This is a genomic window from Pseudomonas libanensis (genome assembly GCF_001439685.1).
Classification (GTDB): domain Bacteria; phylum Pseudomonadota; class Gammaproteobacteria; order Pseudomonadales; family Pseudomonadaceae; genus Aquipseudomonas; species Aquipseudomonas libanensis.
Window position 1 is genome coordinate 114,633 of the sequence record NZ_JYLH01000013.1, and the last position, 57,671, is coordinate 172,303.

A 57,671-nucleotide genomic window follows, 5' to 3' on the forward strand; every position below is an offset into this window, starting at 1 on the left:
TGCCCTGCACCGTAGGTAGAATGGCGCCTCTGCCCAATCACCCGAGCGAACTTCATGGCGTTGCCGACCCTGCGCATCATCGGTTTCATCATCGGCATCTTCCTGATCACCCTTGCGGTCGCCATGGTCATCCCGATGGCCACCCTGGTGATCTTCGAGCGCACCAGCGACCTGCCCTCGTTCCTGTGGGCCAGCCTGATCACCTTTATCGCCGGGCTGGCCCTGGTCATCCCCGGTCGCCCCGAACATGTGCACCTGCGCCCCCGGGACATGTACCTGCTGACGGTCAGCAGCTGGGTGGTGGTGTGCATTTTTGCCGCCCTGCCGTTTTTGCTGACCCAGCACATCAGCTACACCGATTCGTTCTTTGAAAGCATGTCGGGTATCACCGCCACCGGCTCCACGGTATTGAGCGGGCTGGACAGCATGTCACCGGGCATCCTGATGTGGCGTTCGCTGTTGCACTGGCTTGGCGGCATCGGCTTTATCGGCATGGCGGTGGCGATCCTGCCGCTGCTGCGCATCGGTGGCATGCGCCTGTTCCAGACCGAATCTTCGGACCGCTCGGAAAAGGTCATGCCCCGCTCGCACATGGTGGCGCGGCTGATCGTGGCGGCGTATGTGGGCATTACCATCTTCGGCAGCCTGGCATTCTGGTGGGCCGGCATGGGCTTGTTCGATGCGATCAACCACGCGATGTCGGCAATTTCCACCGGTGGGTTTTCCACGTCGGATGAGTCCCTGGCGCACTGGAAACAACCAGCGGTGCATTGGGTCGCCGTGGTGGTGATGATCCTCGGCAGCTTGCCGTTCGCCTTGTATGTGGCCACATTGCGCGGCAACCGTCGGGCGCTGATCAAGGACCAGCAGGTACAAGGCTTGCTCGGCCTGTTGTTCGTGACCTGGCTGGTACTCGGCACCTGGTACTGGTGGACCACCGACCTGCATTGGCTCGACGCCTTGCGCCACGTGGCTCTGAACGTGACTTCGGTGATGACGACCACCGGATTTGCACTGGGGGACTACAGCCTGTGGGGCAACTTCTCACTGATGCTGTTCTTCTACCTGGGCTTTATCGGCGGCTGCTCGGGCTCCACGGCGGGCGGCATCAAGATCTTTCGTTTCCAGGTCGCCTATATCCTGCTCAAGGCCAACTTGAACCAACTGATTCACCCACGTGCGGTGATCAAGCAAAAGTACAATGGCCATCGCCTCGACGAAGAAATTGTGCGCTCGATCCTGACCTTTTCGTTTTTCTTCGCCATTACCATCTGCACCATCGCCCTGGCCTTGTCACTGCTGGGCGTGGACTGGATGACCGCCCTGACCGGCGCCGCCAGTACCGTATCCGGCGTCGGCCCGGGCCTGGGCGAAACCATCGGCCCGGCCGGCAACTTCTCCACCCTGCCGGATGCGGCCAAGTGGATCCTGTCCCTGGGCATGCTGCTGGGCCGGCTGGAGATTATTACCGTGTTTGTGCTGTGCATTCCGGCGTTCTGGCGCCACTGACCGTCGACATTGCCAGCAGCCGCGCCCGGTATTCGCCAGGCGTAGCATCAAACCAGCGACGAAACGCACGAAAAAAGTTGCTCGGGTCGGCAAAACCCAGCAGGTAGGCAATTTCCAGCAGGGTCATGTTCGGCTGGGCCAGGTATTGCTCGGCCAGTTCGCGACGGGTGTCATCGAGCAAAGCCTGGAAGCTGGTGCCTTCTTCCTGCAGACGCCGCTGTAAGGTGCGCTGGGACAGGTGCAACGTCTGGGCCACCGCTTCGCGCTTGGGTTCGCCCTGGGGCAGCAGACGGCACAACACCTGCCGCGCCTTGTGGGTCACGCGACTTTCGGAAAAACGCGCCAGGTATTCACCGGCAAAGCGGTCGTGCAGCAGCGCCATGGCTTCGTTGGCGGTGGGCAGTGGCGCCTCCATGTCGGCTTGCTCGAAGATCAGCGCGTCATAAGGTGCATCGAACTGCAAAGGCGCATGAAAGGCCTGTTTGTACGGCGCCAGGTCCGCAGGTTGATCGCCCTGCAGCAGCACTTTGCGCGGTTGCAGGGTGCGACCGGTAAGCCAGCCGCACAAGGCCAGGGCGCTCGCCAACGAGGCTTCGGCGCTTTGTCGGGTCGGTGGCAGGTGATCGCCATGAACCGTCAGAATCAACGCATAGCCTTCGGGCAACAGCCGGAAGCTCAAGTCAGCGCTTTCGGCGATGATGCGCTGGTAGCGCACCAGTCGCATAAAGCCTTCGGCCAGGGTGTTGCTGGACATCAAGGCATAACCTGCGACATGAAACGAGGCAGGACGCACCACCTTGCCCATGTTCAGCCCAATCGCCGGGTTGCCCGACAACTCCACCGCCCGCTGCCACAGGCGAGTCATGGCATCCTGGGGGAAACGCGCGTCGGGGTCATTCAGCGCCGCATAATCCAGGCCCAGTTGCCTGAACAAGGCACGGCAATCCAGGCCGTCCATTTCCAGTGCCTTGACTATCCCCATCGCCCAGCTTGCAGAAGTTGTTCGTTCGCTCATGGCGTCTTCTTATTGAAAGCAGGCTTAAACGGCAGCCAGGAAGCCAAGGATACTAAAATGGCATCTATTGTCACTGGCCGTTACCTGCGATAACTCTAGACTCAAATAAGCTCCCCGCCGAACATCTGTTGGGCGGTATAACAACCCGAGGGCCGGCAGTCGTGGAAAACGTCAAGAAGTTCAACAGCTTTGCCGAGTTCTACCCGTACTACCTGAGCGAGCATGGCAACAGCACCTGTCGACGCCTGCACTTTATCGGCACCACCTTGGTGATCGGCATCCTCGCGTATGCCATTGGCAGGGGTTCACTGGTCCTTTTGCTGGCCTTGCCCGTCGCCGGCTACACCTTTGCCTGGATCGGCCACTTTTTCTTCGAAAAGAACCGCCCGGCGACCTTCCAGCATCCGTTCTACAGCTTGTTGGGGGATTTTGTGATGTACCGCGACATGATCCTGGGCAAGGTGCCGTTCTAAGGGTGTGACCTCATGTCACTTGCGTTTGAACCATGAAAAAAAGTGAATTCGCCGAGATAAAAGTCTTTTTGTCATTTACGGTGCTGTATCCTGCCAAGGCTTTTTGAGAGCGCGGAATCACCTGCGATTGAAAAAACAGACCTTGCGAGGAGCGACGACGATGCACGAGATACCTAATCTCCCCTTCCCAAGCCTGCACCCAACTGAGCAGCCAACACCGCAGCAGGCCAGCGACAAGCAGCCTGAGGCCAAAGAAGCAAAACCAGTCGACCGCGAAAGCCAGGACTGACGCCGTACCAGACCGTGTGGAAAGCGCACCTTTGAGCGCTTTCCACACTGCCTGAATCACTCGAGACCTTCATCATGACCACCACCCTTCCCGATGCCCCGGACGCCGCCGTGCTCGACACTGCCTTGCAGATGGTCGAAATCTGGAACCGCCTCAGTGCAGACAAGCAGGCCGCATTGCTCAAGCGCTTCGGCACCCAGGAAAACGCCCTGGCGGCTTTGGTAACAACTCAACTGCTGGCCCCTGCCCAGGCTTGATGGGTTATTGATCTGACGTTTTACATTTTTTCCCGCCCTGCCCGGCCTGCGCGCCGGTATCATTAGCAGCCTATCTTTGCCTGCTGCGACAGTGGACCCTTCCCATGCCAGATTCCCAGCGACCCATGGCGGTCACGCTGCAAGTCGTCTCCATCGTGCTGTTTACCTTTATCGGCTATCTGAATATCGGCATTCCCCTGGCCGTGTTGCCAGGCTACGTCCATAGCCAGTTGGGCTATGGCGCGGTGATCGCCGGGCTGGTGATCAGCGTGCAATACCTGGCCACCCTGTTGAGCCGTCCCTATGCCGGCAAGATTATCGACAACCTGGGCAGCAAGCGCGCCGTGCTGATTGGCCTGGTGGGCTGCGGATTGAGCGGGGTGTTCATGTTGCTGGCAGCGTGGTTTTCCAGCCTGCCGGCGGTCAGCCTGGGCAGCCTGCTGATCGGTCGACTGGTGCTGGGCAGCGCTGAAAGCCTGGTGGGCTCGGGCGCGATTGGCTGGGGCATCGGCCGCGTCGGTGCGGCGAATACGGCCAAGGTCATCTCCTGGAACGGCATCGCCAGCTACGGCGCGCTGGCGGTCGGCGCACCGCTGGGGGTGCTGATGGTCAGCCATTTGGGACTGTGGAGCATGGGCGTCAGTATCATTCTGCTGGCAGTAGTGGGCGTGCTGCTGGCCTGGAAAAAGCAAGCGGCGCCAATTGTGCCTGGCGTCCGCTTGCCGTTCATGAATGTGCTGGGCCGGGTGCTGCCCCATGGTTGCGCGCTGGCGTTGGGCTCAATCGGCTTTGGCACCATCGCCACCTTTATCACCCTGTACTACAGCACCCAGCACTGGGACAACGCGGTGTGGGCCCTGAGCCTGTTCGGCGCCAGCTTTATCGGCGCACGCTTGCTGTTCGGCAACTTGATCAACCGCATTGGCGGCTTTCGGGTCGCGATTGCCTGCCTGTCGGTGGAAGTGCTCGGCCTGCTGCTGCTGTGGCTGGCGCCAGATGCCCAACTGGCGTTGGCAGGTGCGGCGTTGAGTGGCTTCGGCTTTTCCCTGGTGTTCCCGGCGCTGGGAGTGGAGGCAGTCAACCTGGTGCCGGCCTCCAGCCGTGGCTCGGCGGTGGGCGCCTATTCGCTGTTTATCGACTTGTCGCTGGGCATCACCGGACCGCTGGCTGGCGCCGTGGCGGCAGGTTTTGGCTTTGCGTCGATCTTCCTGTTCGCCGCCCTCGCCGCTGCAGCGGGCTTGCTGCTGAGCCTCTACCTGTACCGCCAGGCGCCCAAGGCCCGAGAAACACGCGACGCCTAGAAGTCGACCTTACCGCGTCCGGCCTTGATGCTGCCGCGCTTGGTCTTGGACTCCAGCCGGCGTTTCTTCGAGCCCAGGGTGGGCTTGGTCGGACGACGCTTTTTCTCGACCTTGGTGGCGCTCTGGATCAACTCCACCAAACGTTCCAGTGCATCGGCGCGGTTCTGTTCCTGGGTACGGTATTGCTGGGCCTTGAGCACCAGCACGCCTTCGCTGGTAATACGGCTGTCGCGCAACGCCAGCAGGCGCTCCTTGTAGAACGCCGGCAACGACGACGCGGGAATATCGAAGCGCAGGTGCACCGCACTCGAGACCTTATTGACGTTCTGCCCGCCGGCACCTTGGGCGCGAATGGCGGTCAGCTCGATCTCGGCATCGGGCAAGTGTACGTTGTTGGAAATCACCAGCATGGAAAGCGCGAGCCTTGGTAGGAGAGCTTAGAGATACGCCCCTTCAAGCCGAGCGCGGTCAAAAATGTGGGAGCGGGCTTGCTCGCTCCCACATTTAGCGCAGTATACGACCTTACTCCGCCGTCAAGGCCACCGCCGCCTCCGACTGCTGCGCCCGCTTGTTCTTGATCCAGTAACACCCCCCCATGAACGCCACCCACACCGGGATCGCATACACCGAGCGGTCAATGCCCGGAATCATCAGCATGGTGCCCAAAATAAACACCACGAACGCCACGCAGACGATGTTGCCATACGGGTACCACAGCGCCTTGAACAGCGGCACCTGACCGGTGCGGTTCATGTGCTGGCGGAACTTGAAGTGGGAGAAGCTGATCATCGCCCAGTTGATTACCAACGTGGCCACCACCAAAGACATCAGCAGTTCCAGCGCGTCATGGGGCATCAGGTAGTTCATCAGCACCGCCACCAGGGTGATCGCCGCCGAGGCCAGGATCGAACGCACCGGCACGCCGCGCTTGTCGATCTTCGCCAGGGCCTTGGGCGCATCGCCCTGCTCGGCCATGCCCAAGAGCATGCGGCTGTTGCAGTAGGTGCCGCTGTTGTACACCGACAACGCTGCGGTCAGCACCACGAAGTTGAGGATATGCGCGGCGGTGTTGCTGCCCAGCATCGAGAACACCTGCACGAATGGGCTACCGCTGTAGGCATCGCCGGACGCATTTAGGGTCGCCAGCAGGCTGTCCCATGGCGTGAGCGACAACAGCACCACCAGGGCGCCGATGTAGAAAATCAGGATGCGATAGATCACCTGATTGATCGCCTTGGGGATCACGGTACGAGGCTGGTCGGCTTCGGCCGCGGTAAAGCCGAGCATTTCCAGGCCGCCAAAGGAGAACATGATGATCGCCATGGCCATTACCAATCCGCCGACGCCATGGGGGAAGAAGCCGCCGTGGTCCCACAGGTTGCTGACCGAGGCTTGCGGGCCGCCGCTGCCGCTGACCAGCAGGTAGCTGCCCAGGGCGATCATGCCGACGATGGCCGCCACCTTGATGATCGCGAACCAGAACTCGGCTTCACCGAAGACCTTGACGTTGGCCAGGTTGATCACGTTGATCAGTACGAAGAAGGCCGCCGCAGACACCCAGGTCGGGATCTCCGGCCACCAGTAGTGCACGTACTTGCCGACGGCCGTCAGCTCCGACATGCCCACCAGGATGTACAGGATCCAGCAGTTCCAGCCCGACAAAAAGCCGGCGAAGCCACCCCAGTACTTGTGGGCAAAATGGCTGAAGGAACCGGCGACGGGCTCTTCGACGATCATTTCGCCGAGTTGGCGCATGATCATGAAGGCGATAAAGCCGCAGATGGCATAGCCCAGGATCATCGACGGGCCGGCGGACTTGAGCACCCCGGCCGAGCCCAGGAACAGGCCGGTGCCGATGGCGCCACCGAGGGCGATCAACTGGATATGCCGATTTTTCAGGCCGCGTTTCAGCTCGCCTGAAGAAGAATGGGGTTCACTCATGAAAAGGGTCTCACGCAAGGTTTGAGGATGTTGAATGCAGGTTGCTGCCTTGAATTACCGACTCAAGCAGCGCCGCTCAAACCCCAGCGCAGGCACCAGGAGTACAGCGTCTTTCTAACGGTCATGCGTCACCTGTTTGTTTTTATCTGTGACGAAATCGAACCCGTCCGGCTCGTGGCCAGGCGGAGTGATCAGGGCGAACAAACCCTGGGTCTTGGCCTTTTGCGTGGGTACGCAAGGGGGGTCACAGTAAAACGCGGCGCATTGTACACCGCTCGACGGCTTCGGGCCGAGCCTGCAAAGCGCCCGCGTCAAACTGGCAGATATTCCTTACGCGTTGGGCACAGGCTGAAATAGCAGGGAAATTCGTAAATTTATCGTTACATCATGGAAAACCTCCGTTACAGCCGGCTTTTACCCTCATCCACCAGAAAATTGTCGGTGAGGATTTTCCGGAGAATCGGTTCAGCCAATTCACTGTTTTGCTTGAATAAAAAAATCCGAAAAAAAACAGAAGAAAAAATCCAAATGAAACCGTGTCAATAAATTTTTTGCATTTTGAAACACTCTCTTCTAGGTTCCTTGCACTTGCCCGCGAAGCCCGCGGGCAAGCCGTTCTCAAACAACGTCCTCTAGGAGATCCACCATGCAAGCACTGGAAAAAGACCTGGAAACCGAACTGCAACTCGACGATTGGTTTGAAGCGCCGACCCATGAGGCCGCCGTTGAAATGATGCAAGCCGATGCCGTTGTGCCTTTTGGCACCGCGATGTGGCCTTTCTAATACCCGGCAGGCATCCGGCAGGTGCTGTGCACGGCACCTGCCCCCTTACCCAGGCACAGAAGGACACACGTCATGGACAAGGCCCGCGCCGTCGAACACTTTCTCTACTACCTCGCACACCACCCGGCCCTCAGCGGCCTGCATCGTCCCACCGTGCTGCTGGGTCATACCGAGCGCTACGACGCCATCGCCCAGACAATCACCCACGGTAGCGCCGCGCGCTTCAACTTCCAGCTGCAGCGCCTGGACCTGGCGCCCAGCGACACCCTGGTCAAGGCCATCGAAGCCTGCGACCTGTACCTGTTTCTCTACGACTCCTCGACCCTGCCCAACCCTCGCGCTGAAGGCCCTGACTTTATCCGCGCCCTGCACGGCGTGATGGCCGAGCACTGGAAGAAATCCCTGCTATTCAAGGATTATGGTGATTACTTCTACGACACCTTCAGCGTCGAACCGCAGCGCATCGCCGACCTTAACGCCACGCTGATCCGACGCATGTCCCAGGCCAATGTACTGAGCTTCACCGACAAGCACGGCTCGCGCCTGGAGGCGCCAATGAGCAGCATCAAAAAGTGGACCAATATCAACGGCGTCGGCAACCACGACCTGGCCCCCGGCGAAATCGCCACCCACAGCGAAGCCATCAACGGCCAGGTGCGGTTTGTCGGCACCTTCCTCAGCACCATTCCGTTTGCGCGCAAATACGGCGTGCTGCAATCACCGTTGGAGTTATGGATCGAGAACTCGACCATTTGCAGCGTAGCCAGCGAGGTGCCGGGGCTGGCGGATGATTTCAACAAATACCTGAATGCCAACCCATCGAACCGCCGGGTGGAGGAACTGGGCATTGGCACCAATGAAGGGGTCAAGGACTTGTATGCGCGCAACGCCGGGTTCGAGGAGCGCCATTGCGGGTTGCACCTGGGCCTGGGCGGCGGGCAGAAAGGCAGTCATCACCTGGATTTGATCTTTGCCAGTGGGGTGTTGGCGCTGGATGACAAGCCTGTGTTTGATGGCTCTTTTGCCTTCTGAACACAGGCCTCGAAAACACAGTTGATTGCATTTCAAATTTAGATCGAAAAAAAACGCCAACCCTAGGGTTGGCGTTTTTGTGCAGCGCTTAGCGCATCACTGCGGCTTCTTGCGACCAAAACCCGGACGCTGGCCGGAACCGGCCGGTGCACCGCGGCGCTTGCCCGATGGCTCATCGGCTACCAGTTTCGGCCCAGGGCGCTTGTTCGCCGCTGGCTTTGCTGGACGCTTGGTACTGGCGCTGTCGGCCGGGCGATCCGCTTCACCACGGTTGCTGCGACCACCGCTTGGCGCTTCGCCACGGGCAGGACGTGGTGTGCGGGGAGCACGCTCACCTTCCTGACGGGACGGTGCGGTAGGGCGACGCTCACCTTCGATCTGCGGCTCACGGGAGATACGACCGCCAGTGGCCGGTGCATTCAGCGCCGGGCGCAGGGTACGGGCCACGCGCTCGGTACGCGCTACTGGGCGCGAGGATTTACGCTGCATACGCTCAAGCTTGTCCTTGCTCTTGGCATTCATCTGCGGCATCGCGACCGGCGTCAGGCCGACTTCGGCGCTGAGGATGTCGACTTCGTACTGGCTCATTTCGCGCCAGCGGCCCATCGGCAGGTCGGAATTGAGGAACACCGGGCCGAAACGCACGCGCTTCAAGCGGCTGACCACCAGGCCCTGGGATTCCCACAGGCGACGCACTTCACGGTTGCGGCCTTCCATCACCACGCAGTGGTACCAGTGGTTGAAACCTTCACCGCCTGGGGCCTGCTTGATGTCGGTGAACTTGGCCGGGCCGTCTTCCAGCACCACGCCGGCCTTGAGGCGTTCGATCATCTCGTCATCGACTTCACCGCGTACACGCACAGCGTATTCACGGTCCATCTCGTAGGACGGGTGCATCAGGCGGTTAGCCAGTTCACCGTCGGTGGTGAACATCAGCAAGCCGGTGGTGTTGATGTCCAGGCGACCGATGTTGATCCAGCGGCCTTCTTTAGGCTTTGGCATCTTGTCGAACACGGTCGGACGGCCTTCCGGGTCGTCACGGGTGCAGATCTCGCCATCGGGCTTGTTGTACATGATCACGCGGCGCACCGATTCGGCAGCCTCTTCACGCTTGATCACCTTGCCATCGATGGTAATTGCATCGTGCAGGTCGACGCGCTGGCCGAGGGTGGCCTCGACGCCGTTGACCTTGATGCGCTTCTGGGTGATCCAGGCTTCAACGTCGCGGCGCGAGCCCACGCCGATACGCGCCAGCACCTTTTGCAGCTTTTCGCCTGCTGGGCCAATTTCCTGGCTGTCGTTCTGGTCTTGGTCATTCATCGTAAGCACCTCCCGGTGGGTCGATTCAGGCGTGGCCTGAAGGGTATTGAAAGCGGGGCCTTGGCCGAATAGGTCGGCAAGGGGTCGCGAATCATACGCGCATGGCGCGTGTTGCGCATCACAGACTAGTCGATAAAGCCCAAGTCATTTGCTTTTCCGCCGGCCGGTGGCGCCAAGGGCCAGCAATCGCAGCTCGGCTTCGGCCAATACCGTGCGCTTGTCGGCTTTATCGAGTTTTTTCCAGGCGCGGATTTCGCGCTTGCTGCGCCCGCAGCCGACGCAGATGTCGTCGCTGAACTTGCAAATGCTGATGCACGGGTCTTTGGTCGAACTCATACACTTCCCCAGGTGACGCTGATTAAATGTGGGAGCGGGCTTGCTCGCGAATGCGGTGGTTCAGTCAATGCATCTGCAAGCTGATACACCGCATTCGCGAGCAAGCCCGCTCCCACATGGGGTATTGCGGTGTTTGGAAATATCGGGTCAGTCTTCGAATTGGCGGCGTTCGTTCTCAATGGCTTCAGCCAGCGCCCGGGCTTCGTCCTCTTCGTCGCTCAGCGGCGGCTGTTCGAGGGCGGCGACGGCGGCCAGCAGTTTTTCCCGGGCATCGGCGACGCCGAGGATGTCTTCTTCGACTTCGGGCTCGGGTTCAACGTTCACCTCGGTCTGCGGCTCGTCGGCAGCATCGCGCAATAAATCGTCAAAGTCGGTCTTGATCCCCTGCTCCATATCGTCCAGCTCCAACAACAGCGTATGGAAACTGGTCTCGTCCTTGGGCTCCTCCGGCTCGGCACTAGCGTCGGCCAGTTCCTGCAGGCTGGCCGGCACCGGCGCGTCGTCGAAGTCGAGCACCGGCTCGGCTTCCATTTCGCGCAGTTCGGCAAGGGGCGGCAGGTCGTCGAGATTTTTCAGGTTGAAATGGTCGAGGAATACCTTGGTGGTGGCGAACATAGCCGGTTTACCCGGCACATCGCGGTAGCCGACGATGCGGATCCACTCGCGCTCCAGCAGGGTCTTGACGATATGGCTGTTGACCGCCACGCCACGCACATCCTCGATTTCGCCGCGGGTGATCGGCTGGCGATAGGCGATCAGTGCCATGGTTTCCAGCATTGCCCGGGAATAACGCTGGGGGCGTTCTTCCCACAAACGGCCGACCCACGGTGAAAACTTCTCACGGATCTGCAGGCGGTAACCCGACGCCACTTCGCGCAGTTCAAAGGCACGGCCCTCGCAGGACTTGCGCAGGATCTCCAGCGCCTTCTTGAAGACCGGCGGCTCCGGGCGTTCGGCTTCTTCAAAGAGTTCGAACAGGCGCTCCAAAGATTGCGGTTTGCCCGAGGCCAGGAGAAAGGCCTCCAGCAAGGGTGCCAGTTCGCGGGGTTCAGTCAGATTCATCGATTCAGCTCGTTATTCGGCTCGCGCCCGCACGTGGATAGCCGCAAAAGGCTCATTCTGGACCAGCTCCACCAAGGACTCCTTGACCAGTTCGAGGATCGCCATAAAGGTCACTACCACCCCAAGTCGCCCTTCTTCGGCAGTGAACAGCTCGACAAACGGCACAAACCCACCGCCCTTGAGACGCTCCAGTACATCGCTCATACGCTCGCGAGTGGACAGGGCTTCACGGCTGACCTGATGGCTTTCGAACATATCGCCACGGCGCAACACCTCGGCCATGGACATCAGCAATTCTTCCAGGCTCACATCCGGCAGCAATTTACGCGCACGCGCTTCGGGCGCATCGAGCTTGGGCACCACCACATCGCGGCCCACACGGCTCAGGTTGTCGATGCCTTCGGCAGCGGCCTTGAAGCGCTCGTATTCCTGCAGGCGGCGGATCAGCTCGGCGCGCGGGTCATCCTCTTCGGCTTCCACCGTTTCCGAGCGCGGCAGCAGCATGCGCGACTTGATCTCGGCGAGCATGGCGGCCATCACCAGGTACTCGGCAGCCAGCTCCAGGCGCACCGACTGCATCAGCTCGACATAACCCATGTACTGGCGGGTGATTTCCGCCACCGGGATGTCGAGGATATTGATGTTCTGCTTGCGGATCAGGTACAGCAGCAAGTCCAGCGGGCCTTCGAAGGCTTCAAGGAACACCTCCAGGGCATCCGGCGGGATATACAGGTCCAGGGGCATTTCCATGACCGCCTGGCCATATACCATGGCAAACGGCAGTTCCTGCTGGGCGCCGGCCTGGGGGTCAGCGGTTTCCACGGCCGACATTCAGGCCTCGACCATAAACGGGGTCGGGTCGCCACAACCCACGCGCACCACCTCCGGTTCGCCATCGGCGAGGTTGATCACCGTGGAAGCCTTGTTGCCGCCATAACCGCCGTCGATGATCAGGTCGACATGTTTTTCCAGCAGCCGGCGCATTTCGTAAGGGTCATACAGCGGCTCGGTTTCACCGGGCAGGATCAACGACACGCTCATCAGCGGTTCACCCAGCTCGGCCAACAAAGCCAGGGCTATCGGATGCTCCGGCACACGCAGGCCGATGGTGCGTTTCTTCGGATGCAGCAACAACCGCGGCACTTCGCGGGTGGCGTTGAGAATAAAAGTGTAGGGCCCCGGCGTGTGGGCCTTGAGCAGGCGGAAGGTGCCGGTATCGACCTTGGCGAACAGCCCCAGTTGGGACAAGTCGCTGCAGATCAGCGCAAAGTTGTGCTTGTCATCCAGTTGGCGCAGGCGCCTGACGCGCTCGACCGCGCCCTTGTCGCCGATCTGGCAACCAATGGCATAGGACGAATCAGTCGGGTAGATCACCACGCCGCCGGCACGGATGATCTCTACGGCCTGCTTGATCAGGCGCGCTTGCGGGTTTTCCGGATGAATCTGGAAGAATTGACTCACGTGTTCTACCTGTTCAGACGGTGGCAATAATGGGGTCATGCTTGAATCGCCCCCACAACAGCGGCAAGTCTTCCGGGACCTGGCGATACTCGCCAATCTCGGACCAGCCGCCTGGGCCATGGAAATCACTGCCGGCACTGACCAGCAGACCAAATTCGCGGGCAAGAATCGCCAGGCTGCCGACCTGTTCGGCAGGTTGATGCCCGTTGACCACTTCGATCGCGTGGCCGCCCGCTCCAATATAGTCGCTGATCAGCTTGCGACGCTTACTGCGGGTGAAATCGTAATGCCAGGGATGCGCCAGGCTGACCCACGCCCCGGAGGCCCGCAGGGTCTCGACGGTGTCTTCAAGGGTCGGCCAATGCAGCTTCACATCGCCCAGCTTGCCGGCGCCCAGCCATTTGCGAAAGGCCTCGGCGCGATCCTTGACATAGCCTTCACGTACCATCCAGTCGGCAAAGTGCGGACGGGCCGGTGCATTGCCACTGTCACCCAGCTCCTGCTGGATGGCGCGGGCACCGTCCAGGGCACCGGGCATGCCTTTAAGGCTGAGCTTGCGGCTTATTTCTTCGGACCGCAGCCAGCGGCCATCGTGCAATTGGGCGATGGCGGCTACAAGGGGTGGGGCATGCTGGTCGAAGCCGTAGCCGAGCACATGGATGGTGGCACCGCCCCAGGTGCACGACAATTCCACGCCGTTGACCAACTGCATGCCCAGGGAATGGGCGGCTTCGCGGGCTTCATCGAGGCCCTCGAGGGTGTCATGGTCGGTCAACGACAGGACTCGCACGCCTTTTTCAAACGCTCGCGCAACCAGTACCGCGGGCGCCAGGGCGCCGTCGGAGGCCGTGCTGTGGCAGTGCAAATCAACATTCACGTGGGTATGTAACCTCAAGTCAGCTGGCGCTATCGCAACCAAGGATGTTTGTTATTATGCCGCCACATCCAGCTTCTGGCTCTTACTGTGAAACAATTCATCGACTTCATCCCGCTGTTGCTGTTCTTCATCGTTACCAAACTCGACCCCAGGGTCATCGAAATCGCCGGTCACGAGCTGTCGTTCGGCGGCATCTACAGCGCCACCGCGGTACTGATCATCAGCTCCATCGTGGTCTACGGCGCCATCTTCATCTCCCAGCGCAAGCTGGAAAAAAGCCAATGGCTCACGCTCATCGCCTGCCTGGTCTTCGGCGGCCTGACCCTGGCGTTCCACAGCGAAACCTTCCTTAAATGGAAAGCCCCGGTGGTCAACTGGCTGTTCGCGCTGGTGTTTATCGGCAGTCACTTTATCGGTGACCGCCTGCTGATCAAGCGCATCATGGGCCATGCGCTGACCTTGCCGGAACCGGTATGGGTGCGCCTGAACGTGGCCTGGATCGTGTTTTTCCTGTTCTGCGGTGCCGCCAACCTGTTCGTGGCATTTACCTTCCAGGACTACTGGGTCGACTTCAAAGTGTTCGGCAGCCTGGGCATGACCGTATTGTTCCTGATCGGCCAGGGTATCTACCTGTCGCGTCACCTGCATGACACCGCCCCTACCACGCCGAAAACCGAGGACTGACATGCTCTACGCCATCATTGCCACTGACGTTGCCAACTCGCTGGAAAAACGCCTGAGCGTGCGCCCGGCCCACCTGGAACGCCTTAAAGTGCTGCAGGCCGAAGGCCGTCTGGTGTTGGCCGGCCCGCACCCGGCAGTCGAAAGCATTGACCCTGGCGCGGCCGGTTTCACCGGTAGCCTGGTCGTTGCCGAGTTTGCCTCCCTGGCCGACGCCAAGGCCTGGGCCGATGCTGACCCGTATGTGGCGGCAGGTGTCTACGCCGAAGTCGTGATCAAGCCGTTCAAGCAAGTCCTGCCTTGAGCCCGGCGGCGCCGAACCAAATCGGTTCGGCGCACTGCCAATGGCTCATTATTCCCGGTGACCTGCCGACAACGTTCTGAATATTCGTGTGGAATCAGGAGTTCCGATGCGCTTACGTCCGTTGTGTCTGTTGGCAGTATTAACGATCGGGGCTACGGCCCACGCTGAAGAGCCCTTGTCCTTGAGTGCCGACGCCCAGGTCACCGAGTTGCAGCAACGTTTGAAAGAAAGCGAACGCCAGCGTGAAGCACTGGGCAAGCAACTGCAAAGCGCAGACGCTGCCCGCGAAAGCGCCCAACTGAGTCGCCTGCGCCAGGAGAACCAACGTCTGGCCCAGCAACTCAAAGAGACACAGGGCGGCGCCTTGACCCGCTGGCTGACCGAACAGCAGCAGTGGTTCGTCATCGGCGCGGCCGTTGCGCTGATCGCCCTACTGTGTGGGATCTTCGCCAGCGGTGGGCACCGTCGCCGTCGACAATGGCTAAATTGAGTGAGTCATGAGCGAGCTGTTACTGATAGATGATGACCAGGAGCTCTGTGAGCTGCTGACCAGTTGGTTGAGCCAGGAAGGTTTTCAGGTGCGCGCCTGCCACGACGGCTTGAGCGCTCGCAAAGCCTTGGCCGAAGCCGCCCCGGCGGCGGTGGTGCTTGATGTGATGCTGCCCGACGGCAGCGGCCTGGAACTGCTCAAGCAATTGCGCAACGACCACCCGGAGCTGCCGGTACTGATGCTCTCGGCCCGGGGCGAACCCCTGGACCGCATCCTCGGCCTGGAGCTGGGAGCCGACGACTACCTGGCCAAGCCCTGCGATCCACGCGAATTGACGGCGCGCCTGCGCGCGGTATTGCGCCGCAGCCACCCGGCCGCGGTGTCGACCCAGCTGGAACTGGGCGACCTGTGCTTCAGCCCGGTGCGCGGCGTGGTCAGCATCGATGAACAGGAATTCACCCTCACTGTTTCCGAAAGTCGCCTGCTCGAAGCCCTGTTGCGCCAACCCGGCGAGCCTTTGGACAAACAGGAACTGGCGCAGATTGCCCTGGGCCGCAAGCTGACCCTCTACGATCGCAGCCTGGACATGCACGTCAGCAACCTGCGCAAGAAAATCGGCCCGCACCCGGATGGTCGGCCACGGATCGTCGCGTTGCGCAGTCGCGGGTACTACTACAGCCTCTAGAGGCAGCCTTACCAAATCTTTACCCTCTGCTGACGGCGGCTGACCTTGATCTCCCTAATCTACTCACATCCGGACTCACCGGAATAGAGACAGGAGAATCACCATGCGCAAGACCCTTATCGCTTTGATGCTCGCCGCTGCCCTGCCTACCGTCGCCATGGCCATGCCAGAAGGCCCGGGCCCAATGGGCGAACCTTCCGGCCACATGATGGGTGGCCCGGGCCACGGCGGTGAACATGGTCCGCGTGGCAAGGGTGGCCCGTTCAGCCAACTGGACCTGAGCAAGGAACAACGCGAACAGATCCGCAAGCTCATGGGTGACCAATGGCACGCTCGCAAAGACCTGGTCAAGAAGTACCTGGACAAACTGCCGGCCGCCGACCAGAAAGCCATGCAGGATGAAATCGCCGCCGGCAAGCAGAAAACCCAGGCCGATATCCGTGCCGTGCTCAAGCCCGACCAACAGAAGCAATACGACGAGATCGTCAAGAAGCAAACCGAGCGCCGCGCCGAGTGGAAGGAATTCCAGGCCTGGAAAGCCCAGCAAGCGCAAAAAGCGCAATAATGCGCGGGGCGTAATGCCTACAGCCCAGTGGTTCACGCCGCTGGGCTTTTCCTGTTTGAGGGTTTCCTGTGCGTTCATTGTTCTGGCGTATCCTGGCGAGTTTCTGGCTGGCCATCGCCCTGGTTGCCGGCTTGTCGATCCTGCTCGGGCATATGCTCAACCAGGACGCCTGGATTCTCAGCCGCCACCCCGGCCTCAACAACTTGGCGCAGGAGTGGACCCAACTCTACGAAGCCCAGGGCGAAGACGCTGCCCAGGACTTGCTGCAACAACGCAAACGCCAGTACCACATCGACGTGCAAGTGCTCAATGAAAGCGGCGAGCCGGTGGTGCGCGGCACCTTCCCGCGCCGCGCCGCCGCCTTCGAGGCCCGGCAGAATGACAGCCAGGACGGCCACCTGCCCTGGCGGCGCCTGACGGCCGAGTACACCAGCGACAAAACCGGCGACACCTACCTGTTGATCTACCGCATTCCTCACCCCGAGCTGGATGCCTGGCACCGTAGCAGCCTGCTGTGGCCGTTCAGTGCCCTGGCGATTGCCCTGGTGGTGCTGACCCTGTTCAGCCTGTTGGTGACGCTGTCGATCACCCGCCCGCTCAGCCGCTTGCGTGGCGCAGTGCATGACCTGGGGCAAGCCACCTATCAGCAAAACAGCCTGGCGCAATTGGCCAATCGGCGTGATGAGTTCGGTGTGTTGGCCACCGACTTCAACCGCATGGGTGCGCGCCTGCAAAGCCTGATCGGCAGCCAGCGCCAGTTGCTGCGTGACGTGTCCCACGAGCTGCGCTCGCCGCTGGCGCGCTTGCGGATCGCCCTGGCCCTGGCCGAACGCGCCAGCCCCGAGGAGCGGGAGAAACTCTGGCCACGCCTGACCCGCGAATGCGACCGCCTGGAAGCCTTGATCAGCGAGATCCTGGTACTGGCGCGGGTCGATGCCGACAACGCCAGCGCCGAAGACATCGACCTCAACCCGCTGCTCAAGACCCTGCAAAAGGACGCCCAACTCGGCGCGCCGGACCAGATGGTGCACCTCACCACCGAAGCCGACCTGCACCTCAAAGGCTGGCCGACCATGATCGAACGCGCCGTGGATAACCTGCTGCGCAATGCCCAACGCTTCAACCCCGTCGGCCAACCGATCGAATTGCAGGCCCAGCACCAAGGCGGGCGCATTCTGATCAGCGTGCGTGACCACGGCCCAGGCGTTGAAGCCGAGCACCTGAGCCAGCTGGGCGAGCCGTTCTACCGCGCCCCCGGCCAGGTTGCCCAGGGCCATGGGCTGGGGCTGGCCATCGCCCGTCGCGCCGCCGAGCGCCATGGCGGCAACCTGATCCTGGCCAATCACCCTGACGGCGGTTTTGTCGCCAGTATCGACCTGCCGCTGGAACCCGGCGTTGTCACAGCCGTGTGAAGATCTTCTATAGTGGCCCTTCTCTTACGGAGGGCTTTTGATGACTGACCTGCTGACTCCCATCCAAGCCGCACTCGATTTACCACACGCAGCCATAGCCATGACCGAAACCGGGGCCCTGCCCTCGGCCTTCGCCGTCACCGACCTGGCCGCTGCCAGCATCGGCGCCGCCGGCCAGGCCATCGCCCAGTTGATCCAGCAGCAGACCGGGCGCTTGCCCAACGTCAGTGTGGACCGGCGCCTGGCCTCCTTGTGGTTCTCTTCTTCAATTCGCCCGGTGGGTTGGCAAGTGCCGCCGCTGTGGGACCCGGTGGCCGGCGACTACGCCTGCGCCGATGGCTGGATTCGCTTGCACACCAACGCGCCCCATCACCGTGCCGCGGCCGAGCGGGTGCTGGGGCCTGTGGCCGACCGCGCCGAAATGGCAATCAAAGTCGCGGCATGGAACGCTGCCGAGCTGGAACAGGCCATTGTCGACGCCGGTGGTTGTGCCGCGCAGATGCGTGAGTGGCAAGCCTGGCAGCAGCATCCGCAAGGCTTGGCAGTGAATGCCGAAGAGCTGGTACAGCGCCAGGTTTTCGAAAGCCGCACCGACAAACCCTGGCTCGGTTCGCCTGCGCGCCCGCTGGCCGGTATCAAGGTGCTGGACTTGACCCGCGTATTGGCCGGCCCGGTGGCCAGTCGTTTCCTCGCCGGGTTGGGGGCCGATGTACTGCGCATCGATTCGCCGACCTGGAACGAGCCCGGCGTGGTGCCGGAAATGACCTTGGGCAAGCGCTGCGCACGCCTTGACTTGAAAAGCCCGGAAGGCCGGCAGGTATTCGAAGCCTTGCTCAAGGATGCTGACGTGCTGTTCCACGGTTACCGCGCCGATGCACTGGAACGATTGGGCTACACCCCCGGCGAACGACAAGACCTCGCCCCCGGGCTGATCGACGTCAGCCTCAACGCCTACGGCTGGAGCGGCCCGTGGCGCAACCGTCGCGGCTTCGACAGCCTGGTGCAGATGAGCAGCGGCATTGCCGAGGCAGGCATGGCCTGGAAGCAGGCGGATAAGCCCGTGCCGCTGCCGGTGCAGGCGCTGGATCACGCTACCGGTTACCTGATGGCTGCCAGTGCGATCCGGGCGTTGGGCGAACGCCTGGCATCCGGCCGCGGTGGCTCGGCGCGGTTGTCATTGGCGCGTACGGCGAAGTTGCTGGTGGATGCGGGACAAGTGCCGGAACAAGCGGCGTTGCGTGCCGAAGATCCACGCGATCAAGGGCTGGTGGTGGAGCAGACAGCATGGGGGCAGGCCCATCGATTGTTGGCGCCGCTGAGCATCAGTGGCACGCCGTTACAGTGGGATTTGCCGGCGGGGGAATTGGGCGCGCACCGGCCTCAGTGGTGAACTGAAGACCGCCATCGGGGGCAAGCCCCCTCCCACATTTGATTTGTGAATAAATTCAAAAGTGGGTGGGGGCTTGCCCCCGATGAGGCCAGTGCAGCCACCCTCAATCCCCCCGACTCAACGATGTCCAAAGATGCTGCGCCGCATACGCCCTCAATGGCCGCCACGCCTCGGCCCGGGCCAGCAACTGCCGCGCCGACACCGGCCCACCCTCCAGCGCCGCCAGCGCATTGATCAAGCCGATATCCCCCGACGCAAACGCATCCACCTCGCGCAACTGGCGCATGGCGATGTACTGAGCGGTCCAGTCGCCAATCCCCGGCAACGCCACCAACCGGGCAACGCCGTCCTTGAGGCTGGCCTTGGGTTGGAACACCTGCGGGTCATCCAACACTGCCTGGGCCACGGCGGACAAGGTACGCCCCCGCGCCTTGGGCATGCCCAGGGTCGCCAGGTCCGCCGCCGCCAGCACTTCGGGTGTCGGAAACACATGGGTGATACCGGCGTATGGGGTGTACAGCGGCTGACCATACTGCGCCACCAGCTTGCCCGCCAGGCGAATGGCCGCCACCACAGTGATCTGCTGGCCCAGCACCGCACGAATCGCCAGCTCCAGCCCGTCCCAGGTCCCGGGCACGCGAAGGCCAGGGCGGGCCGCAACCAGTTGCGCCATCAACGGGTCGCCAGCCAACTGGGCATTGATCACCTCGGGCCGCGCATCCAGGTCGAACATGGCCCGCAGGCGTCGCTCAATCCCGGGCAGGGCCGCCGCGTCAGGAAACTCGACGCCCACCTCCAGCCAATCACCGGCGCCCGGCGCCACGCTGAGCCAACCCTGTTGCCCGTTCACGCTGATGCTGCGCCGGTACACGCCAGCCTCAACGATTTCTAATCCATTGATGGCTCGAGCTGACAAAAACGCCAACATTGCCGCCCAATCGTAGGGCGGCTGATACGCCAATCTCACAACGACAATACTCCGCTATACAACCCGTATGCCGCCAACCCGGCGCCCGCGATCACGCAGCTGAAAATGCCTTTTTCCACGTGGGTAAACAAGGGTTGGCCTTGCTCGCGCTTGGCCTGGGCGAACAGGATCACACCCGGGGCATACAGCAGCGCCGACAGCAGCAAATACTTCAAGCCCCCGGCGTACAACAGCCACACCGCATAGCCGAGGGCAATCAGCCCCACTGCCAAGTCTTTCATGCGCTGGCGCTGGGCGCCGGCATAGGTATCGCCGCGCCCGCTCAACAACACCGCATAGGCCGCCGACCACAGGTAGGGCACCAGGATCATCGACGATGCCAGGTAGATCAGGGTGGTGTAGGTGCTGGCCGAAAACAGCGTGATCACCAGGAACGCCTGGATCATCACATTGGTCAGCCACAACGCGTTAACCGGCACCTGATTGGCATTTTCCTTTTTCAGGAACGCCGGCATGGTCTTGTCATGGGCAGTGGCGTAGAGGATTTCCGCGCAGAGCAGCGCCCATGAAAGCAACGCCCCGAGCAGCGAAACCGCCAGGCCGATGCTGATCAATACCGCGCCCCAGGGCCCGACGATGTGTTCCAGCACGCCCGCCAGGGAAGGGTTCTGCAACTGCGCCAATTGCGGCTGGCTCATGATGCCCAGGGACAGCACATTCACCAGCACCAACAGCGCCAGTACGCCCAGGAAACCAATTACCGTGGCGCGACCTACATCCGAGCGTTTCTCGGCCCGCGCCGAGTACACGCTGGCGCCTTCGATGCCGATAAACACAAACACCGTGACCAGCATCATGTGTCGCACCTGCTCGACCACACTGCCCATCTGCGGGTTACCCAGGCCCCAGATATCGCGGGTGAAGATATCCGCCTTGAACGCCACCGCGGCGATCACGATGAACATCAATAGCGGCACAATCTTCGCCACCGTGGTGACCTGGTTGATAAACGCCGCCTCCTTGATCCCGCGCATCACCAGGAAATGCACCGCCCACAGCAACAACGACGCACAGCCGATGGCCAGCGGTGTATTGCCCTGGCCGAACGCCGGGAAAAAGTAACCCAGGGTGCTGAAAAGCAACACGAAATAACCGACGTTGCCCATCCACGCGCTGATCCAGTAACCCCAGGCGGATGAAAAACCCATGTAATCGCCAAAACCGGCCTTGGCGTAGGCGTATACCCCAGAGTCCAGTTCCGGTTTGCGGTTGGCCAAGGTCTGGAACACAAAGGCCAGGGTCAACATGCCGACCGCCGTGATTGCCCAGCCAATCAGCACGGCGCCCACTTCCGCACGGGCCGCCATGTTTTGCGGAAGCGAGAAGATCCCGCCGCCAATCATCGAACCCACGACCAGGGCGATCAGGGCACTGAGCCTAAGTTTCTGGGCTGGTTGGGGCATGCAGGTTCCTCGCAAATAAAAGTTTGAGCCGACCACTGCGAACTCAACTAATTCAATTTAATGACGCTAGCGTTTCATAACATAAGTGCATGTAAACGTGAGAAGTTTAGGCTTATTTAGAATTTAAATAAGCCGATTATGAAGCGTTCGTCAGACGCCGTACAAAAAGTTTGCACATCCGTAAATACGAACTAGCGTCAACCTCCATGTCCCGGACGAAATGATTAACCACATCGGAGGAGCCCGCTCTAGCAAGCGCCTGCCCACGGACTGCGTCGCCCAGCAACTTCTGCCCCCTAAGTCGTTAATTCACAATGGAATGTGCCAATGAAGTGATCTGAGTCAGCTGTTTGATTAGCGCACGGAATTATTCTGTGATCTCTCTTCTCCTGCATTGGAGTCACGCAATGTCTGATTCTCCCGGAAAACTTAGGCTTGGTGCGCTGGTTGCACTTGTCGTGGGCTCAATGATTGGCGGCGGGATCTTCTCACTGCCGCAAAACATGGCCGCCAGTGCCGACGTGGGCGCAGTATTGATTGGCTGGGTGATTACCGCCATCGGCATGCTGACCCTCGCATTCGTCTTCCAGACTCTCGCCAACCGCAAGCCTGACCTCGACGGCGGTGTGTACGCCTACGCCAAGGCCGGTTTCGGCGATTACATGGGGTTCTCATCCGCCTGGGGTTACTGGATCAGTGCCTGGCTGGGCAACGTGGGGTACTTCGTACTCTTGTTCAGCACCCTCGGCTACTTCTTCCCGATCTTTGGCGAAGGCAATACCCTGGCGGCGGTGATCGGTGCGTCGGTGCTGCTGTGGGCCGTGCATTTCCTGGTGCTGCGCGGGATCAAGGAAGCGGCGTTCATCAACCTGGTGACCACCGTTGCCAAGGTGGTGCCGCTGCTGCTGTTCGTGCTCATCGCGCTGTTCGCGTTCAAGCTGGACATCTTCACCGCTGACATCTGGGGCGTGAAAAACCCCGACCTGGGCAGCGTGATGAACCAGGTGCGCAACATGATGCTGGTCACCGTGTGGGTGTTTATCGGTATCGAAGGCGCGAGCATCTTCTCCTCCCGTGCGGAGAAACGCAGCGACGTGGGCAAGGCCACCGTGATCGGTTTTATCACCGTGCTGCTGTTCCTGATGCTGGTGAACGTGCTGTCCCTGGGGATCATGACCCAACCGGAACTGGCCAAGCTGCAGAACCCATCGATGGCCGCCGTGCTCGAACACGTAGTGGGTCACTGGGGCGCGGTGCTGATCAGCGTCGGCTTGATCATTTCGCTGCTGGGCGCGTTGCTGTCCTGGGTGCTGCTGTGTGCGGAGATCATGTTTGCCGCCGCCAAGGACCACACCATGCCGGAGTTCCTGCGTAAGGAAAACGCCAACCACGTGCCGGTCAATGCCCTGTGGCTGACCAACGCGATGGTACAGATCTTCCTGGTGATCACGCTGTTTTCCGCCAGCACCTACCTGTCGCTGATCTACCTCGCCACCTCGATGATCCTGGTGCCTTACCTGTGGTCGGCGGCGTACGCCCTGCTGCTGGCGGTGCGTGGCGAAACTTACGAAAACGCCCTCAAGGAGCGCAAGAAAGACCTGTTCATCGGCGCCGTCGCGCTGATCTACGCGATCTGGCTGCTCTACGCCGGCGGCACCAAGTACCTGCTGCTCTCCGCCCTGCTCTATGCCCCCGGCGCGATCCTGTTCGCCAAGGCCAAGCATGAACTGGGCAAACCGATTTTCACCAACGTCGAGAAGCTGATTTTCGCCGCAGTGGTCATTGGCGCCCTGGTGGCGGCCTATGGGCTCTACGACGGCTTCCTGACTTTGTAATTGTGTGTTCACTGGAGGATCTGTAATGACCACGGAAAAAGTTAAGTACGGCGTACATTCCGAAGCCGGCAAACTGCGCAAAGTCATGGTGTGCTCCCCAGGCTTGGCCCACCAGCGGCTGACCCCCAACAACTGCGACGAACTGCTGTTCGATGACGTGCTGTGGGTGGCCCAGGCCAAGCGCGACCATTTCGACTTTGTGACCAAGATGCGCGAGCGGGATATTGATGTGCTGGAAATGCACAACCTGCTCACCGACATCGTTGCCATCCCCGAAGCCCTGGACTGGATCCTGGAGCGCAAGATCACCGCCAACACCGTGGGCCTGGGCCTGGTCGATGAAGTCGGCTCGTGGCTGCGTAGCCTGGAGCCGCGCAAAATCGCCGAGTTCCTGATTGGTGGTGTGTCGGCCGATGACCTGCCGAGCAGCTTTGGTGGCAGGACCATCGAGATGTTCCGCGACTTCCTCGGCCACGCCAGCTTCATCCTGCCGCCGCTGCCCAACACCCAGTTCACCCGCGACACCACCTGCTGGATCTACGGCGGTGTAACGCTCAACCCGATGTACTGGCCGGCGCGACGCCAGGAAACCCTGCTGGCCTCCGCCATCTACAAGTTCCACCCGGAGTTCACCAACGCCGACTTCCAGATCTGGTACGGCGACCCCGACCAGGAACACGGCGCCGCCACACTGGAAGGCGGTGACGTCATGCCGATTGGCAATGGCGTGGTGTTGATCGGCATGGGCGAGCGCTCGTCCCACCAGGCCATCGGCCAACTGGCGCGCAACCTGTTCAAGAACAACGCCGTTGAGCGGGTGATCGTTGCCGGCCTGCCCAAATCCCGCGCAGCCATGCACCTGGACACCGTGTTCAGCTTCTGCGACCGCGACCTGGTCACCGTCTTCCCCGAAGTGGTCAACCAGATCGTGCCTTTCACCCTGCGCCCTGACGACAGCAAGCCCCACGGCATCGATATCCAACGCGAGACCACCAACTTCCTCGATACCGTCGCCGCAGCCCTCAACCTCAAGGCCCTACGTGTGGTCGAGACCGGCGGCAACAGCTTCGCCGCCGAACGCGAACAATGGGATGACGGCAACAACGTGGTGGCTGTAGAGCCTGGCGTGGTGATCGGCTACGACCGCAACACCTACACCAACACCCTGCTGCGCAAGGCCGGTGTGGAAGTCATCACCATCAGCGCCGGTGAGCTGGGCCGTGGCCGTGGCGGCGGCCACTGCATGACCTGCCCGATCATCCGCGACCCTATCGACTATTAAGGAGATTCCATCATGGCTTTCAATATGCGCAACCGCAGCCTGCTGTCGCTGATGCATCACACCACCCGCGAGCTGCATTACCTGCTGGACCTGTCCCGCGACCTCAAGCGCGCCAAATACACCGGCACCGAGCGTCCGCACCTGCAAGGCAAGAACATCGCACTGATCTTCGAAAAAACCTCGACCCGCACCCGTTGCGCCTTCGAAGTCGCGGCCCATGACCAGGGCGCCCACGTCACCTACATCGACCCGGTGTCGTCGCAGATCGGCCACAAAGAAAGTATGAAAGACACCGCCCGCGTATTGGGCCGGATGTTCGATGCCATTGAGTACCGTGGCTTCGAACAGGAAATCGTCGAAGAACTGGCCAAGTTCGCGGGTGTGCCAGTGTTCAACGGCCTCACCGCCGAATTCCACCCGACCCAGATGATCGCCGACACCCTGACCATGCGCGAGCACAGCGACAAGCCGCTGCATGACATCAGCTACGCCTACTTGGGCGACGCGCGCTACAACATGGGCAATTCGTTGCTGATGATCGGCGCCAAGCTCGGCATGGACGTGCGCATCGGCGCACCAAAGGCCCTGTGGCCGCACGAGGACTTCATCAAGCAATGCCAGGCGTTTGCCGAGGAAAGCGGCGCCCGCATCACCATTACTGAAGACCCTGCCGAAGCGGTCAAGGGCGTGGACTTCATCCACACCGATATCTGGGTGTCGATGGGCGAGCCAGTGGAAGCCTGGGATGAGCGTATCGAACAACTGCTGCCCTACCAGGTCAACGCCAAGATGATGAAAGCCTCGGGCAACCCCCGGGTGAAATTCATGCATTGCCTGCCGGCGTTCCATAACAGCGAAACCAAGGTCGGCAAGGACATCGCTGCTCGGTACCCGAACCTGGCCAATGGTGTGGAAGTGACCGAAGAGGTGTTCGAGTCGCCGGCCAATATCGCCTTCGAGCAAGCGGAAAACCGCATGCATACCATCAAGGCGATTCTGGTGTCGGCATTGGCGGACATTTAATTTCCACGCTGTGAACACCGTCAGTGTGGGAGCTGGCTTGCCTGCGATAGCGGTGGGTCTGGCAGCAGCAGGTCGCCTGCCAGGCCCTCATCGCAGGCAAGCCAGCTCCCACATTGACCGAGGTGTTCATGCGTTCCCTGAAAGGACATTCTTTATGCGCATCGTCGTAGCCCTGGGCGGCAACGCCCTCCTGCGTCGTGGTGAACCCATGACCGCGGACAACCAACGCGCCAATATCCGCATCGCCACCGAACAGATCGCCAAGATCCACGCCGGCAACGAGCTGGTGATCGCCCACGGCAATGGCCCGCAAGTGGGCCTGCTGTCGTTGCAGGCGGCGGCCTACACCAGCGTCTCGCCCTACCCGCTGGACGTGCTGGGCGCCGAGACCGAGGGCATGATCGGCTACATCATCGAACAGGAACTGGGCAACCTGCTGGACTTCGAAGTGCCGTTCGCCACCCTGCTCACCCAGGTTGAAGTCGATGCCAAGGACCCGGCGTTCCAGAACCCGACCAAACCCATCGGCCCAGTGTATTCCAGGGCCGAAGCAGAAAAACTCGCCGCCGAAAAAGGCTGGGCCATCGCCCCCGACGGCGACAAATATCGCCGCGTGGTTGCCAGCCCGCGGCCCAAACGCATCTTTGAAATCCGCCCGATCAAGTGGCTGCTGGAAAAAAACGCCATTGTGATCTGCGCCGGCGGCGGCGGCATCCCGACGATGTATGGCGAAGACGGCAAGCTCAAGGGCATTGAAGCAGTGATCGACAAAGACCTGTGTTCGTCGCTGCTGGCCACCCAACTGGACGCCGATCTGCTGGTGATTGCCACCGACGTCAACGCCGCCTTTATCGACTTCGGCAAGCCAACCCAGAAGGCTATCGGCCAGGCTCACCCGGACGACATGGAAAAACTCGGCTTCGCCGCCGGCTCCATGGGTCCTAAGGTGCAAGCGGCCTGCGAGTTCGCCCGCCAGACTGGCAAAACCGCGGTGATCGGTTCACTCTCGGACATCGAAGCCATCGTCCAGGGCAGCGCCGGCACCCGCATCAGCACGGCAAAACCTGGCATCACCTATCTGTGAAGTAGAGGAGATACGCCTATGGCTACCTTTGAACCCGGTCACTTGCACGTTGAACGCCACGCGCTTAACAAAGACGACTACAGCTACAACCTGTGCATCGACTATGAAGTCAGCCAGGATCCAAAGGAAGGCAAGGGAATGCTCTTCAAGCTGCACGGTTCGGTGCAGGGCAAGGACCTCAAGGAAGAATTCTTCCTGCCCAAGGACCAGGCCTTCGATTTTGCGCGGCATGCGATGAACATTGCGCAGAAATACGGAATGCCGAAGGTCGCGGTGCTCAATGGCTCAATGCACAAGCAGTACGACCTGATGTTCGAGGATGTGCGGCATCAGCTGGATGTGAAATCAGGTGACCCTATCAAGCCAGAACACCTGGAGTAACACGCCTGCACTGACACAATGCAATTCAAAATGTGGGAGGGGGCTTGCCCCCGATGGCTGTGTGTCAGCAACAGATTTATTAGCTGATCCACCGCAATCGGAGGCAAGCCCCCTCCCACATTTTGATCTCCATCATTTGTCAGATTTCACCTGCGCCCCGCGCCAAGGCATACTTGCCGCCTCTCGCTCCCCAGAATTGCTAACACCCCATGCGTATCCACGTCAGCTTCATCGACCGCGTCGGCATCACCCAGGAAGTCCTGGCCTTGCTCGGTGGGCGCAATCTCAACCTGGATGCGGTGGAGATGGTGCCGCCCAACGTCTATATCGATGCGCCAACCCTCAGCGCCGAGGTGCTCGAGGAACTGCGTGACGCCTTGTTCAGCGTGCACGGTGTGCAAGCGGTAAAGGTGGTCGACATCCTGCCGGGCCAACGTCGCCACCTGCAACTCGACGCCCTGCTGGCGGCCATGACCGACCCGGTGCTGGCCCTGGACAGCGCGGGCAAGATCCTGTTGGCCAACCCGGCGTTGATCGCCCTGTACGGGCGCGAGCCGGCCGGGGAAAGCATTGCCGAGCTGTTCAATGATCCAACGCTGCTGGACACCTTGCTGGAGCATGGCTTTCGCTTGCCGTTGCGCGAGATCAGCGTCAACGGCCAGACCCTGTTGCTGGACGCCACGCCAATCACTGACGCGGGCGCCCTGCTCACCCTCTACCAGCCCAATCGCATCGGCGAGCAACTGTCGGCACTGCACCACGACCATGCCGAAGGTTTTGATGCCCTGCTGGGCGAATCCCCGGCCATCCGCACCCTCAAGGCGCGAGCGCAACGGGTGGCGGCGTTGGATGCACCGCTGCTGATCCAGGGCGAAACCGGCACCGGCAAGGAGCTGGTAGCCCGCGCCTGTCACGCCACCAGCGCACGCCACAGTGCGCCGTTTTTGGCCTTGAACTGCGCGGCACTCCCGGAAAACCTCGCTGAGAGCGAGTTGTTCGGTTACGCCCCGGGCGCCTTCACCGGCGCCCAACGCGGCGGCAAGCCGGGGCTGATGGAACTGGCCAACCAGGGTACGGTATTTCTGGATGAAATCGGCGAGATGTCGCCGTACCTGCAAGCCAAGTTGCTGCGCTTTCTCAATGACGGCAGCTTTCGCCGCGTAGGCGGTGACCGTGAAGTGAAGGTCAATGTGCGCATCCTCAGCGCCACCCACCGCAACCTGGAAAAGATGGTCAGCGAAGGCACTTTTCGCGAAGATCTGTTTTACCGCCTCAACGTGCTCAACGTCGAAGTACCGCCCTTGCGCGAGCGCGGCCAGGACATCCTGCTGCTGGCCCGCTACTTCATGCAGCAGGCTTGTGCGCAGATCCAGCGCCCGGTCTGCCGCCTGGCGCCCGGCACTTACCCGGCACTGCTGGACAATCGCTGGCCGGGCAATGTGCGGCAACTGCAAAACGTGATCTTCCGTGCTGCTGCCATCTGCGAAAGCAGCCTGGTGGACATCGGCGACCTGGACATCGCCGGCACCTCTGTGGCACGCCAGAACGATGGCGAAATCGACAGCCTGGAACAGGCCGTGGAAGATTTCGAGCGCGACCTGCTGGAAAAGCTCTACACCAGCTACCCCTCGACCCGCCAACTGGCCAGCCGGTTGCAAACCTCCCACACCGCGATTGCACATCGCCTGCGCAAATACGGCATTCCCAACAAGCCTTGACGGAATAAACGCGGTTCAACTGTGGGAGCTGGCTTGCCTGCGATAGCGGTGGGCCATCCAACTCCTTGGTGACGGGTAGACCGCCATCGCAGGCAAGCCAGCTCCCACAGGGCGCAATCCATATTTGGTCTGAGAACGACATCCAGTGTACTGAAAGCGCTACAGCGTAACGATATCGCTACAACCCTGTTTTTTGCGCGCCATGCAAGGCTTTGATCCACATAGGCTTTTTTTCAAGCACCCAACTGTAGCGAAATCGCTACAGTCAAATGCACTAATGTCATAACCTATTTTATTAACTTGTTGATTTATAACGAATTAATAACCTTGGCCGCAATATTGCTAAGCAACTCCCCATTATTCCAATCCCGTCCACCAGACGATTCTGGCCCTGAGGAGTTTCCATGAGCGAGTTGCGTTTCACTGAAGATCACGAATGGCTGCGCGCCGAAGCCGATGGCAGCGTCACCGTGGGCATCACCGCTTTTGCGCAGAACGCGCTGGGTGATGTGGTTTTCGTGCAACTGCCGGAGTTGCAGGCTTACGACAAAGGCGCCGAAGCCTCCACGGTGGAGTCGGTAAAAGCTGCCAGCGGTGTGTACATGCCGTTGGACGGTGAAGTGCTGGAAGTGAACGACAAGCTCGATGGCAGCCCGGAACTGGTCAACGAAGACCCGATGGGTGAAGGCTGGTTCTTCCGCTTTAAACCGACCGACGCCGAGGCAGTGGCTAAGCTGTTGGATCAGGATGCGTACGACCGCCTGATCAAAGCCAACGCTGAAGCTTGAGGAGCGCGCCATGACCGTTAATCTGACCACCGCCAACGAATTCATCGCCCGCCACATCGGCCCGCGCCAGGCAGATGAGCAGCAAATGCTCGCCAGCCTGGGCTTTGATTCCCTCGAAGCTCTGAGCGCCAGCGTGATCCCGGAAAGCATCAAGGGCACCAGCGTGCTCGGCCTGGAAGACGGCTTGAGCGAAGCCGAGGCCTTGGCCAGGATCAAGGCCATTGCCAGCCAGAACCAACTGTTCAAGACCTACATCGGCCAGGGCTATTACAACTGCCATACGCCGTCACCGATCCTGCGCAACCTGCTGGAAAACCCGGCCTGGTACACCGCCTACACGCCATACCAGCCAGAGATCTCCCAAGGCCGCCTGGAAGCACTGCTGAACTTCCAGACCCTGATCAGCGACCTCACCGGCCTGCCGATTGCCAACGCATCCCTGCTCGACGAAGCCACCGCCGCCGCCGAAGCCATGACCTTCTGCAAGCGCCTGAGCAAAAACAAGGGCAGCAATGCCTTCTTCGCCTCGGTGCACAGCCACCCGCAAACCCTCGACGTACTGCGCACCCGTGCCGAGCCACTGGGCATCGACGTGGTAGTCGGCGATGAGCGCGAACTGACCGACGTCAGCCCGTTCTTCGGCGCACTGCTGCAGTACCCGGCCAGCAACGGCGATGTATTTGATTACCGCGAGCTGACCGAGCGTTTCCACGCCGCCAACGCCCTGGTGGCCGTTGCCGCCGACCTGCTGGCCCTGACCCTGCTGACCCCGCCGGGTGAATTCGGCGCCGACGTCGCCATTGGCAGCGCACAACGCTTTGGCGTGCCGCTGGGCTTTGGTGGCCCGCACGCGGCGTACTTCTCCACCAAGGATGCGTTCAAGCGCGACATGCCGGGGCGCCTGGTCGGTGTTTCCGTCGACCGCTTCGGCAAACCGGCCCTGCGCCTGGCCATGCAGACCCGCGAACAACATATCCGCCGCGAGAAAGCCACCAGCAACATCTGCACAGCCCAAGTGCTGCTCGCCAACATCGCCAGCATGTACGCCGTGTACCACGGTCCCAAGGGACTGACCCAGATCGCCCAGCGCATACACCAGCTGACCGCGATCCTGGCCAAGGGTTTGACCGCCCTGGGCTTGAAGGTCGAGCAGAAAAACTTCTTCGACACGATCACACTCAACACTGGCGCCAACACCAAAGCCCTGCATGACAAGGCCCACGCCCAGCGCATCAACCTGCGCGTAGTGGACGCCCAGCGCGTTGGCCTGTCGGTCGACGAAACCACCACCCAGGCCGATATCCAGGCCTTGTGGGCGATCTTCGCCGACGGCAAGGCCCTGCCCGCCTTCGCCGCCACCGAAAGCGCACTGCCTGCCGCCTTGCTGCGCCAGTCACCGATCCTCAGCCACCCGGTATTCAACCGCTATCATTCGGAAACCGAGCTGATGCGCTACCTGCGCAAGCTGGCCGACAAAGACCTGGCCCTGGACCGCACCATGATCCCGCTGGGCTCGTGCACCATGAAGCTCAACGCCGCCAGCGAAATGATCCCGGTGACCTGGGCCGAGTTCGGCGCCCTGCACCCCTTCGCCCCGGCTGGGCAAAGCGCCGGTTACCAGCAACTGACCACCGAACTGGAAGCCATGCTCTGCGCGGCCACCGGTTACGACGCGATCTCCCTGCAGCCAAACGCCGGCTCCCAAGGTGAATACGCAGGCCTCTTGGCTATCCGCGCCTATCACCAGAGCCGTGGCGAAGCACGTCGCGACATCTGCCTGATCCCATCGTCGGCCCACGGCACCAACCCGGCCACCGCCAACATGGCCGGCATGCGCGTGGTGGTGACCGCCTGCGATGCGCGTGGCAACGTCGATATCGAAGACCTGCGCGCCAAGGCCATCGAGCACCGTGAGCACCTCGCCGCACTGATGATCACTTACCCGTCCACCCACGGCGTGTTCGAAGAAGGCATCCGCGACATCTGCGCGATCATCCACGACAACGGCGGCCAGGTGTACATCGACGGCGCCAACATGAACGCCATGGTTGGCCTGTGCGCGCCGGGCAAGTTCGGCGGCGATGTGTCCCACCTGAACCTGCACAAGACCTTCTGCATCCCCCACGGCGGTGGCGGCCCGGGTGTCGGCCCGATTGGCGTCAAGTCGCACCTCACGCCATTCCTGCCGGGCCACGCGGCCATGGAACGCAAGGAAGGCGCGGTATGTGCCGCACCGTTCGGCAGCGCAAGCATTTTGCCGATCACCTGGATGTACATCAGCATGATGGGCGGCGCCGGCCTCAAGCGCGCTTCGCAGCTGGCGATCCTGAATGCCAACTACATTTCCCGTCGCCTGGAAGAGCACTACCCTGTGCTCTACACCGGCAGCAACGGCCTGGTGGCCCATGAATGCATCCTCGACCTGCGCCCATTGAAAGACAGCAGCGGCATCAGCGTAGATGACGTGGCCAAGCGCCTGATCGATTTTGGTTTCCACGCGCCGACCATGTCGTTCCCGGTGGCTGGCACCTTGATGATCGAGCCGACCGAAAGTGAATCCAAGGAAGAACTGGATCGCTTCTGCGACGCCATGATCGCCATCCGCGAAGAGATCCGCGCGGTGGAAAACGGCACGCTGGACAAGGACGACAACCCGTTGAAAAACGCACCACACACCGCCGCAGAATTGGTGGGCGAGTGGTCACACCCCTACAGCCGTGAACAAGCGGTGTACCCCGTCGCCTCGCTGATCGAAGGCAAGTACTGGCCACCGGTTGGCCGGGTCGACAACGTGTTTGGCGATCGCAACCTGGTGTGTGCGTGCCCGTCGATCGAGAGTTACGCATAACCTGAAGGTCAACTCGATCAAAGGTGGGAGCGGGCTTGCGCGCGAAAGCGGTGTATCAGTTACAGGTGCATCAACTGATAGCCCGTTTTCGCGAGCAAGCCCGCTCTCACATTGTTGACAACATTATCGAGTGCTGACGCCTACCCGCGCGCCAGCACGTTTTTCAGGAGCTGAATATGTCCACCGAAACCCTGTTGAAAACCCCGTTGCACGCCCTGCACCTCGAACTGGGCGCGCGCATGGTGCCCTTCGCCGGCTACGACATGCCAGTGCAGTACCCGCTGGGAGTAATGAAGGAACACCTGCACACCCGTGAACAGGCCGGGTTGTTCGACGTGTCCCACATGGGCCAGATCCGCCTGACCGGCGCCAATGCCGCCAAGGCCCTGGAAACCCTGGTACCGGTGGATATCATCGACCTGCCGGTGGGCATGCAGCGCTACGCGATGTTCACCAACGAGCAAGGCGGCATCCTCGACGACCTGATGGTCGCCAATCTGGGCAACGACGAACTGTTCCTGGTGGTCAACGCCGCCTGCAAGGACCAGGACCTGGCGCATCTGCGCAAGCATATCAGTGACCAATGCACCATCGAGCCGCTGTTCGAAGAGCGTGCCCTGCTGGCCCTGCAAGGCCCGGCAGCGGTGAAGGTACTGGCGCGCCTGGCGCCGGAGGTCACCCAGATGACCTTCATGCAATTTGCCACCCTGCGCCTGCTGGGTGTGGACTGCTACGTCAGCCGCTCCGGCTACACCGGCGAAGACGGCTTCGAAATCTCCGTACCGGCAGCTAACGCAGAAAGCCTGGCCCGCAGCCTGCTGGCCGAAACCGAAGTACAGGCCATTGGCCTGGGCGCTCGCGACTCCCTGCGTCTGGAAGCCGGTCTGTGCCTCTATGGCCATGACATGAACACCGACACCACGCCAATCGAAGCCAGCCTGTTGTGGGCGATCTCCAAGGCCCGTCGCGCTGACGGCGCACGCGCAGGTGGCTTCCCGGGGGCCGACCGGATTTTCACCCAGCAGCAAGCCGGCGTGAGCCGCAAGCGCGTAGGCTTGCTGCCCCAGGAACGCACCCCGGTGCGTGAAGGTGCCGAGATCGTCGACGAACAAGGCACCGTGATCGGCAGCGTATGCAGCGGTGGCTTTGGTCCAACCCTGGGCGGTCCGCTGGCTATGGGTTACCTGGACAGCGCCTTCATTGCACTGGACACCGAAGTCTCTGCGCTGGTGCGTGGGAAAAAGGTGCCATTACGTGTAAGTAAAATGCCATTCGTGCCACAGCGTTACTATCGCGGCTGATTGAATGTTCCCATAAGTAACGCGGCTGCGTTAATGCGCACTAAACTGTAACGCAGCCGCCATAAAACAGTGCATTGACGATAGTCTTTCTTATAGAAATTCCTCTATAACAAGTGAGCAATTCTATCGAATAATCCACACACTTAAATATTCAACAAAGTGTCATGCACCCTAGCAAAACCTGGGGTTTTGTCAGGGCTTGTTTTTTTCATATTAGTTGGCGTAGAGTTTGCCCACTGTGTTTGCATGGGTCGCTTGGAACCTGGACCTGGGCAGTAGCTGAAGTAGTTGTGCTACAACCCGTTCGACGTCTCTTACTTTCCTGCAACCCAGCCCAGTGCTCTTTCATGTGAAAGGGGCTGTCATTAATTTTAAGCGTCAAAGGAAAGAAGAAAATGTCTCAACGTGAGCGCGGTACCGTCAAGTGGTTTAACGACGAAAAAGGCTTTGGTTTTATCACTCCGGAAAGCGGGCCGGATCTGTTCGTGCATTTCCGCGCTATCCAGGGCAATGGCTTCAAGAGCCTGAAAGAAGGCCAGAAAGTGACCTTCGTTGCTGTACAAGGCCAGAAAGGCATGCAGGCTGACGAAGTACAAGCAGAAGCCTGATCCTTCCTGCGACAAAAAGCCTCTGATATGACATCAGGGGCTTTTTTATGGGCGTTTGTCCGTAAAATGCTGATTTTCCTCCAGAGAGCCCTGCCATGTCCAAGCACCTGCTAAGCCCCCAAGGCCAATACCCCGCCGTTGGCCTGGGCCGTCGCCTGGCAGCGATGTTCTACGACTTTCTGTTGTGCACGGCCCTGCTGATCGTCACAGCATTTGCCTACAAGCTGGTGTGGATCGCCTTCGTGGGCGAAGCGAAAATGCGCACCCTCACCGAATCCGGCGCCTTGGACGGTGACCCGTTGCTGTCGACGATCCTGTTGTTTGTGCTGTTTGGATTCTTCGCCAAGTTCTGGACCCATTCGGGGCAAACTCTGGGCATGCAGGTGTGGGGCGTACGTGTGCAAAATGCCGACGGTTCGCGCATCAGCCTGTGGCAAGCACTGCTGCGTTTTGTGGTGTCGATTGCGTCATGGCTGTGCGTGGGGTTGGGGTTTATCTGGTCGTTGTTCGATAAACAGAAGCGCAGCTGGCATGACATCTATTCGGATACGCAGCTGGTGCGGATCCCGAAGCCAAAGAAGTAACTCAAGCGCATCACAGATCAACTGTGGGAGCTGGCTTGCCTGCGATAGCGGTCTTGCAGTCAAAACACCTGTGACTGTTACACCGCTATCGCAGGCAAGCCAGCTCCCACATTTTGATTTGTCTCAGCCTGAGGATCAGGCGTTGCCGGCCAGCTTCAACCGTGCTGCCTGGGTAAAATCGAGCATGCGCTTGAGCGGCCGCACCGCCTGTGGAATCACCGACGGCTCGACGAAAATCTCATTACTGCCCTCACGCAGACACTGCAACGTACGCTCCAGCGTATTCATCGCCATCCACGGGCAGTGCGCGCAACTGCGGCAGGCCGCGCCGTTACCCGCAGTCGGCGCTTCGATGAAGACTTTGTCCGGGCACAGCTGCTGCATTTTGTAGAAAATACCGCGATCAGTTGCCACGATAAAAGTCTTGTTCGGCAGGCGCTGCGCCGCAGCGATCAGTTGGCTGGTGGAACCCACCGCATCCGCCAGCTCGATCACCGAGGTCGGCGATTCCGGGTGCACCAGGATCGCCGCGTCCGGGTACAGCGCCTTCATGTCTTCCAACTGCTTGGATTTGAACTCTTCATGGACGATGCAGGCACCGTCCCACAGCAGCATGTCGGCACCCGTCTGGCGCTGGATGTAGGTACCCAGGTGTTTGTCCGGGCCCCAGATAATGGTCTCGCCGTTGTCCATCAGGCTTTCGACGATTTCCAGCGCGCAGCTGGAAGTCACGACCCAATCGGCACGGGCTTTGACCGCCGCCGAGGTGTTGGCATACACCACCACGGTGCGCTCCGGATGTTGGTCGCAGAACGCTGAAAACTCATCCACGGGGCAACCCAGGTCCAGGGAGCAGGTGGCTTCCAGGGTCGGCATGAGGATGCGTTTTTCAGGGGTGAGGATCTTGGCGGTCTCGCCCATGAACCGCACACCGGCCACCAGCACGGTCTTGGCCGGGTGGGCGGCGCCGAAGCGCGCCATTTCCAGGGAGTCGGAAACACAGCCACCGGTTTCTTCGGCCAGGGCCTGGATCACCGGGTCGCAATAGAAGTGGGCAACCAGCACCGCATCCTGAGCCTTGAGCTCGGCGGCGATGGCGCTACGCAGGCTCGCCTCTTGCGCGGCGCTAAGCACCTTGGGCTGCTTGGCGTCGAGGTGGGCTTGAACCAGTAGGCGTTCGGAAATGTGCGTCATGTTCGCAAGACCTGCAGGCGCAGTAGCGCGAAAGTCGAGTGTACCACCGGCTCTGGAGCCCTTCGGGCGCCGCCGGACGAAGTGTTTGTGTTCATCAAGCACGGGTAAAGATGAAGCCGCGCAAGGCTACAGAATATCGAATGGATTCAAAAGCCTAATCTGGTATGCCGGTACGCGGCTGTTGGGCGCACCGCCGCCAGCTATAAACACAATGATTAAGCGCACCAGCTGCAACAATCCAAAAAAACCCATCCCCCTCCTTCGCCACCAACACCCCTAAAACATTGACACTTCAGGTTAATACTCGCCCACTACGCACTGTTTTTGTGCGTTATTTCCCTAAATAACGTGGTACTCCTCACGTTTTGTGCAATAAATCCCCCGCCCATGTAACGAACCGTTTAATGATGACTCCAGTGTGGCAACTCCCCCGAGATCACGGTTTGGCTCGGGAGGCATAGATCGTGTGTATTTCTACGTTAAGGATGTCGAGTGCCAATTCAGCCCACAACCGGACACTGGTGTCGTATTCAAATTTTGGGCGTCACCCTGCTCTGCCTGTGCGCGCTGCCTGCGGCTGCCGCCGATGCGCCGCAGCCAGGCCAGGAAGCCCTTCGCTTGCAGCAGCAACAGCAGCGCGACCTGCAGCAGTTACAACTGGAGCAGCGCCAGCGCCAGATGCAACGCGGCCGTTTCGGTACGCCGCCGCTCACACCGACCGCGCCCAAAGACATCGCCAAGGATGAACGCTGCTGGCCCCTGCGCGGTACACGCCTGGCCGGAGTCACGCTGTTCAGCAGCACCGAGCTGGACAAACACATCGAGCCCTACGTTGCTCCCTGCATGGGCGTCACCCAGATCAACCGACTATTGGCCCAGATCACGCGCCTGTATGTCGAGGCCGGCTATATCGCCAGCCGTCCCTACCTGATCAGTGCGCCGAGCGCCGGGCACCCGCTGGATATTCACGTCGAGGAAGGCTACCTCGAAGCCATCGAACTGGCCGACCAGAGCCTGCCCGTGTCGTTAGGCGCAGCGTTTCCCGGGATGCTCGGCAAGCCGCTGAACCTGCGCGACCTGGAACAGGGCCTGGACCAGCTTAACCGCCTGCGCTCGGTCGACCTCACCGCCGACATCGCCCCTGGCAGCCAAGCGGGCGCCTCGCGCATTATCCTGCGCTCGCGCAGCAGTGCCTCGCGTTGGGCCCTGGGGCTTGGGCTGGATAACCTCGGCAGCGCCGGCACCGGGCGTGATCGCAATGCCCTCAGCCTGAGCCTGGACAACCCGCTGCAACTGGGCGATTCGCTCAACCTGAGTTTCAGCGACACGCTCAACCATGGGCCGCGCTACAGCCGCAGCACCAGCCTGTTTTACTCGATCCCCTATGGCTACTGGACCTACAGCCTGTTCGCCAGCCATGCCGAATACCGCTCGCCGTTCAAGCTCAGCCGCACGACGCTCTACAACAGCGGCCGCACCGATCAGGTCAGCCTGCGCAGCGACCGGGTGCTGTGGCGCGACCAGGGCCATCAACTGAGCGCCAACCTGCAACTGGCCTACAAGGACGTCGACAGCTACCTGCAGAAGGCCCACCTGGACATCCAGAGCCCGACGCTGACGGTGGCCGAGGCCGGCCTGAACCTGTTCTGGCTCAACAGCGCGGTGTGGAACCTGGACGTCAATTACGCCCAGGGCCTGACCTGGTTCGGCGCCGATCGCGATGCCAACCAGGTGCAGAAAAACCGGCCCAAGGCGCAGTTTCACAAGTACCGCGCCAACCTCAGCCAATGGCGCAACGGCCAATGGTCGGCGCAACCGTGGCAGTGGCAGAGCCAACTGTCGGTGCAATACAGCCCGGACACACTGCCCGCCATCGAACAACTGCTGGTCACCGACGACTCGGCCGTGCGTGGCTACCGCGACAACAGCAGCTCCGGCGCGATTGGTGCGGTGTGGCGCAACACTTTGCGCCTGCCGCTGAACAGCGATTTGCCGGTGAAAATCACCCCGCGCCTGGGCCTGGACAACGGCTGGGTCAAGCGCGAACACGGCGCCCAAAGCCAACGCCTGAGCGGCGCCAGCGCGGGGCTCAACCTGAGCTGGAAGAACGTGCAGCTCGACTTCGATTACCAACGCAACCTCAACACCCCCACAGGTTTTCACCAGGAGCCGGAGGTCTGGCTGACACGCCTGAGCCTACAGATTTGAGCCATGAGCTGTTTTTTAGCCTGAGTCAACCGCCGTACCTGACCACCCCAACAGCGTTGCAACGAACAACGCACGACGTGGATCAGCCAACACAGAGCGAGATCATTTATGCCGACTACTTCCCACAGCTTTCGCCTTTCGCCCCAGGGCAAACTGCGCTTGGCCATTGCCAGCCTGTTCCTGCTGCCCCAGCTTGCGCTCGCCGCGGGCGTGACCGTTGCCGAAGGGCCTGGCGGTACGCCGCAACTGCAAAACCAGGGCGGTGTGCCCATCGTCAACATCGTCGCGCCGAATGCCGGCGGCCTGTCCCATAACCAGTTTCTAGATTACAACGTCGACCGCCAGGGCCTGGTGCTGAACAATGCCTTGCAGGCCGACGTGTCCAAGCTCGCCGGGCAGTTGGCGGCCAACCCGCAGTTCCAGGGCCAGGCGGCGAGCGTGATCCTCAATGAAGTAATCAGTCGCAATGCCTCGGCCATCAACGGCGCCCAGGAGATTTTCGGCCAGGCCGCCGATTATGTACTGGCCAACCCCAACGGCATTTCTGTGAATGGCGGCGGTTTCATCAACACCCCGAATGCCAGCCTGGTGGTCGGCCGCCCTGAACTCGACAACGGCACACTGCAAGCCTTGAGCACGCGGGATGCCACCGGTCAACTGACGGTGCAAGGCCAGGGCCTGCACAACCGCGAAGGCTCCATCAACCTGATCGCGCCACGTATCGACAGCGACGGCAGCATCAGTGCCCATGATCAATTGAACCTCACGGTCGGGCGCAACCAGGTCGACTTCGCCAGCGGGCAAGTCAGCCAGGTAGACCCGACCAGCAAGACCCAGGACCAGCGTATCGACGCACGCCTGTTCGGGGCGATGCTGGCCGGGCGCATCAATATCGTCAGCACCGCCGAAGGTGCCGGCGTGCGCGTGGGTGGCGTGCAGGTGGACGGCCGTGACGGCGTGAAAATCAGCTCGGCCGGCGACCTCGATATCAGCGGCCAGGTCCACGCCAACAGCCTCGACGCCACCCGCGCCGGTGTGCAGAGCCGCCACGGCGATGTCGACTTGCACAGTGCCAGGGACTTGAACCTGGCGGCCACCGACGTCAGCGGGCGTAACGTCAAACTCGCCGCCAGCCGCAACCTGACCCTCAGCAGCCTGGAAAGCCGCAAGCTCCAGGAAAAACGTGAACAGTGGGACAACAGCAACTTCCTGTTCACCTACGAAACCTATGACCGCACCACCACCGACAAGGACTCGCGCCAGCACGGCAACAAGGTCGTCGCGCAACAGGATGCCGCGCTGTCCTCCGGCGCCAACACCGAAATCAAAGCCAGCCAGGTGCAAGCCGGTAGCGCCTTGCGCATCGACAGCGGCGCCGATCTGCAAGTGAACGCAGCCACCGAAACCCATGAAACCCGCGACCAAGGCAACCATCGCAAACATTTGTGGAAAGCCAACTGGGACAAATCCAGCAGCGAACAACGCAGCGTTACCACCAGCCTCAAGGCTGGCAACACGCTGGCGCTGACCAGCAAGCAGAAACTGCAACTCCAGGGCGCCGAGCTGAAAACCCCAGGCGATATCCAGTTGGCCGGTGGCCAAGTCGAAATCGCCAGCGCCAGCCGCACCCAAAGCAGCAGCGATAACGCCTACTCCGGCGACCTGACCGGTGGCAGCTTCTTCGGTAAGAAAGGCGACGGTAACCAGGGCAAAACCCTGAACACCGGCAGCAAGGTCAACGCCGACGGCAAGCTGATCGTCAAGGCCGACGACGTGCGCATCAGCGGCAGCCAGGCCCGTGGCGGCAAGCAGGCCAGTGTCATCAGCGACAAGGGCTCGCTGGTGATCGACGGCGTACAGGACACCTCCCACGACAACCGCTACAGCAACGACAGCAAGTTCTTCGGCATCTCCAAGGACGAAAGCCGCAAGAACCTCAAGGACAGCACCATAGTCGCCAGCCACCTGCGCTCGGACAGCAACCTCAAGCTGCAAAGCGCCCAAGACATCACCGTCACTGGTTCCCAGGTCTCTGCCGGCGACGAACTGCAGGCACAGGCCAAGGGCGATATCAAGGTGGATGCGGCCGAGAACACCACCCACGGCACCACCAGCACGCATACCCGTGGCTTCGATAGCTACGCCAGGGAAACCGCCGACGGCAGCCGTCAATACCGCGCAGGGGTAAGCTATGAGGACCAGCAGCAAACCCGCAAGACCGACACCACCCGGCAGCAGGCTTCCAGTCTTAAAGGCGGCAGTGTGGTCGTCAGCGCTGGCGGCGATGTGAGCATCAAGGGCTCCGACCTCAAGACGACCCAAGGCGATGCAAGCTTGAGCGGTCAAAACGTCGCGCTGTTGGCGGCCGACGACAACAGCACCCAAGCCATCGACAAGACCACTACCGGTGGTAGCTTCTACTACACCGGCGGCCTTGATCGGGCTGGCAGTGGCGCGCAATTGAGCCACCAGAGCAGCCAGGACACCAACAGCAAAACCACCGCGCACACCAGCACCGTGGCAGCGGCCGGCAAGCTGGCCATCAACGTCGGCGACACCCTTACCAGCCAGGGCGCGCAGGTCAAGGCCGGCACCGAGTTGCAGGTCAACGCGGGCCGGATCGACAACCAGGCAGCCCATTCCACCGAGACCAGCGCCCATAAGGAAAACGGTTGGGCCGCCGATGTCGGCGCCAATGTGGAGTACAAAGGCATCACCCGCCCGATCGAAAAAGCCGTCGAAGGCGTGGCCCAGGTCAAGTTCCATCAGCCTGGTTTACTGGACGCGTTCGAGCAGCCGAATGTCGGGCTGGATGTGGAAGTCGCACATACCCACAAAACCCGCACACAGCAGGACAGCACAGCGGTGGTCAGCCAGTTCAGCGGCGCCACGGTGCAGGTCGATACCGCTGGGAAACTGCAGGATGCAGGCACTCAATACCGGGCCACCGATGGTGGGCTGACGATCAAGGCCGGCGAGCATATCGCCAAGGCGGCAGCCAATACCCACAGCAGCAGCGAGCAAGGCGTGGACGCCAAGGTCGGCGTGCGGATCTACACCACCACCGGTGAAGACCTGAATGTGCGCGGCAGCGGCTTGGGCGGCAGCAGCGATGTGCTTGAAACCAGCAGCACGGCGGTGGTCGGCAACTATGCCGGCACCCAGGGCGTGAGCATCGAGGTCAAGGGCGATGCGCGCTATGAAGGCAGCCAGTTCAACGGCGACCAGGCAGGCGTCAACCTCAAGACCGGCGGTGAGCTGGCGCTCAACCAGGCCAACGACAGACAGAGCAAAAACAGCAGCACCTTGCGCGGCAACGGTTCATTGAGCGTGGGCACCGCGCCGGGCGGCAATGGCACCAACGTCAACCTCGGTGCCGGTGTGCAACTGGACAACAAACGCCTGGACACCCAGGACAGCCAGGCCCGCGTCGCGACGGTCCAGGGCAGCGGGCCGATCCAACTCAGCAGCGGCGGCGACATGACCCTGCAAGGCTCGCAGATCGGCTCCAGCGCCGCCAAGACCGGCGATATCAACCTCAATGCCGAGGGCAGGCTGAACCTGCAAGCCGCCACCAACAGCCACATCAGTAGCGGCAGCAACCTGGGCGGCGGCCTGACCATCGGCGCCGGCAAGACCAGCAGCGCCGACAGCAGCAGCAAGACCGGCAGCCTCAGCGCCAATTTCAACATCGGCAAAGTGGCGGAAAATGACCAGGGCGTCGTCGTCGGGCAGTTGCACAGCAACGGCAAGGTCAGCCTCGCCAGTGGTGCCGAGGCGGCCGATGCCCTGCACTTGCAGGGGACTCAAGTCAACGCGACCAGCGTCAGCCTCGACGCGCAGAACGGCGGCATCCTGCAAGAGTCTGCACAATCGACCCAGGCCCATGCCAACTGGGGAGTGACCCTGGGCGCGGGTGGCAGCGTTGGCAAGACCACCTTGGCCGACGCCGGGGAGCACGAAACACCCAAGACCCAGCGCGGCATCAATGCGCGGGCCAAGGTCGACGTGGATCACCTGCAAAGTACCACCCAGCATGACAGCCTGATCAAGGCTGGCAACGTGGTCATCAACAGTGCCGGCGACACCCATCTGGCCGGGGCACGCATCGAAGCCGAGCAGGTGAATGGCAAGGTGGGTGGCGATCTCGTCGTCGAGAGCCGCAAGGACCATGTCAACAGCACCCAGGTGAATGTCGATGCCAGGCTGGATGTGGAAAAAAACCAGCCTGGCGTGGTGGATAAACTCGCCACTGCCACCGGCCCGCTCAAGGACAAAGTGCAAGCCAAGGCCGAAGGTGCGTTCGACAAGCATCGCGACAAACTGGAGAACGTCGTCGACAAAAGCACCGGGCACCTGGCTTCGGCCAAGGACAAAGTGGTCAACGACGTCGTCAACGCCAAGGAACACCTGGAAGAAAAACTCACCCGCAGCGGCAGTTACGATGTGAACCCCGAGCCCCGTGGCGCCTTCGGCACTCGCGTAGACAAGGCCAAGGCTTACCTGGCGGACAAGAAGGAGGCGCTGGGCACACGCCTGTCGGGCTTCAAGGATAAGGTCTGGCCGAAAAACAGCGACAGCTACGTCGTCAGCGGCAAGAACACCACCGGCAGCTCGGTGGCCGATACCGCTGAAAGCGTGTTGTTCGGTGACAAGAGTGGCAACACCAACTACACCCCGACCCTGTATCTGGACGTCAGCCATGTGGTCAAGGACAGCGTCACCCAGGCGTCAGGCATTCGCGCAAGCCAAGGCGTCAATCTACAGGTCGGGGGCGATACGCGCCTCACGGGGGCGCGGCTCGGCGCCGAGCATGGCAAGGTCGAGCTGGGCGGTTCCAAAGTCACCGCTACGACATTGGCCGGCAGCGACTACCGTGCTGATGTCGGGCTGAACGTCTCGAAATCACCGGTCAACCTCGCATTGGGAGCCAAGGATGAATTGACCCAGAAACAGGATGACGCCACGCGCAAGGATCAAGCCTTCAACCTGGGACCACTGCGAGCGGGTGGGCACAGTCAGGGCCAGGTCTTGCAGGCGGGGATTGATCAAGGCATCAACTAAAGGTTAAGCATCCGATTACCGAACGAAACAGATCCCAATGTGGGAGGGGGCTTGCTCCCTCCCACATTCGTAGACCTAATTCCTGGCTTGCTGCCGCAAGGCAAGGGCCGCCACACCACACAGCACCAACGCAACACAGGAGACGTAGAACGCGTCGCTGTAGGCCATCAGGTACGCCTCGCGCCGCACGGTACGGATCAGCCCCTCAAGTACCTGCTGCTGGGCGGGTAGCAATTGATTGAAAATAAACGCTTCGCTGTCGGCCATGCTGGCGCGCAGACGCTCCTGCAAGGACGGCGAAAACAGGGTGATCGACTCCCCGACCCGCTCAGAGTGAAAGCGCTCGCGCATGGCGACGATCTGCGTCAACCCCGCAGTGCCCACGGCACCACCCAGGTTACGCAGCATGGAGAACAAGGCAGAGGCGGAACCGGCTTCATCCTTGGCCAAGCCGGATACCGCCAGCACCGACAGCGCCACCATGATCAGCGGTTGTCCGATACCGCGCACCACCGTGGAAGGAATGATCACGTTGGCAGCGCTATCCACATCCAGATGCGCCCCCAGATAACACCCCAGCGCCATGATGAAAAAGCCGCTGGCGACCATCAGTTTCGGGTTGAGCCACTTCATCAGGCGTGGCATGAACGGCGCCAGCACCAGTTGCACCATGCCGTAGGCGATCAGGCTGATGCCGATTTCCCGGGCGTTGTAGCCCTGCAACTGGGACAGGTAGTTGGGCACCAGAAACACCAGGCCGAAGGTCGCCCCGCCGAAAATGAACATTGCCGCACTGGCCACCCCGAAGTTATAGCTCTTGAGCAGGCGCAGGTTGATGAAGGAGCGGCTGCCATACAGCTGCGACAGCACGAAATACACCAGGGCAACGCCTGCGACCAGTGACATCCACACAATGAAATCGGAGCCGAACCAATCCTTGCGCCCGCCTTCTTCCAGCACGATCTGCAAGCCACCCAGGCCGACGATCATGGCGATGATGCCGCCCCAGTCGCCGCGTTTGAGCAGGCTCAACTGCATGGGCTTGGCGTCGATGGACCACGCCACCGCCAGCAGCAAGAGAATACCCGGCGCCAGTTGCAGGTAGAAAATCCAGCGCCAGGAATAGGCATCGGTCAGCCAGCCACCGATGGACGGCCCGGCGGCCTGGGCGACGCTGTTGGACAGGGCAAACAAGGCCATGCCCATGGCAATCTTGCTCGGCGGCAGCTCGGTGATGATCAACTGGAATGACAAGGGGATAAGTACCGCGCCGGCCGCGCCCTGGATCACCCGAATGATGATCATCACTTCCAGGTTGGGCGCCCAGGAGCAGGCAATGGACGCCACCAGGAACACAAACGAACCCACCAGCATCACCCGGCGCAGGGAGAACACCTGCACCAGCCAGGCGGTCAGCGGGATCATCACGATTTCTGCGACCAGGTAGGCGGTGGAGATCCACGAGCCCTCCTCGAAAGTCGCCCCCAGGGAGCCCTCGATTTCCGGCAATGCGGCGCTGGTCACATGCACGTTCATGCCGGCCATGAAACAGCCGAACAGCCCACCGATCACCGCCACCCAGGCACGAAAGGAGACGCTCTTTTCAGCGGCTTCAGTCATGTGCAACGCCTTGGTTGGCTGGCCGGGTATCGACCGTGGTGATCACCGACATGCCTGGCAGGATAGGCCCGCCCTGATCATGCTCATCGATGACAATTTTCACCGGGAAGCGCTGCACGATCTTGGTGAAGTTGCCGGTGGCATTATCCGACGGCAACAGTGCGAACACCGCCCCCGAACCTGGCGAGAAACTCACCACATGGCCCTTGAGCTTGCGTCCTGAGTAGCTGTCGATGCTGATGTCCACGGGTTGGCCGGCGCGCATGTCGCGCAATTGGGTTTCCTTGTAGTTGGCCACCACGTAGGCCTGCTGCAAGGGCACCACCGCCAGCAGCGGCAAGCCTGGCGCGACGTATTGGCGGGTGCGCACTTTGCGCTGCCCCACCACGCCGTCGATGGGCGAGCGGATCAAGGTGTCTTCCTGCGCATGGGTCGCCAGGTTCAACTGCGCCTGGGCCTGGCTGCGCCGGGCAATCTGTTGTTGGAGCGAGGCTTGGGCCAATTGGCGGCGACTGATGGCAACGGTCAACCGGGTTTCCTGTTGACGTTGCATGGCCTTGGCAATTTCCACCGCGGCGCTGGCCTGGGTGTAGCTGGCGGCCGCCGTTTCCAGGCGCTGGGCACTGGCGGCATGTTCGCGCACCAACCCTTCGTAGCGGCGCTGGTCGAGGCGAGCGCGGTGCAACTCGGCGGCCACGCTGCGGGCGTGGGCCTGAGCCTGGGCAACGCCGGCCTGTTGCTGGGCGATCAGGCTGTCGGTGACGTTCAGGTTGGCCTGTTGCGCCGCCACCGAAGCTTGGGTTTCGGCCAGTTGTGCACGGGCCTGTTCCAGGCGGGCCAAATAGTCACGGTCCTCGATGCGCACCAGCACATCCCCGGCCTTGACGGGCTGGTCGTCCTCCACCAACACCTGGGCCACATACCCGGAGACCTTGGGGCTGATGGGAATCCAGTCGGCACGCACATAGGCATCATCGGTCTGTTCCAGATATCGGCCGACCGTCATCCAGTACACGCCGAACACCACCGCTGCGATCAACAGCGCCGCGCCGCCCAGCAGGATCAGGTGCCGTTTGCGACGTTGCTTGCGCGTATGCGCCAATTCATCCTGGACAGCAGTTTTTTCATCAACGGCGATATTCATGGCTGGGTACCGGAAAAAGTGGTGTAAGCGTGGATGGGAGCTGAAGGCTGCCAACCACCGCCAAGCGCCCGAAACAGGCTGATCTGGCGTTGCAGCAACTGGCCGTCGGCGTCGGCGCGAGTGGCCTGCAAGCGGATCAGTTCACGCTCGCTGTCCAGCACGTCCAGAAAATCGATAGACCCCGCGTCGTAATTGAATTGGGCCAACCTGTAGGCGTGGCGGCTGCTGTCCAGTGCCTGGCTCAAGGCCGCGTGACGCTGGCGCTCGCCGTCATACAAGGCCAAGGCCTGGCGCACCTCCTTGAGAGCCTTGAGTACGCTGGCCTCGAATTGCGCCACCTCCACCTGCTCAAGCGCCCGCGCCTGATTGACCCGCGCGCGGTTGGCGCGCCAATTGGGGAACTGCCAGGTGATCAGCGGGCCAATGCCGAACATCACCGCGCTGCTGTCGCCCAGCTCATGGGGCCTGTTGGCCGATGAAGACACCGAGGCGCCGAAGGTCACCTTCGGGTACAGGTCGGCCTGGACGATATCCACTTGCAGCGTGGCCGCCTGCAATGCTCGCTCGGCCTGACGGATATCGGGGCGGCGCGCCAATAATTGCCAGCCATCGCCCACCGGCAGTTCGGCATTGAGTTGCGGCACCACCTCACAGGTCGCAGCGCCAGCGTCTTGTTCCAGATCAGCCACGCCGGTCAGCATTGCCAGCTCGTACAGCGCCGCTTGCCGACGCGCCTCCAGCATCGGCAGCAAGGCCTGGGTTTCGCCCTGCAGGGCTTGCATGCGCGTGTATTCAAGGTCCGTCACCACACCGGCCTGGCGCTGGCGATCGATCAGCGCCAGGCTGCGCCCGACCACGTCCAACGAATGACGCTGGACCTTGGCACGGGCACCGAGGGCGCAAGCATTCACATAGGCGCGGGTGGTTTGCGCCACGACCGTGATGCGCAGCAGGTCTTCGGCGTCCTGCGCCGCCGCGGCTTGCACCTGGGCCCGCTCGATACTGCGCTGGACCTGACCCCAGACGTCCACTTGATACGCCAGTTCAAAGCCCGGGTTGAAGGCCCACTGTGACGGCGCATGGCTATCGGTGGCCTTGGCCAGGGTCTGGTCATCGGCCGTCTTGCCGTACTCGGCGCCCAGTGACGCCTGGGTGGACGGCCAGCGCTCGGCATCAGCCTGCATGATCCCGGCCAGCATCGCTTGCACATGGGCCTGGGCCGCCGCCAGGTCGCGGTTGTGCAGCAATGCCTGCTGCACCAGCCCATCGAGTTTCGGGTCGTTGTACAACTGCCACCAGCGCTCGGGTAACGCCTGGGCCGATACACCTTGCGGCAAGTGGCTCAGGGCATTGATACGCTCCGGGTGTGGCCGTGCGGGCGCATGGGCAACCCAGGACGAACAACCCGCCGACAACGCCAGCGCAATGCCCAGCAGCGCCAGACGGCCATGCGGTGGGGGAAAAGAAGGCGAACCCATCGAAGAAATCCAGAAGCCCAAGTAGAGACCCAGGGTAAGAGCGCAACGGGGTGCGAATCTCCCGAGTTCCGGACAACCATCGTTTTGATTGGGACAAGGTGCGGGGTAGCTTGGCAGTACTCGGTCCAAATGTGGGAGGGGGCTTGCCCCCGATGAGCATAGGTATCTACACAACTTTGGGGCGACGCTGGACCTGTGGCGAGGGAGCTTGCTCCCGTGACGGACTGACAGCCGACGCTGATCGAGCTGACGCACCGCGATCCAAATGTGGGAGCTGGCTTGCCTGCGAAGGCGGCCTTAAAGCTGACCAGGATCTCGGGTCAGACCGCGTACATATCCGTTCCTGCGGTAATGGCTGCTATTGGTTCCGCTTTTACAGCGGGTCACTTTTGAAGAGCCCAAAAGTAACCAAAAGGCTCTTGCCCCACCACTCGGCACCTCGCTCAGGCTCGGTGTGCCCGTAATTCGCCAGTGATTTGGGGGGTCGCCTAAGATCAAAAGCAGATCAAGATCAAGAGCGACTCGCTTCGCATCGTGGTTACCGTCGGCTACTACAGCCTACAAAGTTGTGTAGATACCTATGCCCCGATGAGGGAGTATCAGTTAGCAAACCTGTAACTGACCCACCGCCATCGGGGGCAAGCCCCCTCCCACATTTGGACCGAGGCTGACAGGTAAGCCTATCGCCAGATCAAATCACACCAATCGACAGTTACTCGGGGTGTAACCCATGGTGCGCTTGAACATCGCAGTAAACGCACTCGGGCTCTGATAACCATGCTCCAGCGCCACTTCCAGGATCGACACGCCACAGGCCAGCCGCTGCATGCTGAGCAACAACCGCGTGCGCTTGCGCCATTCGCCGTAACTCATGCCCAACTCTTTCTGGAACAGCCGCGCCAAGGTACGCGAACTCATATTGAGCTGCAGCGCCCAACTCTCCAGTGTCGACTCCTGGGAAGGGTTGTCGATAAAGCCCGCACACAGCGACTTGAGCCTCGGCTCATCCGGAATCGGCACATGTGCCAGCACCCGTTGTGCCCGGTCGAGCTCCGAGAAAATCAACTCGACAATCTGCGCGTGGCGCAACAACGCCGGCTCACTGTCGAGCTTATCCCCCGCAGCGACGATCAGCTCACGCAACAGCGGCGAAACCCTGATGACCTCGCACTCCGAGGTCAAGCCACGATGCGCCCCCGGCGAGATCAACAAGGTGCGCATACGCACTTCACCGGTCATGCGGATCTGATGCTCCCTCCCTGAAGGCACCCACAATGCATGCCCGGAAGGCACCACCCAGGCCGTCGCCTCCACCGACACCAGCATCACACCGTTGATGGCATAGACGAGCTGGCCCTCGTCATGTCGATGGGGCGCCACGATGTGGCCGTGTTCATAGTTAGCGGCGAGCGCCGCTAATGGGGTAGGCGCGTTCATTTCAGCAGGCCATCGCGGCGTTCGCTCGTCTTGAGGGAAGCGAGCTATGTCGGCAATTGCAGGAAGAGGCTGTGAGCATCATATCGTTTCTCCTTTTTAGGGCAGACCGCCAGGAGCGTTCGGCGCGTCTTGAGTGCGGAAACAACCCGCACATCAGAAAAAATGCACAAATGCATAATTTCGCCTTGAAAATTAAACTGTATGGATACACAGTATCAGCAGGCCTCATCTTATGCCGATTCATCGCTACCGACGAGCAGCGCGGCGAGGCCGAGCCAGAGGGGTAATTCCCAACAATTGACCGAAATATATATCGATAAGGATATCGACTCATGACTATCGTTCTTCCACCCATCGTCGTCACTGCCACCGAACCCGGTTACCCGGCAAATCCTGGAGGCCTGCCGTTTCCCGCGCCGAACCCGGCAGTTGTGTTCCAAGGGCAGATGCTGGAACGCTTTGCTTATTATCGCCAGGGGTTGTGGCGCGAGATGCTAATCAAAATCGCCGACGAACAGGTCACCTGGGGAATGACAGGTGGGCCAGCGCCAGGGATCGTACATGATTTGCAATCGGTGCCGTTTGCAGATAGCTACCTTTACTTTAATCCGGGCCTGACGTCTGGCCATGGTCTGAATTACGCCCAGCAATATTTCCAATCAGGTGGCGTAACCTCCTCTCCAGGCCTTTCGGGCGGTGATCTGACTCCGGTCGCAGCCGTTGGGCACTTTCTTTACGGCAAAGGTACTCCAACCGAAACCTCAATCAACCTATTCGGGCTGAACTCACCGAGCATCTCAAGCGCTGTGTTCAATGACGTTCTAGCCTCAGCGCCAATCGGAACGTCGCCGATTTCCATTGGCAATATTCCTTTTACGCCAGACGCCACGTCCTGGCAGCTTGCAACGTGGATAGACAATCTTTCCCTGACCTTGCAAGGCACCCTCAATAAGGCTCAGGACGGTAGTTATCAATTTAACGGCTCCGTATCCGCCGCCAACCACACCTACGATTCGATGCCTGCCGGTTTCAAAGCGGCCATCGGCGAAGCGGCTGCAAATACGCTTCAAAGCGTATTTGACGCTCATGGCGCTATGCCCTTTGAGGTCGTGATCAAAGGCGAAACCGCAGTTACCGTTACCAAAGAACTCACTCCCGATGAAAAGGCTGCCTATACAGACGCTGTCAGCTTCGTATCGACTGCCAATGAACAAATGCTTCAAAAATATGGTGCCAACTTGAGCAAAGTCGCCCAAGACATGCAAGCTGAGATCTCTGGCAAGAAAGTCAGAAGTTATGCAGAAGCAATGGCGACCTTTGAGAAAGTCAGCGCCAACCCCGCTATGAAACTCAATGCACTGGACACCCAAGCAGTGGTCGACGCGCTGAATGCCCTGGATAAGGCGACCTTTGCGGATAACATCACCCGTTTGGGCAAAGCATTCGGTGTGGTCGGTAAAGTCGTACAAGCAGAAGCCATCCGCGAGAAAACCGTCTCCGGTTTTCAAACCGGCGACTGGAAGCCGCTCATGCTTGAGCTTGAAGCAATGGCGGTCGGCACCGGTGCTGGAATTTTGCTCGCCACCAGCATGGCGTTCTTCTTTCCTGTTTTTGCGTCGGCTGCCGCTGGAGTCGTCGTGGTGGCCTTGATGATGGCAGCCACCGCTGCCTATTTTGATGCAGCCAAAGTCGATGAGATCAACAACCTGATTCTTAACTAAAACAAAGGGTCCGGGCGGGCCGAGTCTTGTCCGGACCCAGCGTGTTAGCATTAAAAATCGTACAACAGGATTTACAAGCAATGAACAAGCCAATCAAACAGTCAATACCTCTGCCCTATCTATTCATTGCAATGACCATGGCACCTATATTTTTCATAGCTTTTTTATTTCCTGCAAAGGCCACATCCGTGCCCTTTGCAAATATTGAAAGTTTCATAAACACTTACCTGCTCGGCACGGTAGGGTTTTGGTCGTCTAACTTTCCTTTCAGCTCCACAGTGATAACAAACTACATTGGCTTGCTCGGACCGATATTTGCGTTGATCTTTTTCTTGAAGGTCCGCAAGGGGATGATCATCGCTGCTGATCAATATGCAAATATGACCATCAGCAAGTATTTGTTCGGCTTGATAGTCTTATCGAGCTTTATCTACATGATCATATCCGTGACCTATGTTTATCCGCATGACCTGGCGGCTCACAACTTGAAATGGCGATTGTTTGGCACACACATATTTACCTATGCAATATTCTCTTCTGGCGTGCTATTTATTATTTATTTTATTACTTTAATTTTATATTTCTCTTTACTATACATACCGAGACTTTTAATAAACAAGAACAAACAGCGTTAGCTTCATGCCATATAGAAAAATTACGAACAAAAGGATATTTAGTCCCGGAACAGGTGCAAGCCTATTTCGGACTAGTGACCATATCCCCTTCTCCCAGATCTTTTGCCTCACCATCATCCCAGTACTGCTTACTTCCCCAAGGTGCACGAATCATGGAAAAACTCCATTTAACGCCGCCTTTTTACAGGCGGCGCCTTTATTTACAAGGCAAACCCGGACGGTGTCCGGTGATTACCTAAGGGCGATCAACTGCCCAACAGTCCACTGGTGTCCGCGTCGAAGCGCTTGCGGGCCTGATCAGCCGCCGGTTTGAGCAGCATGAGCAGTGCCGCCTCACTGTACAACTGAGTGACCGCCAGTTCCTTGGGGGTCGGCTCAATCGGGATCAGCACATCTTCGCTGTCGGCGTGCAGCCAGATTGCCACAACGTGCAATGCCGAGATGAACAGCACTCGCAGCTCAACGGTTTTACCTTGCAATTGCGCGGACTGTTCCGCCATTTTCAGCGCATCCACCGTCGCCGCGGCCAGGGGCCCGTGGTTGAGCGAGGCGAACTCGACATGTCCGCCTACGTCGGCCAGTTGCGCATCCGCAATCGTCACGCCATCGGCAAACACCAAGTAATGCCAATCGCCGACCTCAGCGTCTTTCAGGCCTATACCGTGAGTCAAATCCTCGAGGGTGAGCGAGTAGCCACGATAGGCTTCGCTCAGCCTGATGTTGCCCGGTGCGGCGGCTGCGAATGAATGATTGCCCCCCAGGCCCCGGGTTTGCAGCGCGGCTTGCAACGCCGGGCGCAGTGTCTGTACGCCGTTTGAGGGCGCCTTTGGATAAATCAGTTGCATGATGCTGCCCTCCTCAGTTTTTTACGGTGAAGTAAGTGTTGGTCCAATTGCCGCCGCCGTTGTACGAACCGGGGAACGCGTTCAACGCACGGGTCGAGTAGCCGTAGATCGAATCTGCGATCAACAGGTAGTTGCCGTTGGTCCCATAGATCACCAAAAAGTGCGCACCGCCACCGTACCAGGCACAACGCAAACCGATGGGGCGGCCCCTGTTAATCTGGTTCTGGATGGCCGACATCTGCAACGAGCCTTGATTCATGCCGTTATAGCTGCGCGTGGTTCGTAAGGCGGAATCCAGATAGCCGTAGACGTTGCACGGTCCAGGTTGGTTGCAGCAGTTGCGGTCAAGCTCGCTGCTGGCTACACCGCACTGGGTCCAGGATCCGGTGCCGTAGTAGTTGCCGACCGAGGCAGAAACAGCCGCCCAGCACCAATTGCTCTGGGTTTGTCTCTGCATGCTGAAATTGAGACTGGCAACAGCCATTGCTTGGGGCTGAGCAACCGATTTGACTTCGACCAGTTGCGGATCGAGCAGATGGCCGACCAGGCAGTCAGGCGGTGTGTCGCCGGTGAATTGGGGTGTTTCAGTGGATAACATTTTTCAATCCTCCATGAATGAAAACCAGCGTCCTGCTGGTAAACGTGTAGCGGGTGCTGCCGAGCTATCGACGTTCAAGGTGGCCCATATTTGATGGGTGCGTTGCGATCTGGCTCGAGGTAACCCTAGACAGGAATATGCATATACGCAAATATATAAATGCATTGGTGCAATTTTTTGATCAATGCGTGTGGTTTGTCAGGCGGGATGAACCTCAAAAATGTGGATGACTGATCCAGAAATAAATCCGTTCCCTTTTTTAGTGCCTGCCAGGCTAATAAATCCCCTCATCGTGATCAGCGCCAATGCGGCATGATAAAACCAATCAAGGTTTCGTCTGCGTAAATTGCTCGAAACCAAGCGTTCTCTGCTCTTTACCCCCCGTTACGCTGAGGGCCATAGGTGATTAACCGCAAGATTTTTTCTAAAGGGGCCTGGCCCGCGTACTTAGCTATCAGACCAGTGAGGGTCATTGAGATGAGCGCTATGCCTACAGCAAGAGGTATCAACGCGAGGTTGCCAAGCTCACCGAAGAAGCCAAGCCCATACCCACCGAAAAACACGCCTGCAATGATCCCTTGAAGTACATAGGCAGTGAGAGAGTTTCGACCTGCTGCAACCAGAACATCTGGCAAGTTGGCCCATGTGCCGCATCGCAACAGCACGTTGATGTAGACAGCTGACATTAAAGGAGCGCCTATTGCGAAAGATAAAAGCCCCATTAGCTCTACAAGATCACCTTCTTTAGGCGCTAGCGCGAAAGCGAGATTTGTCAGGACTGCTAGTAACAGCAATAAAGGGGCAATACGCATGAGTTGTTTTTGCTCTCGATTCCCAGGCTCAAAGAAATCTGCTTTCGCAGCTGCCAGGCCCAAGAGGATTGCACCAAAGGCTAATGGCCCTTGAAATAGAATTAGAAAACCGAACGTTCCTGGCCATTCGAAAATTCTTGTGAGCGTGGCACCTACAAAGTCGTCATCCAACGCATGATTAACAGGTGTAGTCGGGTAGATCGAAAGAAGAACCGCCAGGACAACTAAGGTTACAAGCTCTAAACCGACCATGCTCATCGCCGTTTTTATAAGCGTGCGAGGTGCACAGTTCCGAAATGGCCAAAGTAAACATCCAAGAAAGGCATAGAGCAACAATATATCGCCGGGAAAAACCAGAGCCGCATGCAGGCAGCCAAAGATTGCTAAACCGATGAGCCTTCTGAAATAGCGCCCTTTGAATTGCACACCGGCCCTCGCCGCAGATTGGATTTGAATATGCACGCCCCATCCAAAAATGAATGAGAAAATCAGGAAAAACTTTCCTTGGAACAAGAACTCGATCAAGAACGCCGCGACGCGGTCACCGTGGGCATCGGGAATGCCGATTGCCTGCGCCGGCGGTAGCGCAAGAAACGGCAGGTTAACTACGCAGATACCGACTAAGGCGGCGGTACGGATCAGGTCAACTGACGTGTTCCTGGGTGGCTTGTTCATCGTCATCATCGTCTTGTGCATTTATTGAGCGACTGCTCAAAAACAATGATATTGAGCGGTCGCTCAATTCGTCAAGAGATTTAATGGCAGGATCAGAGAGAGGAGTAAGGGGCTACACGCGGCGACAGCTAGAATGGTCACCGAGCGCGCAGGAATGGAAACCGGTGGGCTTTAAAAAAATGATGTGAAGCGCTGACGGCTGCATATCAGACAGGTGGGGCGGTTTTTCTGCAAGCTTGCAGCTTCGCCCTCAATTCACAGGCAAAAAAAAACCCGGAAATCCTCACTTACGTGGGCCTTCCGGATTTTCTAAACCGCCAAAAATGGTGGGTCGTGTGGGATTCGAACCTACGACCAATTGGTTAAAAGCCAACTGCTCTACCAACTGAGCTAACGACCCGCTGTGTGGTGGCGCGTATAATACTGATTTCTAAGGATTATTCAACACCTTATTTGAAATAAATCAGAAAAAACGCATTTGAACGGTAATTCGGTCGGTAGAACGCCTCTCGCAGCAGCCGGATCAGCGCCCCGGCTCGTCGTTCCACAGGTACTTATGCAGCTGCAATTGCAGGCGCACCGGCAGGTTGTCTGCCACGACCCAGTCAGCCAGGTCGCGAGCGTTGAGGTCGTGGTGGCTTGGCGAGAACAGCACCTCGCCCGCACGACGATCCAGGCCGTACTGGATCAGCTTGGAGCTGGCCCAGTCGTAATCGTCACGGGAACAGATCACGAACTTGACTTGATCATTGGCCGTCAGCAGGTCCATGTTCGCGTACAGGTTGCGATGCGCTTCCTTGGAGCCTGGCGTCTTGAGGTCGACCACCCGGCTTACACGCGGATCTACAGCGGAAATGTCCAGGGCGCCACTGGTTTCCAGTGAGACCTCGTAACCGGCGTCACACAACTGCTTGAGCAAGGGAATGGCATTGGGTTGCGCCAGTGGCTCACCGCCCGTCACACAGACGTAGCGCGGCCGGTAGCTGGCAACCTGTTCCAGGATGTCGTCGAGGGTGCGCACGGTGCCGCCACTGAAGGCGTAGGCGCTGTCACAGTATTGGCAACGCAATGGGCAGCCGGTCAACCGTACAAATACGGTGGGCAGGCCAGCAGTGCGCGTTTCACCCTGCAACGAGTAAAAGACTTCGGTAATACGTAATGTGTCTTGCATAGTCGCCACGGGCGTAACAGCTAAACAGGCTGTCCGCCTCCGTCAGGCACTTCAAGGGATTGCGCCAACGCGTCAACCCCAGGAAGCGTATTTCATAAAAGGGCGTGGATTCTAACGAAAAAACCCGCGCCAGGCGCGGGTTTCTTCTCAACGGGAAAGATGCGCTTACAAGCGCTGCAGATCCCGCTGGGCCAACTGGGCGGCGGACGTCCCCGGATATTGGGCAACCACCTGTTGCAGAATGCCTTTGACCTTGTCGGTATGACCCAGGCGGCGTTCTACGTCAGCAAGCTTGTACAGCGAATCCGGCACCTTGGCGTGCTTGGGGTACAGTTGGCTGACCTTGGCGAAAGCCTGGCCTGCCCCCTGCAAATCACCCTTTGCCAGGTTGACCTCGCCCAACCAGTACTGGGCATTGCCCGCGTACTGGCTGTTGGGGTACTTGCGCAGGAATGCGGTAAAGGCCTGGCTGGCCTTATCGAAATCCTTGGCCTTGATCAGGTCGAAGGCTGCATCGTAATACAGTTTTTCCTTCGCCGGATCACCCGGTTCACTGCTGGCAGCAGGGGCGGCAGCTGCGGCCCCCGCTGCTGCGCCACCGGCAGCAGCGCTTGGCGCGCCACCGGCAGAAGAATTATCAGGAGTAGCGGCAGGTGCAACACCGGCTCCAATACGACGATCAAGATCCTGGTAACGCTCCAGGCCTTCTTGCTTCAGCTGGTTCACCTGGTTCTGCAGTACTTCAATGGCGCCTTGTTGCTGGGCCAATTGATCCTGCATGCGTTGCAGCTGGTTGAACAGTTCGCCCTGTGCCGAGGGAGCGGACGTAGCCGCTCCCCCCGCATAGGCGCCGTTCGTGCCATAACCCGCTGGCGGATAACTGCTCCCGCTATTGTTATAGCCTGAGTTGCTATCCGTTACAGGAACCGCAGCCCACACCGCAAGCGGTGCGAAGCTGAGAGCCAATACAGTCAGAGCACGACGGCACGTTCGCATGACGAATTACTTACGCAGTTCGACGCGACGGTTCTGAGCCCAGGACTGCTCGTCGTGGCCAGTAGCAACTGGACGCTCTTTACCGTAGGAAACCAGTTCCAGTTGGCCTGGAGCAACACCTTGCAGTACCAGGTAGCGCTGAACGGCTTTCGCACGACGCTCGCCCAGTGCCATGTTGTACTCGCGAGTACCACGTTCGTCGGTGTTACCTTCCAGAACAACGCGAGCGCCGTTAGCTTTCAGGTCCTTGGCGTGAACGTCCAGAGCGCGCATGGCTTCTGGTTTCAGGTCCGAACTGTCGTATTCGAAGTAGAAAGTGGTGATAGCGCGCAGAGCCGCTTCTTCGCTCAGGGAGCCGTCGACCGCACCAGTGTTGGCGCCGTAACCAGCGTTTGGATCAACAGCTGCGCCTTCACCGGCATTGTCGCCGCCTTTAGAGGAGCAACCAACGGCTACGGACAGAGCCAGAGCCAGAGCAGCAAACTTACCAAACTTCAGCATTTCCATCGTGAAACTCCTAATGAACCCCAGTGTGTTAAGTACTTCTTTTTGTAGCGCCGCGTCAGTTCAGGTAAGGGGACCAGGATGGTTCTCTGACTTCGCCTTGTGCGGTAGGAAGTGGGAGCCTTACGCGTCCATTAATGGACACGAGCATCAAGACTCCCCGGCCCTGCTGGCGGGTGGCGTAGATTACCATGGTGCCGTTGGGCGCAACAGTGGCTGACTCATCAAGGTTGGTATCTGTAAGGATTTTTACGGTTCCGCGCTGCAAATCCTGGGCCGCAACCCGGAAATTAGTGAAACCATCCTGACGGTGAATCATCACCAACGTCTTTTCATCGGCCGAAAGCTTGGGGTTGGCGTTGTAGTTACCAATAAAGGTCACACGTTCTGCGCCGCCACCGTTCACATTTGCCTTGTAGACCTGAGGCTTGCCGCCACGGTCGGAGGTGAAGTAGATGGTCGAACCATCCTTGCCCCAGAACGGTTCGGTGTTGATGCCCGGGCCGCTGGTCACACGCGAGAGCTGACGCGAGGCCATGTTC

The 57,671-nt window shown here is 60.1% G+C and carries 51 protein-coding genes and 1 tRNA gene (1 of these 52 only partly in view); 28 read left to right on the plus strand and 24 right to left on the minus strand.

Annotation, left to right across the window (positions count from 1 at the left end; genetic code table 11):
- The first annotated feature begins 54 nt into the window (after positions 1 to 54).
- Entirely contained in the window at positions 55 to 1,509 is a 1,455-nt protein-coding gene (locus TU73_RS20025; RefSeq protein WP_057013678.1) for a TrkH family potassium uptake protein, read from the plus strand.
- On the opposite strand, the gene TU73_RS20030 is transcribed toward TU73_RS20025, so the two are convergent.
- Complete coding sequence (locus TU73_RS20030) at positions 1,466 to 2,524, minus strand: AraC family transcriptional regulator (RefSeq protein ID WP_057013679.1); 1,059 nt, start codon at positions 2,522 to 2,524, stop codon at positions 1,466 to 1,468. The two genes, TU73_RS20025 and TU73_RS20030, sit on opposite strands and share 44 nt — an antisense overlap.
- 161 nt (positions 2,525 to 2,685) lie before the next feature.
- On the opposite strand from TU73_RS20030, the gene TU73_RS20035 reads away from it, so the two are divergent.
- The 3 genes from TU73_RS20035 (at position 2,686) to TU73_RS20050 (ending at position 4,844) form a co-directional block, all read left to right on the plus strand.
- Positions 2,686 to 2,997 (plus strand): Mpo1-like protein, encoded by a 312-nt coding sequence (locus tag TU73_RS20035; protein WP_057013680.1) that lies wholly within the window; start codon positions 2,686 to 2,688, stop codon positions 2,995 to 2,997.
- Between the two features lie 363 nt (positions 2,998 to 3,360).
- The gene (locus tag TU73_RS20045) at positions 3,361 to 3,543 is read left to right on the plus strand and encodes a hypothetical protein (RefSeq protein WP_057013682.1); all 183 of its coding nucleotides are present in this window, start codon (positions 3,361 to 3,363) and stop codon (positions 3,541 to 3,543) included.
- Positions 3,544 to 3,647: 104 nt separating this feature from the next.
- Positions 3,648 to 4,844, plus strand: a complete 1,197-nt coding sequence (locus TU73_RS20050; RefSeq protein WP_057013683.1) for an MFS transporter — start codon at positions 3,648 to 3,650, stop codon at positions 4,842 to 4,844.
- On the opposite strand, the gene arfB is transcribed toward TU73_RS20050, so the two are convergent.
- Positions 4,841 to 5,254, minus strand: coding sequence for an alternative ribosome rescue aminoacyl-tRNA hydrolase ArfB (gene arfB, locus TU73_RS20055; protein WP_057013684.1), 414 nt, complete (start codon positions 5,252 to 5,254; stop codon positions 4,841 to 4,843). The two genes, TU73_RS20050 and arfB, sit on opposite strands and share 4 nt — an antisense overlap.
- 112 nt (positions 5,255 to 5,366) lie before the next feature.
- On the minus strand, positions 5,367 to 6,785 hold the full coding sequence (locus tag TU73_RS20060) for an amino acid permease (RefSeq protein ID WP_057013685.1): 1,419 nt from the start codon (positions 6,783 to 6,785) through the stop codon (positions 5,367 to 5,369).
- 646 nt (positions 6,786 to 7,431) lie between these two features.
- Here TU73_RS20060 and TU73_RS29190 point away from each other — a divergent pair.
- A complete protein-coding gene (locus TU73_RS29190) occupies positions 7,432 to 7,569 on the plus strand; it encodes a hypothetical protein (protein WP_003237751.1) in 138 nt (45 codons plus the stop codon).
- Between the two features lie 72 nt (positions 7,570 to 7,641).
- Entirely contained in the window at positions 7,642 to 8,601 is a 960-nt protein-coding gene (locus TU73_RS20070) for a CgnE/CgnB domain-containing protein (protein WP_057013686.1), read from the plus strand.
- A 96-nt stretch (positions 8,602 to 8,697) separates the two neighbouring features.
- Here the strand turns inward: TU73_RS20070 and rluB are convergent, their stop codons facing one another.
- The 6 genes from rluB to TU73_RS20100 form a co-directional block, all read right to left on the minus strand.
- The gene (gene rluB / locus TU73_RS20075) at positions 8,698 to 9,921 is read right to left on the minus strand and encodes a 23S rRNA pseudouridine(2605) synthase RluB (protein ID WP_057013687.1); all 1,224 of its coding nucleotides are present in this window, start codon (positions 9,919 to 9,921) and stop codon (positions 8,698 to 8,700) included.
- A 144-nt stretch (positions 9,922 to 10,065) separates the two neighbouring features.
- Positions 10,066 to 10,257 carry a DUF1289 domain-containing protein gene (locus TU73_RS20080; protein WP_025858413.1) on the minus strand — a complete coding sequence of 64 codons (192 nt, stop codon included), beginning with the start codon at positions 10,255 to 10,257 and terminating at the stop codon, positions 10,066 to 10,068.
- 147 nt (positions 10,258 to 10,404) lie between these two features.
- Positions 10,405 to 11,319: an SMC-Scp complex subunit ScpB gene (gene scpB, locus TU73_RS20085; RefSeq protein ID WP_057013688.1), complete on the minus strand. Its 915-nt coding sequence runs from the start codon at positions 11,317 to 11,319 to the stop codon at positions 10,405 to 10,407.
- Positions 11,320 to 11,331: 12 nt separating this feature from the next.
- Positions 11,332 to 12,030: a segregation and condensation protein A gene (locus TU73_RS20090; RefSeq protein ID WP_172833438.1), complete on the minus strand. Its 699-nt coding sequence runs from the start codon at positions 12,028 to 12,030 to the stop codon at positions 11,332 to 11,334.
- Positions 12,031 to 12,150: 120 nt separating this feature from the next.
- Positions 12,151 to 12,780, minus strand: coding sequence for an L-threonylcarbamoyladenylate synthase (locus tag TU73_RS20095; RefSeq protein WP_034115727.1), 630 nt, complete (start codon positions 12,778 to 12,780; stop codon positions 12,151 to 12,153).
- Positions 12,781 to 12,793: 13 nt separating this feature from the next.
- A complete protein-coding gene (locus tag TU73_RS20100; RefSeq protein WP_043049067.1) occupies positions 12,794 to 13,657 on the minus strand; it encodes a PHP domain-containing protein in 864 nt (287 codons plus the stop codon).
- A gap of 87 nt (positions 13,658 to 13,744) precedes the next feature.
- On the opposite strand from TU73_RS20100, the gene TU73_RS20105 reads away from it, so the two are divergent.
- From TU73_RS20105 to TU73_RS20135, 7 genes are all read left to right on the plus strand, one after another.
- A complete protein-coding gene (locus TU73_RS20105) occupies positions 13,745 to 14,341 on the plus strand; it encodes a septation protein A (RefSeq protein WP_005790819.1) in 597 nt (198 codons plus the stop codon).
- Between the two features lies 1 nt (position 14,342).
- Positions 14,343 to 14,642 (plus strand): YciI family protein, encoded by a 300-nt coding sequence (locus TU73_RS20110; RefSeq protein WP_057013689.1) that lies wholly within the window; start codon positions 14,343 to 14,345, stop codon positions 14,640 to 14,642.
- Positions 14,643 to 14,748: 106 nt separating this feature from the next.
- Positions 14,749 to 15,132 carry an SH3 domain-containing protein gene (locus TU73_RS20115; RefSeq protein ID WP_057013690.1) on the plus strand — a complete coding sequence of 128 codons (384 nt, stop codon included), beginning with the start codon at positions 14,749 to 14,751 and terminating at the stop codon, positions 15,130 to 15,132.
- 7 nt (positions 15,133 to 15,139) lie between these two features.
- Positions 15,140 to 15,817: a response regulator transcription factor gene (locus TU73_RS20120; RefSeq protein ID WP_057013691.1), complete on the plus strand. Its 678-nt coding sequence runs from the start codon at positions 15,140 to 15,142 to the stop codon at positions 15,815 to 15,817.
- A 103-nt stretch (positions 15,818 to 15,920) separates the two neighbouring features.
- Positions 15,921 to 16,382, plus strand: a complete 462-nt coding sequence (locus TU73_RS20125) for an LTXXQ domain protein (protein WP_057013692.1) — start codon at positions 15,921 to 15,923, stop codon at positions 16,380 to 16,382.
- Between the two features lie 68 nt (positions 16,383 to 16,450).
- Positions 16,451 to 17,794, plus strand: coding sequence for a sensor histidine kinase (locus TU73_RS20130; protein WP_057013693.1), 1,344 nt, complete (start codon positions 16,451 to 16,453; stop codon positions 17,792 to 17,794).
- 40 nt (positions 17,795 to 17,834) lie between these two features.
- Positions 17,835 to 19,184, plus strand: coding sequence for a CoA transferase (locus TU73_RS20135; RefSeq protein ID WP_057013694.1), 1,350 nt, complete (start codon positions 17,835 to 17,837; stop codon positions 19,182 to 19,184).
- A gap of 103 nt (positions 19,185 to 19,287) precedes the next feature.
- Here TU73_RS20135 and TU73_RS20140 read toward each other — a convergent pair whose 3' ends face one another.
- Both TU73_RS20140 and arcD (TU73_RS20145) read right to left on the minus strand, forming a co-directional pair.
- Positions 19,288 to 20,151 carry a DNA-3-methyladenine glycosylase family protein gene (locus TU73_RS20140; protein WP_057013695.1) on the minus strand — a complete coding sequence of 288 codons (864 nt, stop codon included), beginning with the start codon at positions 20,149 to 20,151 and terminating at the stop codon, positions 19,288 to 19,290.
- Positions 20,148 to 21,575, minus strand: coding sequence for an arginine-ornithine antiporter (gene arcD / locus TU73_RS20145; RefSeq protein WP_057013696.1), 1,428 nt, complete (start codon positions 21,573 to 21,575; stop codon positions 20,148 to 20,150). Before arcD (TU73_RS20145) ends, TU73_RS20140 begins: the two co-directional genes overlap by 4 nt.
- A 407-nt stretch (positions 21,576 to 21,982) precedes the next feature.
- On the opposite strand from arcD (TU73_RS20145), the gene arcD (TU73_RS20150) reads away from it, so the two are divergent.
- The 11 genes from arcD (TU73_RS20150) (at position 21,983) to TU73_RS20200 (ending at position 35,027) form a co-directional block, all read left to right on the plus strand.
- Positions 21,983 to 23,410, plus strand: coding sequence for an arginine-ornithine antiporter (arcD, locus tag TU73_RS20150; protein WP_057013697.1), 1,428 nt, complete (start codon positions 21,983 to 21,985; stop codon positions 23,408 to 23,410).
- A gap of 25 nt (positions 23,411 to 23,435) precedes the next feature.
- Entirely contained in the window at positions 23,436 to 24,692 is a 1,257-nt protein-coding gene (gene arcA / locus TU73_RS20155) for an arginine deiminase (RefSeq protein WP_057013698.1), read from the plus strand.
- A 12-nt stretch (positions 24,693 to 24,704) separates the two neighbouring features.
- Positions 24,705 to 25,715 (plus strand): ornithine carbamoyltransferase, encoded by a 1,011-nt coding sequence (locus TU73_RS20160; RefSeq protein ID WP_057013699.1) that lies wholly within the window; start codon positions 24,705 to 24,707, stop codon positions 25,713 to 25,715.
- Positions 25,716 to 25,869: 154 nt separating this feature from the next.
- Positions 25,870 to 26,799, plus strand: a complete 930-nt coding sequence (gene arcC / locus TU73_RS20165; protein ID WP_057013700.1) for a carbamate kinase — start codon at positions 25,870 to 25,872, stop codon at positions 26,797 to 26,799.
- Positions 26,800 to 26,817: 18 nt separating this feature from the next.
- Positions 26,818 to 27,180: a DUF5064 family protein gene (locus TU73_RS20170; RefSeq protein WP_057013701.1), complete on the plus strand. Its 363-nt coding sequence runs from the start codon at positions 26,818 to 26,820 to the stop codon at positions 27,178 to 27,180.
- Between the two features lie 209 nt (positions 27,181 to 27,389).
- Positions 27,390 to 28,898: a sigma-54-dependent transcriptional regulator gene (locus TU73_RS20175; RefSeq protein WP_046069294.1), complete on the plus strand. Its 1,509-nt coding sequence runs from the start codon at positions 27,390 to 27,392 to the stop codon at positions 28,896 to 28,898.
- Positions 28,899 to 29,302: 404 nt separating this feature from the next.
- Entirely contained in the window at positions 29,303 to 29,686 is a 384-nt protein-coding gene (gcvH, locus tag TU73_RS20180; RefSeq protein ID WP_057013702.1) for a glycine cleavage system protein GcvH, read from the plus strand.
- 10 nt (positions 29,687 to 29,696) lie between these two features.
- Positions 29,697 to 32,534, plus strand: a complete 2,838-nt coding sequence (gcvP, locus tag TU73_RS20185) for an aminomethyl-transferring glycine dehydrogenase (RefSeq protein ID WP_057013703.1) — start codon at positions 29,697 to 29,699, stop codon at positions 32,532 to 32,534.
- Positions 32,535 to 32,710: 176 nt separating this feature from the next.
- Complete coding sequence (gene gcvT, locus TU73_RS20190; protein WP_057013704.1) at positions 32,711 to 33,835, plus strand: glycine cleavage system aminomethyltransferase GcvT; 1,125 nt, start codon at positions 32,711 to 32,713, stop codon at positions 33,833 to 33,835.
- Between the two features lie 395 nt (positions 33,836 to 34,230).
- On the plus strand, positions 34,231 to 34,443 hold the full coding sequence (locus TU73_RS20195; RefSeq protein WP_057013705.1) for a cold-shock protein: 213 nt from the start codon (positions 34,231 to 34,233) through the stop codon (positions 34,441 to 34,443).
- A gap of 95 nt (positions 34,444 to 34,538) precedes the next feature.
- Complete coding sequence (locus tag TU73_RS20200) at positions 34,539 to 35,027, plus strand: RDD family protein (RefSeq protein WP_057013706.1); 489 nt, start codon at positions 34,539 to 34,541, stop codon at positions 35,025 to 35,027.
- A 135-nt stretch (positions 35,028 to 35,162) separates the two neighbouring features.
- Here the strand turns inward: TU73_RS20200 and nadA are convergent, their stop codons facing one another.
- Positions 35,163 to 36,221 carry a quinolinate synthase NadA gene (gene nadA / locus TU73_RS20205; protein ID WP_057013707.1) on the minus strand — a complete coding sequence of 353 codons (1,059 nt, stop codon included), beginning with the start codon at positions 36,219 to 36,221 and terminating at the stop codon, positions 35,163 to 35,165.
- Between the two features lie 492 nt (positions 36,222 to 36,713).
- Between nadA and TU73_RS20210 the strand changes: the two genes are divergently transcribed.
- Positions 36,714 to 38,429 carry a ShlB/FhaC/HecB family hemolysin secretion/activation protein gene (locus TU73_RS20210; protein WP_057013708.1) on the plus strand — a complete coding sequence of 572 codons (1,716 nt, stop codon included), beginning with the start codon at positions 36,714 to 36,716 and terminating at the stop codon, positions 38,427 to 38,429.
- Positions 38,430 to 38,537: 108 nt separating this feature from the next.
- Positions 38,538 to 43,493, plus strand: a complete 4,956-nt coding sequence (locus tag TU73_RS20215) for a hemagglutinin repeat-containing protein (RefSeq protein WP_057013709.1) — start codon at positions 38,538 to 38,540, stop codon at positions 43,491 to 43,493.
- A gap of 75 nt (positions 43,494 to 43,568) precedes the next feature.
- On the opposite strand, the gene TU73_RS20220 is transcribed toward TU73_RS20215, so the two are convergent.
- From TU73_RS20220 to TU73_RS20235, 4 genes are all read right to left on the minus strand, one after another.
- Positions 43,569 to 45,113: an MDR family MFS transporter gene (locus TU73_RS20220; RefSeq protein WP_057013710.1), complete on the minus strand. Its 1,545-nt coding sequence runs from the start codon at positions 45,111 to 45,113 to the stop codon at positions 43,569 to 43,571.
- Positions 45,106 to 46,257: an HlyD family secretion protein gene (locus TU73_RS20225; protein WP_057013711.1), complete on the minus strand. Its 1,152-nt coding sequence runs from the start codon at positions 46,255 to 46,257 to the stop codon at positions 45,106 to 45,108. Before TU73_RS20225 ends, TU73_RS20220 begins: the two co-directional genes overlap by 8 nt.
- The gene (locus TU73_RS20230; RefSeq protein ID WP_057013712.1) at positions 46,254 to 47,735 is read right to left on the minus strand and encodes a TolC family protein; all 1,482 of its coding nucleotides are present in this window, start codon (positions 47,733 to 47,735) and stop codon (positions 46,254 to 46,256) included. The genes TU73_RS20225 and TU73_RS20230 overlap by 4 nt, the downstream gene beginning before the upstream one ends.
- Positions 47,736 to 48,431: 696 nt before the next feature.
- Positions 48,432 to 49,172 carry an AraC family transcriptional regulator gene (locus TU73_RS20235; RefSeq protein WP_057013713.1) on the minus strand — a complete coding sequence of 247 codons (741 nt, stop codon included), beginning with the start codon at positions 49,170 to 49,172 and terminating at the stop codon, positions 48,432 to 48,434.
- Between the two features lie 332 nt (positions 49,173 to 49,504).
- Between TU73_RS20235 and TU73_RS28535 the strand changes: the two genes are divergently transcribed.
- Positions 49,505 to 50,893, plus strand: a complete 1,389-nt coding sequence (locus TU73_RS28535) for a lipid II-degrading bacteriocin (RefSeq protein WP_082642642.1) — start codon at positions 49,505 to 49,507, stop codon at positions 50,891 to 50,893.
- An 80-nt stretch (positions 50,894 to 50,973) separates the two neighbouring features.
- Positions 50,974 to 51,528 (plus strand): hypothetical protein, encoded by a 555-nt coding sequence (locus TU73_RS20250; protein ID WP_057013716.1) that lies wholly within the window; start codon positions 50,974 to 50,976, stop codon positions 51,526 to 51,528.
- Positions 51,529 to 51,773: 245 nt separating this feature from the next.
- Here TU73_RS20250 and TU73_RS20255 read toward each other — a convergent pair whose 3' ends face one another.
- The 8 genes from TU73_RS20255 to tolB all read right to left on the minus strand — a co-directional run.
- Positions 51,774 to 52,373 carry a hypothetical protein gene (locus tag TU73_RS20255; protein WP_057013717.1) on the minus strand — a complete coding sequence of 200 codons (600 nt, stop codon included), beginning with the start codon at positions 52,371 to 52,373 and terminating at the stop codon, positions 51,774 to 51,776.
- Between the two features lie 13 nt (positions 52,374 to 52,386).
- Positions 52,387 to 52,971 (minus strand): papain-like cysteine protease family protein, encoded by a 585-nt coding sequence (locus TU73_RS20260; RefSeq protein WP_057013718.1) that lies wholly within the window; start codon positions 52,969 to 52,971, stop codon positions 52,387 to 52,389.
- A gap of 374 nt (positions 52,972 to 53,345) precedes the next feature.
- Positions 53,346 to 54,458, minus strand: a complete 1,113-nt coding sequence (locus TU73_RS20265; protein WP_162276332.1) for a DUF418 domain-containing protein — start codon at positions 54,456 to 54,458, stop codon at positions 53,346 to 53,348.
- 324 nt (positions 54,459 to 54,782) lie between these two features.
- A tRNA-Lys gene (locus tag TU73_RS20270) sits at positions 54,783 to 54,858 on the minus strand.
- A gap of 123 nt (positions 54,859 to 54,981) precedes the next feature.
- A complete protein-coding gene (queE, locus tag TU73_RS20275) occupies positions 54,982 to 55,629 on the minus strand; it encodes a 7-carboxy-7-deazaguanine synthase QueE (protein ID WP_046069313.1) in 648 nt (215 codons plus the stop codon).
- A 165-nt stretch (positions 55,630 to 55,794) separates the two neighbouring features.
- Positions 55,795 to 56,625: a tol-pal system protein YbgF gene (ybgF, locus tag TU73_RS20280; protein WP_057013720.1), complete on the minus strand. Its 831-nt coding sequence runs from the start codon at positions 56,623 to 56,625 to the stop codon at positions 55,795 to 55,797.
- Positions 56,626 to 56,631: 6 nt separating this feature from the next.
- The gene (gene pal / locus TU73_RS20285) at positions 56,632 to 57,132 is read right to left on the minus strand and encodes a peptidoglycan-associated lipoprotein Pal (protein ID WP_003209827.1); all 501 of its coding nucleotides are present in this window, start codon (positions 57,130 to 57,132) and stop codon (positions 56,632 to 56,634) included.
- Positions 57,133 to 57,187: 55 nt separating this feature from the next.
- Positions 57,188 to 57,671: the end of a Tol-Pal system beta propeller repeat protein TolB gene (gene tolB, locus TU73_RS20290; protein ID WP_032874245.1), read on the minus strand. The gene runs 797 nt beyond the window's last position; the window shows 484 of its 1,281 coding nt (coding positions 798–1,281); its start codon lies off the right edge, out of view; its stop codon occupies positions 57,188 to 57,190.

Bases quoted from the DNA above. Each gene is read 5' to 3' on its own strand.
- TU73_RS20025 (WP_057013678.1), top strand. From the start codon at position 55: ATGGCGTTGCCGACCCTGCGCATCATCGGTTTCATCATCGGCATCTTC.
- TU73_RS20030 (WP_057013679.1), bottom strand. From the start codon at position 2,524: ATGAGCGAACGAACAACTTCTGCAAGCTGGGCGATGGGGATAGTCAAG.
- TU73_RS20045 (WP_057013682.1), top strand. From the start codon at position 3,361: ATGACCACCACCCTTCCCGATGCCCCGGACGCCGCCGTGCTCGACACT.
- TU73_RS20050 (WP_057013683.1), top strand. From the start codon at position 3,648: ATGCCAGATTCCCAGCGACCCATGGCGGTCACGCTGCAAGTCGTCTCC.
- arfB (WP_057013684.1), bottom strand. From the start codon at position 5,254: ATGCTGGTGATTTCCAACAACGTACACTTGCCCGATGCCGAGATCGAG.
- TU73_RS20060 (WP_057013685.1), bottom strand. From the start codon at position 6,785: ATGAGTGAACCCCATTCTTCTTCAGGCGAGCTGAAACGCGGCCTGAAA.
- TU73_RS29190 (WP_003237751.1), top strand. From the start codon at position 7,432: ATGCAAGCACTGGAAAAAGACCTGGAAACCGAACTGCAACTCGACGAT.
- TU73_RS20070 (WP_057013686.1), top strand. From the start codon at position 7,642: ATGGACAAGGCCCGCGCCGTCGAACACTTTCTCTACTACCTCGCACAC.
- rluB (WP_057013687.1), bottom strand. From the start codon at position 9,921: ATGAATGACCAAGACCAGAACGACAGCCAGGAAATTGGCCCAGCAGGC.
- TU73_RS20080 (WP_025858413.1), bottom strand. From the start codon at position 10,257: ATGAGTTCGACCAAAGACCCGTGCATCAGCATTTGCAAGTTCAGCGAC.
- scpB (WP_057013688.1), bottom strand. From the start codon at position 11,319: ATGAATCTGACTGAACCCCGCGAACTGGCACCCTTGCTGGAGGCCTTT.
- TU73_RS20110 (WP_057013689.1), top strand. From the start codon at position 14,343: ATGCTCTACGCCATCATTGCCACTGACGTTGCCAACTCGCTGGAAAAA.
- TU73_RS20115 (WP_057013690.1), top strand. From the start codon at position 14,749: ATGCGCTTACGTCCGTTGTGTCTGTTGGCAGTATTAACGATCGGGGCT.
- TU73_RS20120 (WP_057013691.1), top strand. From the start codon at position 15,140: ATGAGCGAGCTGTTACTGATAGATGATGACCAGGAGCTCTGTGAGCTG.
- TU73_RS20125 (WP_057013692.1), top strand. From the start codon at position 15,921: ATGCGCAAGACCCTTATCGCTTTGATGCTCGCCGCTGCCCTGCCTACC.
- TU73_RS20135 (WP_057013694.1), top strand. From the start codon at position 17,835: ATGACTGACCTGCTGACTCCCATCCAAGCCGCACTCGATTTACCACAC.
- arcD (WP_057013696.1), bottom strand. From the start codon at position 21,575: ATGCCCCAACCAGCCCAGAAACTTAGGCTCAGTGCCCTGATCGCCCTG.
- arcD (WP_057013697.1), top strand. From the start codon at position 21,983: ATGTCTGATTCTCCCGGAAAACTTAGGCTTGGTGCGCTGGTTGCACTT.
- arcA (WP_057013698.1), top strand. From the start codon at position 23,436: ATGACCACGGAAAAAGTTAAGTACGGCGTACATTCCGAAGCCGGCAAA.
- TU73_RS20160 (WP_057013699.1), top strand. From the start codon at position 24,705: ATGGCTTTCAATATGCGCAACCGCAGCCTGCTGTCGCTGATGCATCAC.
- arcC (WP_057013700.1), top strand. From the start codon at position 25,870: ATGCGCATCGTCGTAGCCCTGGGCGGCAACGCCCTCCTGCGTCGTGGT.
- TU73_RS20170 (WP_057013701.1), top strand. From the start codon at position 26,818: ATGGCTACCTTTGAACCCGGTCACTTGCACGTTGAACGCCACGCGCTT.
- TU73_RS20175 (WP_046069294.1), top strand. From the start codon at position 27,390: ATGCGTATCCACGTCAGCTTCATCGACCGCGTCGGCATCACCCAGGAA.
- gcvH (WP_057013702.1), top strand. From the start codon at position 29,303: ATGAGCGAGTTGCGTTTCACTGAAGATCACGAATGGCTGCGCGCCGAA.
- gcvP (WP_057013703.1), top strand. From the start codon at position 29,697: ATGACCGTTAATCTGACCACCGCCAACGAATTCATCGCCCGCCACATC.
- gcvT (WP_057013704.1), top strand. From the start codon at position 32,711: ATGTCCACCGAAACCCTGTTGAAAACCCCGTTGCACGCCCTGCACCTC.
- TU73_RS20195 (WP_057013705.1), top strand. From the start codon at position 34,231: ATGTCTCAACGTGAGCGCGGTACCGTCAAGTGGTTTAACGACGAAAAA.
- TU73_RS20200 (WP_057013706.1), top strand. From the start codon at position 34,539: ATGTCCAAGCACCTGCTAAGCCCCCAAGGCCAATACCCCGCCGTTGGC.
- nadA (WP_057013707.1), bottom strand. From the start codon at position 36,221: ATGACGCACATTTCCGAACGCCTACTGGTTCAAGCCCACCTCGACGCC.
- TU73_RS20215 (WP_057013709.1), top strand. From the start codon at position 38,538: ATGCCGACTACTTCCCACAGCTTTCGCCTTTCGCCCCAGGGCAAACTG.
- TU73_RS20220 (WP_057013710.1), bottom strand. From the start codon at position 45,113: ATGACTGAAGCCGCTGAAAAGAGCGTCTCCTTTCGTGCCTGGGTGGCG.
- TU73_RS20225 (WP_057013711.1), bottom strand. From the start codon at position 46,257: ATGAATATCGCCGTTGATGAAAAAACTGCTGTCCAGGATGAATTGGCG.
- TU73_RS20230 (WP_057013712.1), bottom strand. From the start codon at position 47,735: ATGGGTTCGCCTTCTTTTCCCCCACCGCATGGCCGTCTGGCGCTGCTG.
- TU73_RS20235 (WP_057013713.1), bottom strand. From the start codon at position 49,172: ATGAACGCGCCTACCCCATTAGCGGCGCTCGCCGCTAACTATGAACAC.
- TU73_RS28535 (WP_082642642.1), top strand. From the start codon at position 49,505: ATGACTATCGTTCTTCCACCCATCGTCGTCACTGCCACCGAACCCGGT.
- TU73_RS20250 (WP_057013716.1), top strand. From the start codon at position 50,974: ATGAACAAGCCAATCAAACAGTCAATACCTCTGCCCTATCTATTCATT.
- TU73_RS20255 (WP_057013717.1), bottom strand. From the start codon at position 52,373: ATGCAACTGATTTATCCAAAGGCGCCCTCAAACGGCGTACAGACACTG.
- TU73_RS20260 (WP_057013718.1), bottom strand. From the start codon at position 52,971: ATGTTATCCACTGAAACACCCCAATTCACCGGCGACACACCGCCTGAC.
- TU73_RS20265 (WP_162276332.1), bottom strand. From the start codon at position 54,458: ATGAACAAGCCACCCAGGAACACGTCAGTTGACCTGATCCGTACCGCC.
- queE (WP_046069313.1), bottom strand. From the start codon at position 55,629: ATGCAAGACACATTACGTATTACCGAAGTCTTTTACTCGTTGCAGGGT.
- ybgF (WP_057013720.1), bottom strand. From the start codon at position 56,625: ATGCGAACGTGCCGTCGTGCTCTGACTGTATTGGCTCTCAGCTTCGCA.
- pal (WP_003209827.1), bottom strand. From the start codon at position 57,132: ATGGAAATGCTGAAGTTTGGTAAGTTTGCTGCTCTGGCTCTGGCTCTG.